This window comes from Vibrio sp. N418 (genome assembly GCF_000222565.1).
Taxonomy (GTDB): Bacteria; Pseudomonadota; Gammaproteobacteria; order Enterobacterales; family Vibrionaceae; genus Vibrio; species Vibrio scophthalmi.
On the sequence record NZ_AFWD01000053.1, the window covers coordinates 1 to 57,671 of the forward strand.

At 44.8% G+C, this 57,671-nt stretch carries 43 protein-coding genes and 1 other RNA gene (1 of these 44 running past the window's edge); 16 read left to right on the forward strand and 28 right to left on the reverse strand.

Going from position 1 to position 57,671, the window contains the following annotated elements; all coding sequences use genetic code 11:
• Positions 1–141 precede the first annotated feature (141 nt).
• The gene (gene recN, locus RH86_RS11105) at positions 142–1,806 is read left to right on the forward strand and encodes a DNA repair protein RecN (protein ID WP_009386259.1); all 1,665 of its coding nucleotides are present in this window, start codon (positions 142–144) and stop codon (positions 1,804–1,806) included.
• 152 nt (positions 1,807–1,958) lie between these two features.
• Complete coding sequence (gene bamE, locus RH86_RS11110; protein ID WP_005594257.1) at positions 1,959–2,318, forward strand: outer membrane protein assembly factor BamE; 360 nt, start codon at positions 1,959–1,961, stop codon at positions 2,316–2,318.
• Positions 2,319–2,393: 75 nt separating this feature from the next.
• Here the strand turns inward: bamE and RH86_RS11115 are convergent, their stop codons facing one another.
• Entirely contained in the window at positions 2,394–2,747 is a 354-nt protein-coding gene (locus RH86_RS11115; protein WP_005594256.1) for an RnfH family protein, read from the reverse strand.
• Positions 2,737–3,180 (reverse strand): SRPBCC family protein, encoded by a 444-nt coding sequence (locus RH86_RS11120; protein ID WP_005594255.1) that lies wholly within the window; start codon positions 3,178–3,180, stop codon positions 2,737–2,739. Before RH86_RS11120 ends, RH86_RS11115 begins: the two co-directional genes overlap by 11 nt.
• A 118-nt stretch (positions 3,181–3,298) precedes the next feature.
• Here RH86_RS11120 and smpB point away from each other — a divergent pair, with 118 nt between their 5' ends.
• The 7 genes from smpB (at position 3,299) to RH86_RS11150 (ending at position 12,600) form a co-directional block, all read left to right on the forward strand.
• Positions 3,299–3,784, forward strand: coding sequence for an SsrA-binding protein SmpB (smpB, locus tag RH86_RS11125; RefSeq protein ID WP_005594253.1), 486 nt, complete (start codon positions 3,299–3,301; stop codon positions 3,782–3,784).
• A 66-nt stretch (positions 3,785–3,850) separates the two neighbouring features.
• Positions 3,851–4,218: a transfer-messenger RNA gene (gene ssrA / locus RH86_RS20145) on the forward strand.
• A 239-nt stretch (positions 4,219–4,457) separates the two neighbouring features.
• Entirely contained in the window at positions 4,458–5,630 is a 1,173-nt protein-coding gene (locus RH86_RS11130) for a DNA cytosine methyltransferase (protein ID WP_009386260.1), read from the forward strand.
• 78 nt (positions 5,631–5,708) lie between these two features.
• Complete coding sequence (locus RH86_RS11135; RefSeq protein ID WP_009386261.1) at positions 5,709–8,684, forward strand: ATP-binding protein; 2,976 nt, start codon at positions 5,709–5,711, stop codon at positions 8,682–8,684.
• On the forward strand, positions 8,677–10,311 hold the full coding sequence (locus tag RH86_RS11140; protein ID WP_009386262.1) for a response regulator receiver domain: 1,635 nt from the start codon (positions 8,677–8,679) through the stop codon (positions 10,309–10,311). The genes RH86_RS11135 and RH86_RS11140 overlap by 8 nt, the downstream gene beginning before the upstream one ends.
• A 22-nt stretch (positions 10,312–10,333) precedes the next feature.
• Entirely contained in the window at positions 10,334–11,032 is a 699-nt protein-coding gene (locus RH86_RS11145) for a hypothetical protein (protein ID WP_009386263.1), read from the forward strand.
• A 296-nt stretch (positions 11,033–11,328) separates the two neighbouring features.
• A complete protein-coding gene (locus tag RH86_RS11150; RefSeq protein ID WP_009386264.1) occupies positions 11,329–12,600 on the forward strand; it encodes a mechanosensitive ion channel family protein in 1,272 nt (423 codons plus the stop codon).
• A gap of 68 nt (positions 12,601–12,668) precedes the next feature.
• Here RH86_RS11150 and RH86_RS11155 read toward each other — a convergent pair whose 3' ends face one another.
• Positions 12,669–14,081 carry an amidohydrolase family protein gene (locus tag RH86_RS11155; protein WP_038219609.1) on the reverse strand — a complete coding sequence of 471 codons (1,413 nt, stop codon included), beginning with the start codon at positions 14,079–14,081 and terminating at the stop codon, positions 12,669–12,671.
• A 296-nt stretch (positions 14,082–14,377) separates the two neighbouring features.
• On the opposite strand from RH86_RS11155, the gene RH86_RS11160 reads away from it, so the two are divergent.
• Both RH86_RS11160 and RH86_RS11165 read left to right on the forward strand, forming a co-directional pair.
• Entirely contained in the window at positions 14,378–14,671 is a 294-nt protein-coding gene (locus RH86_RS11160; protein WP_005594245.1) for a hypothetical protein, read from the forward strand.
• Positions 14,672–14,908: 237 nt separating this feature from the next.
• A complete protein-coding gene (locus tag RH86_RS11165; protein WP_009386267.1) occupies positions 14,909–16,444 on the forward strand; it encodes a bifunctional GNAT family N-acetyltransferase/carbon-nitrogen hydrolase family protein in 1,536 nt (511 codons plus the stop codon).
• A gap of 45 nt (positions 16,445–16,489) precedes the next feature.
• Here the strand turns inward: RH86_RS11165 and RH86_RS11170 are convergent, their stop codons facing one another.
• Positions 16,490–18,484, reverse strand: a complete 1,995-nt coding sequence (locus RH86_RS11170; RefSeq protein WP_005594241.1) for a methyl-accepting chemotaxis protein — start codon at positions 18,482–18,484, stop codon at positions 16,490–16,492.
• Positions 18,485–19,113: 629 nt separating this feature from the next.
• On the opposite strand from RH86_RS11170, the gene RH86_RS11175 reads away from it, so the two are divergent.
• On the forward strand, positions 19,114–20,472 hold the full coding sequence (locus tag RH86_RS11175) for an MBL fold metallo-hydrolase RNA specificity domain-containing protein (protein WP_009386268.1): 1,359 nt from the start codon (positions 19,114–19,116) through the stop codon (positions 20,470–20,472).
• Positions 20,473–20,664: 192 nt separating this feature from the next.
• On the opposite strand, the gene RH86_RS11180 is transcribed toward RH86_RS11175, so the two are convergent.
• The 3 genes from RH86_RS11180 to RH86_RS11190 form a co-directional block, all read right to left on the reverse strand.
• Positions 20,665–22,176 carry a PTS transporter subunit EIIC gene (locus RH86_RS11180; RefSeq protein ID WP_009386269.1) on the reverse strand — a complete coding sequence of 504 codons (1,512 nt, stop codon included), beginning with the start codon at positions 22,174–22,176 and terminating at the stop codon, positions 20,665–20,667.
• Between the two features lie 230 nt (positions 22,177–22,406).
• Positions 22,407–23,324 (reverse strand): DUF808 domain-containing protein, encoded by a 918-nt coding sequence (locus RH86_RS11185; protein WP_009386270.1) that lies wholly within the window; start codon positions 23,322–23,324, stop codon positions 22,407–22,409.
• A gap of 132 nt (positions 23,325–23,456) precedes the next feature.
• Positions 23,457–24,725, reverse strand: coding sequence for an O-acetylhomoserine aminocarboxypropyltransferase/cysteine synthase family protein (locus RH86_RS11190; RefSeq protein ID WP_005594235.1), 1,269 nt, complete (start codon positions 24,723–24,725; stop codon positions 23,457–23,459).
• A 480-nt stretch (positions 24,726–25,205) separates the two neighbouring features.
• On the opposite strand from RH86_RS11190, the gene RH86_RS11195 reads away from it, so the two are divergent.
• Positions 25,206–26,753, forward strand: a complete 1,548-nt coding sequence (locus RH86_RS11195; RefSeq protein WP_009386271.1) for an alanine/glycine:cation symporter family protein — start codon at positions 25,206–25,208, stop codon at positions 26,751–26,753.
• 116 nt (positions 26,754–26,869) lie between these two features.
• On the opposite strand, the gene RH86_RS11200 is transcribed toward RH86_RS11195, so the two are convergent.
• From RH86_RS11200 to guaB, 5 genes are all read right to left on the reverse strand, one after another.
• Positions 26,870–27,466, reverse strand: a complete 597-nt coding sequence (locus tag RH86_RS11200) for an acetate uptake transporter (protein ID WP_005594232.1) — start codon at positions 27,464–27,466, stop codon at positions 26,870–26,872.
• Between the two features lie 242 nt (positions 27,467–27,708).
• Positions 27,709–29,151, reverse strand: coding sequence for a chitinase (locus RH86_RS11205; RefSeq protein WP_009386272.1), 1,443 nt, complete (start codon positions 29,149–29,151; stop codon positions 27,709–27,711).
• 231 nt (positions 29,152–29,382) lie between these two features.
• Positions 29,383–30,903: a Na+/H+ antiporter NhaC family protein gene (locus RH86_RS11210; protein ID WP_009386273.1), complete on the reverse strand. Its 1,521-nt coding sequence runs from the start codon at positions 30,901–30,903 to the stop codon at positions 29,383–29,385.
• Between the two features lie 177 nt (positions 30,904–31,080).
• Positions 31,081–32,634 carry a glutamine-hydrolyzing GMP synthase gene (gene guaA, locus RH86_RS11215; protein ID WP_005594227.1) on the reverse strand — a complete coding sequence of 518 codons (1,554 nt, stop codon included), beginning with the start codon at positions 32,632–32,634 and terminating at the stop codon, positions 31,081–31,083.
• A gap of 112 nt (positions 32,635–32,746) precedes the next feature.
• Entirely contained in the window at positions 32,747–34,210 is a 1,464-nt protein-coding gene (guaB, locus tag RH86_RS11220) for an IMP dehydrogenase (protein ID WP_005594225.1), read from the reverse strand.
• Positions 34,211–34,443: 233 nt separating this feature from the next.
• Between guaB and xseA the strand changes: the two genes are divergently transcribed.
• Positions 34,444–35,775, forward strand: a complete 1,332-nt coding sequence (xseA, locus tag RH86_RS11225) for an exodeoxyribonuclease VII large subunit (RefSeq protein ID WP_009386274.1) — start codon at positions 34,444–34,446, stop codon at positions 35,773–35,775.
• 140 nt (positions 35,776–35,915) lie between these two features.
• On the opposite strand, the gene RH86_RS11230 is transcribed toward xseA, so the two are convergent.
• The 13 genes from RH86_RS11230 to RH86_RS11290 form a co-directional block, all read right to left on the reverse strand.
• Complete coding sequence (locus RH86_RS11230; protein ID WP_005594222.1) at positions 35,916–36,146, reverse strand: zinc ribbon domain-containing protein; 231 nt, start codon at positions 36,144–36,146, stop codon at positions 35,916–35,918.
• Positions 36,147–36,450: 304 nt separating this feature from the next.
• On the reverse strand, positions 36,451–37,356 hold the full coding sequence (locus tag RH86_RS11235; RefSeq protein WP_009386275.1) for a metal-dependent hydrolase: 906 nt from the start codon (positions 37,354–37,356) through the stop codon (positions 36,451–36,453).
• A 98-nt stretch (positions 37,357–37,454) separates the two neighbouring features.
• Complete coding sequence (gene der / locus RH86_RS11240) at positions 37,455–38,948, reverse strand: ribosome biogenesis GTPase Der (protein WP_005594220.1); 1,494 nt, start codon at positions 38,946–38,948, stop codon at positions 37,455–37,457.
• A gap of 186 nt (positions 38,949–39,134) precedes the next feature.
• Positions 39,135–40,295: an outer membrane protein assembly factor BamB gene (bamB, locus tag RH86_RS11245; protein WP_005594219.1), complete on the reverse strand. Its 1,161-nt coding sequence runs from the start codon at positions 40,293–40,295 to the stop codon at positions 39,135–39,137.
• An 11-nt stretch (positions 40,296–40,306) separates the two neighbouring features.
• A complete protein-coding gene (locus RH86_RS11250) occupies positions 40,307–40,921 on the reverse strand; it encodes a YfgM family protein (RefSeq protein WP_009386276.1) in 615 nt (204 codons plus the stop codon).
• 104 nt (positions 40,922–41,025) lie between these two features.
• Positions 41,026–42,294, reverse strand: a complete 1,269-nt coding sequence (gene hisS / locus RH86_RS11255) for a histidine--tRNA ligase (protein ID WP_005594216.1) — start codon at positions 42,292–42,294, stop codon at positions 41,026–41,028.
• A 35-nt stretch (positions 42,295–42,329) separates the two neighbouring features.
• The gene (gene ispG / locus RH86_RS11260; RefSeq protein WP_005594214.1) at positions 42,330–43,448 is read right to left on the reverse strand and encodes a flavodoxin-dependent (E)-4-hydroxy-3-methylbut-2-enyl-diphosphate synthase; all 1,119 of its coding nucleotides are present in this window, start codon (positions 43,446–43,448) and stop codon (positions 42,330–42,332) included.
• Between the two features lie 8 nt (positions 43,449–43,456).
• On the reverse strand, positions 43,457–44,413 hold the full coding sequence (gene rodZ, locus RH86_RS11265; RefSeq protein WP_009386278.1) for a cytoskeleton protein RodZ: 957 nt from the start codon (positions 44,411–44,413) through the stop codon (positions 43,457–43,459).
• A gap of 432 nt (positions 44,414–44,845) precedes the next feature.
• On the reverse strand, positions 44,846–45,970 hold the full coding sequence (locus tag RH86_RS11270; RefSeq protein WP_005594211.1) for a bifunctional tRNA (adenosine(37)-C2)-methyltransferase TrmG/ribosomal RNA large subunit methyltransferase RlmN: 1,125 nt from the start codon (positions 45,968–45,970) through the stop codon (positions 44,846–44,848).
• Between the two features lie 133 nt (positions 45,971–46,103).
• On the reverse strand, positions 46,104–46,547 hold the full coding sequence (gene csdE / locus RH86_RS11275; protein WP_005594209.1) for a cysteine desulfurase sulfur acceptor subunit CsdE: 444 nt from the start codon (positions 46,545–46,547) through the stop codon (positions 46,104–46,106).
• Between the two features lie 10 nt (positions 46,548–46,557).
• On the reverse strand, positions 46,558–47,367 hold the full coding sequence (gene tcdA / locus RH86_RS11280) for a tRNA cyclic N6-threonylcarbamoyladenosine(37) synthase TcdA (RefSeq protein WP_005594207.1): 810 nt from the start codon (positions 47,365–47,367) through the stop codon (positions 46,558–46,560).
• A gap of 103 nt (positions 47,368–47,470) precedes the next feature.
• A complete protein-coding gene (gene mltA, locus RH86_RS11285; RefSeq protein ID WP_005594206.1) occupies positions 47,471–48,571 on the reverse strand; it encodes a murein transglycosylase A in 1,101 nt (366 codons plus the stop codon).
• 89 nt (positions 48,572–48,660) lie between these two features.
• Positions 48,661–49,083, reverse strand: coding sequence for a DUF2850 domain-containing protein (locus RH86_RS11290; protein WP_009386279.1), 423 nt, complete (start codon positions 49,081–49,083; stop codon positions 48,661–48,663).
• A gap of 160 nt (positions 49,084–49,243) precedes the next feature.
• Between RH86_RS11290 and argA the strand changes: the two genes are divergently transcribed.
• Both argA and RH86_RS11300 read left to right on the forward strand, forming a co-directional pair.
• Positions 49,244–50,581, forward strand: coding sequence for an amino-acid N-acetyltransferase (gene argA, locus RH86_RS11295; protein WP_009386280.1), 1,338 nt, complete (start codon positions 49,244–49,246; stop codon positions 50,579–50,581).
• A 244-nt stretch (positions 50,582–50,825) separates the two neighbouring features.
• A complete protein-coding gene (locus RH86_RS11300) occupies positions 50,826–51,014 on the forward strand; it encodes a hypothetical protein (RefSeq protein ID WP_009386281.1) in 189 nt (62 codons plus the stop codon).
• A 45-nt stretch (positions 51,015–51,059) separates the two neighbouring features.
• On the opposite strand, the gene recD is transcribed toward RH86_RS11300, so the two are convergent.
• The 3 genes from recD to recC all read right to left on the reverse strand — a co-directional run.
• Positions 51,060–53,174, reverse strand: coding sequence for an exodeoxyribonuclease V subunit alpha (recD, locus tag RH86_RS11305; protein ID WP_009386282.1), 2,115 nt, complete (start codon positions 53,172–53,174; stop codon positions 51,060–51,062).
• A complete protein-coding gene (recB, locus tag RH86_RS11310) occupies positions 53,171–56,791 on the reverse strand; it encodes an exodeoxyribonuclease V subunit beta (protein WP_009386283.1) in 3,621 nt (1,206 codons plus the stop codon). The genes recD and recB overlap by 4 nt, the downstream gene beginning before the upstream one ends.
• A 352-nt stretch (positions 56,792–57,143) precedes the next feature.
• Positions 57,144–57,671 carry the 3' end of an exodeoxyribonuclease V subunit gamma gene (gene recC, locus RH86_RS11315; RefSeq protein WP_009386284.1) on the reverse strand. Its footprint extends 2,994 nt past the window's final position, so the window shows 528 of its 3,522 coding nt (coding positions 2,995–3,522); its start codon lies beyond the right edge, outside the window — the gene reads right to left on this strand; it ends in the stop codon at positions 57,144–57,146.

The following is a 57,671-nucleotide window of genomic DNA, read 5'->3' on the forward strand; positions in this document are numbered from 1 at the left end:
CTCGACTCCCGCATCTCTGCTCTCTTTTCACAGCATCCTGATCTTGTTCACAAAAATTTTTTCACCAGTGACTTTACTGTATAAAGAAACAGTATATACTGACGTTATATACAGTATTGTTCATTTAAACAGGTAATCAAAATGCTGGCTCATCTAAGTGTTAATAATTTCGCTATTGTTAAATCTTTGCAGCTAGAGCTCTCCAAAGGAATGACCACCATCACCGGTGAAACGGGTGCGGGTAAATCTATCGCTATTGATGCACTTGGCCTTTGTCTTGGCGGTCGCGCTGAAGCAGGCATGGTGCGACAAGGTGAAGAAAAAACCGAAGTGAGTGCGGCTTTTTCATTGGAGAACAACGTCCATGCCATGCGCTGGCTAGAAGATAACGAACTGTTAGATGGCAATGACTGCATATTGCGCCGCACCATTACCAAAGATGGTCGCTCGCGCGCGTTTATTAACGGCAGCCCGGTTCCCCTTTCGCAACTCAAATCTCTTGGGCAATTGCTGATTAATATCCACGGCCAACACGCACACCACCAGTTGATGAAAAGTGATTATCAGTTGGCGATGCTTGATCAATACGCCGGACACCTTAACTTGCTGAAAAACACCCGCAACGCTTACCAAACTTGGCGTCAGGCGGATAACAGCCTCAAGCAACTACGTGAAAACAGCGCGCAAAATCAGGCGCAAAAGCAGTTACTTGAATACCAAATTAAAGAGCTTAACGAACTCTCTCTTGGCGAGGAAGAATATGAACAACTCGAACAAGAACATAAACGACTGTCCAATAGCGGCGATCTTGCCAGTACCTGTCAGCAAGCCATCGAACTTATATACGAAGGCGAAGAAATTAATGCGCTTAGTATTTTGCAATCAGCCAATCAGTCCCTAATCCAACTGGCAGAACTTGACGAGCAATTGGCAGAGCTGCCTAACATGCTGTCAGAAGCGATCATCCAGATAGAAGAGACCAACAACGAACTGCGTAGCTACCTTGACAGCATTGATGTTGATCCCGCGCGTATGGCTTTTGTCGAAGAGCGTTTTTCAAAAGTGATGTCGATTTCACGCAAACACCACGTGTTGCCTGACGAGCTCTACCGCCATCACCAAGATTTGCTCGCGCAAATCGAACAGCTTGATTGCTCAGATGAAAAACTCGAAGAGCTTGCACAAGATGTCGAAACCAAATATCAAGCCTTTGGTGCCAGCGCCGAAAAACTCAGTAAATCTCGTTGCCGTTATGCCAAAGAGCTGAATAAATTGATTACCGCCAGCATGCACGAACTGAGCATGGAAAAAGCGCAATTCAGCATAGACGTGAATAGCCAAGGTGCGCACCCATCACCATTAGGCCTAGATAGCGTCTGCTTTGTGGTTTCAACCAACCCGGGGCAACCGATGCAACCAATCGCCAAAGTCGCCTCTGGTGGTGAACTGTCGCGTATTTCATTGGCTATCCAAGTGATCACCGCGCAAAAAGTGGATACACCAAGCCTAATTTTCGATGAAGTTGATGTGGGTATCAGCGGCCCAACAGCGGCCGTGGTGGGCAAAATGCTGCGTAAATTGGGTGAATCGACTCAAGTAATGTGTGTTACCCACTTACCGCAAGTTGCCGGTTGTGGCCACCAGCAGCTATTTGTTGCTAAACAGACCAAAGCAGGCAAAACCGAAACGCAAATGCACCCGCTATGTGAAGAAAAACGCGTCGCAGAATTGGCGCGATTGCTTGGCGGCAGCCAGATCACTGAATCAACACTGGCCAATGCTCGTGAACTACTGATTGCCGCTTAATCGCAGTTTTTTCGTAAAATACGTATCGACTTTGCAACCTAACTCAAAAATCACGGTCTGAACTTATTCAAAACAAGATGAGTTTTTTACATTAAGGCCAAGCTTGTTTATTATCAGCGCAGTTTAAAATGGATAGTTACAAGAATTTGAGTATGCAATTGAAAAAGTGGCTTATCATAGTACCGCTCGCCATGACAATGCTGACGGGTTGTTCACTATTAGAAAAATTGGTTTATCGTATTGATATCAACCAAGGTAACTACGTCGAGCAATCAGCGGTAGATCAATTAAAGTTTGGTATGAGTAAAGAACAGGTACGTTACGTGCTAGGTTCGCCAATGCTGGTCGAAAATGGATACCCGAACACTTGGTATTACATTTACCTTCATACGAAGGGCCATGACGCTCCAATCCAGCATGACTTGATCGCAAACTTTGACGACCAAGGACGCCTAGTTGAAGTAACTGGAGACTTCCCAGTTAGCGGCGCTTTTTTTGAAAGCATCAACTAACCAAACCGTAGAATCTAAAAAGCTCGCCATTGGCGAGCTTTTTTATTTGTCACGTCGTCTTGAAACAGATGGGAATTAATCTGTTTTACGCATCAAGTTTGGTTTGCCACCTGTCACTGGGTCTGCAACGCCCGACGCCTTTGCTTGCTCAGCACGCTTACGACGGATCTCTTTAGGATCCGCAAGTAATGGGCGATAAATCTCAATACGATCGCCATCACGAACTAAAGCATCTAAACGAACATTACGGCTAAATACACCCACCTTGTTCTGTTTTAAATCGATCTCAGGATAAAGCTCTAACACGCCAGATTGCGCGATAATATCTTCAACGATCATCGACTTATTCACCACAAGCGTGAACACACGCTGCTCTTGTGGCAGTGCGTAAACCACCTCAACGTGGATCATTTCCGACTCAATACTCATAACACTCGTACACCTGTTTGGCACGTTTGGTAAATGAACTCACCATATTACCGGTCAACTCATTGAATATTTTACCAAAAGCAATTTCAATCATCTTACTCGAAAACTCAAACTCAAGTTTAAGTTCCACTTTGCAGGCTTGCTCATCTAACGGAGTGAAGAACCACCCCCCTTTCAGGGTTTTAAACGGGCCATCAACCAAGCTCATCAAAATTGCCTCACCTGCGACTAACTCATTAGACGTGGTAAAGGTTTTGCTTATTCCGGCTTTAGAAACATCGACCGAAGCAACCATACCCGACACGCTTGATTCAAGAATGCGCGATCCAGAACATCCGGGTAAAAACTCTGGGTAACGAGCCACATCGTTCACCAGATCAAACATCTGCTCTGCACTAAATGATACCAACGCAGAACGGCTGACTTGCTTCATATAATCTCCTCAAGACGAACATTCAAAACGTATGTTCGTAGCAATTTTACTTTTATTTGCGGTGAGCGCAAATAAAGGGATATGCTAACCCCACTGTGCACCGTATAATGCAGCTATTATGGCAAAGAAAAAAACAAAACAAAAAGCGGGTAGCAATACCATCGCGCTTAACAAGAAAGCTCGCCACGAATACTTCATTGATGATGAAATTGAAGCTGGCTTGGAGCTACAAGGCTGGGAAGTGAAAGCCCTTCGCCAAGGTAAAGCTAATATCGCAGAAAGCTATGTGTATATGCGTGACGGTGAAGCCTTTGTCAGCGGAATGACGATCACTCCTCTTAATCAAGCATCGACTCACGTTGTCGCGAACCCTACTCGCGTTCGTAAGCTCCTAATGAGCCGCCGTGAACTCGATAACCTAACTGGCAGAATCAACCGTGAAGGTATGACTTTGGCGGCACTCGCACTTTACTGGTCTCACTCTTGGGTGAAGATTAAGATTGGCGTAGCCAAGGGTAAAAAACTTCATGACAAACGTACTGATCAAAAAGAAAAAGATTGGGCTCGTGAGAAATCGCGCGTAATGAAGAGTTCATTGCGTTAAACTTGACCACTTAGACGCAGAGTACTAGACAGGCCTAGCTTTTCTGATACTATGCTTCAAACACTTGGGGCTGATTTAGGATTCGACGGGAATTCAGAAGTCTGAGGTGCATGCCGAGGTGCGGTAGGCCTCGTTAATAAACCGCAAAAAAATAGTCGCAAACGACGAAAACTACGCACTAGCAGCTTAATAACCTGCCAAGAGCCTCTTTGCCCTAGCTTCCGCTTGTAAGACGGGGAACAACAAAGAGTCAAACCCAAACTAGCTAGATCGGATTCTCCCGCCTGAGAGATGAAGTTCGAATTATAATTCAGGATAGCCATTTACTAGCGTGTCGGTTCGCAGGTGGGTGGTGAAATTAAAGATCGACTAAGCATGTAGTACCAATGATGAAAGGTTTTCGGACGCGGGTTCAACTCCCGCCAGCTCCACCAAACGTTTGGAAAGGGCCAACTCGCAAGAGTTGGCCCTTTTTATATTTAAGCCGGAAGACAGGTCAAGAAAATGTACTTGCCCCCCTGTCCTCCTCTGATCATTTGAGTTTAAGACGTAATCAATTTAACGCTGTTAACACAGAATGCTTGTTTAATTCGCTTTTAGGCCCATAAATTAGCTTTCTACAATTATATCGGTAAAATGACGCCTTCAAACTATAGTTAGGTTTTTTGGGTATATGAGTGCAATTGATTTATTCGCAGGTGCTGGTGGTTTTAGTTTAGCCGCGCATCAAGCAGGCCTTGATGTATTAGCCGCTATCGAACTAGATTCATCTGCTGCTCGAACCTACCAAAAGAATATAATTGAAAGGCTTAACCAACCGACCAAGCTGTTAAATGGCGACATATTAAAGATAGACCCATTAATGCTAAGGGAAGAACTTGGTCTCAGAAGAGGTCAATTGGAGTTAATCCTTGGTGGCCCACCATGCCAAGGCTTTTCAAGCCACAGAATAAAAAATGCAGGTGTTGATGATCCTCGTAATAAACTCTTATTGCGCTATTACGACTTCGTTGAAGAGTTTCAACCGAAAGCATTTCTTGTTGAAAACGTTGCAGGATTGTTCTGGAAAAAGCATGCCTCTTACCTAGAAAAATTCAAGCAACTGGCTGAAGATAATGGTTACGTAATTCACTTCTGCGATACATTAAACGCGAAAGACTATGGCGCCCCACAAAATCGTAAACGGGCATTTATATTAGGCGTACGGGATAATGTTAATCGTGACAATTTAACGTTTCCTCCAGCACAAGAGTATTTTTCGCCAACTTCAAGGGAAGCAAAACAAGGTTTTCCTACATGGCGAACTAGCTCAGTGGTATTTGAACCACTCACTGCTCGATTAATTGAACAGTATATAGAAAAACACTTTCGACCATATACAAAGTTATCTGATACCGAAGCTAGAACGTTACTCCAAGGCTTAGAGACGGGTGACCCTGTAGGCGAAGATGACCCTTGTAATGTTCACATGAAACCTACCGAAAAAATGCAAAGACGTTTTAAGTCTACTCGTTTGAATGGTAGCCGAATGGATGCTGACCCAGAGTTTGAGCTAAAATGCCATGCCAATGGTTATGGTGGCCATAAAGATGTATACGGTAGAGTGATAATTCATACTCCTTCAAACACCATGACGACTGGTTGCAACAACCCATCGAAAGGTCGCTTTGTGCATCCTTGGAAAGACCACGGCTTCACATTACGTCATGCAGCTCGCTTTCAAACATTCCCTGATAGTTATATTTTTACCGGTAGTACCACTGAGCAAGCCAAGCAAATTGGCAACGCAGTTCCCACAATTCTTGGGCATAAGCTCATATCTGCGATTATGAATGGAATGGAATAATGAAAGAGCCTATTATATAGGCTCTTTTTTTTATAATTAACTAGTTACCTACAGTATTCGGTAGCATGAGATTAGTTTATGGCCACTTTTAAAACACGAGCTAGAGCATTAGACTTGCTAGGTCGCCAGCAAATCGCTGGAATTCCCACAGCAATTAATGAACTCCTAAAAAACTCCCATGATGCGTATGCTGACAAAGTCGATATCGACTATTTTCGTTCTAAAGATCTATTTATCCTTAGGGATGATGGTATTGGAATGACTAAAGAAGACTTTGAAGAACGTTGGTTAACTTTAGGTACAGAATCAAAAGTCAATCACAAAAAGTCTCTAGAACCTCGTATAGATCCCAATAAATCATATCGCATTCCTATGGGTGAAAAAGGAATTGGTAGATTAGCAATAGCTTCAATCGGGCGATTAGTTCTAATTATAACAAAGGCTAAAGGACAAGATAGAATTACCGCAGCCCTTATTCATTGGCAGCTATTTGAAATACCGGGACTAAACCTCGAAGACATACCAATCCCTATACAGACGTTTGAAGCATTGCCAAACCTAAAGAATATAAACTCAATGAAATCTGAAGTTAGTGCTTCTATTGATTCCTTAAAGGATCGTGGGGACCTTTCAGAAAATGAGTACAAGTCATTACAAGAAACACTAGCTAATTTCAATCTATCTCCAGAAGACTTAAATAAGAAATTGGTTGGTAAATATGACGTTACTGATATAGATAATAGTGGGACTTTTTTCTACGTATCATCCATAGACCCTATTATTAACAATGATATTGATGGTTCAAATAAAGGAAAAGAAGCTACAAAAATAGAAAAGATGTTAATGGGTTTCCACAACACGATGACACCTGAACATCCTAAGCCAACCTTAAATATTATTTTCAGAGATTATAGATATGATGAAGAAAAATACATTGATATAATTGATAGAGATCATTTCTTTCTAGTAGAAGACTTTGAAAAAGCAGATCATCATTTTGAAGGAAAGTTCGACGAGTTTGGGCAGTTCAAAGGAATGGTAAAAATTTACCATGAGAAGACATTTGACCATATTGTTAACTGGCCGGAAAACAACTTCAAACCAACTAAGTGTGGCCCCTTCACAATTAATTTTGCGTATATACAAGGTAGAAAAGTTGAATCAATTTTGGACCCTGAAAATCACGCAATAATTAAAGCTAAAGCTGATAAGTTTGGAGGGCTTTATATATATAAAGACAACATAAGGATATTGCCTTATGGTGACTCTGATTATGATTACTTGGAAATTGAGAAACGAAGAAACTTTAGGTTTTCAGCTTTTTTCTCTTATCGAAGAATGTTTGGTGTTATCAACATATCTCATAGTGATAACGGAGACCTCAAAGAAAAAGCAGGACGAGAAGGCTTTATTGAAAACAAAGCTTATCGCCAGATGCAAAATATTCTAAAGAACTTTTTCATACAAATAGCTGCCGATTTTTTTTCATCAAACGAAGATTCTCCAAAATCAGAACTATGGAATAGTAAAAAGACAGAAATAACCCAAAGTTATAAAGCTTTAGAAAAAAGAGAAAAACAAGCTAAAGAAAGAAAAGCAAGATTTGAATCAAATTTAAATTCTTTTTTTAAACTTCATAAAGAAAATGCATTTACCGAACAATTAGATATTCTAATTAAAGAAATTAGCTTTGATTTTAAAAGCATATCATCTGAAAAGGATGAAATCATTGCCGGGCAAAAAGTTCTTGATGTAGAATCAAAATCACGCGAAAAAATCAATGAATATAGAAAGTCGATTATTATACCATCGCCTAGAGGATTCTATATTAAAGGGGAACTTAAAAAAGATTATGAAACATATCTTGAAATATATGATGATATAAACACCAATATATTTGAAAAGTCACTATGTGAAATTGATAATTTAGTAGAAGGGACAATTTCAAAGCTACATATTGAAATAAATAAAAGAAGGCGACTAGAGCAAGCTGTCGAAGCTATTTCTGAACAAGCAAGAAAGATAAACTCCGAAAAAAGAAAACTCGCCAACAATTCAGCAATAGACATATCAAACAGAGTTAAATCACTTGCAAATGAATTGATGATTGATTTGGATGATCAAATAAGAGATGTAAAGAATAAATTTAAAAGTGTTTCTATCGATGACGAACCAGATATTAATTTAGTTGCATTACGAAATGCCCTATCTGATGAAATAACTCTAATATCAGAAAGAAACACCAACATTCTAGACACAATCATCAGACAATTAGAAGGTATATATTGGGAAAAAGATGAAGAAAACAACTACATCACCAATGACCAGATAACCGGAGCTCTTAGTGAAGAGTTAGATAGCCTCCGAGAAAAAATTAATGTTGATGTAGAACTTAGTCAACTAGGTCTAGCCGTAGGTGTAATACATCATGAATTTAATAGCACAGTCAGGTCAATAAGACACAGTTTAAAAGATCTAAAAGCATGGTCAGATGTGAATGAAGATCTTGATGGTGTTTATAAAAACATAAAAGTCAACTTTGAACATTTAGATGGATATTTGAACTTATTCACCCCATTAAACAGAAGATTATCTCGACGCTCTGAGGATATAAAATTATTAGAAGTAAAAAACTTTCTTATTGATTTATTTAAAAGTCGTTTTAAGAGGCATGACATTGTATTCAAACATACAAATGGTTTTGCTAAAGCTTCTATAACAGGTTACCGTTCTACTTTTTATCCAGTGTTTGTGAATGTAATCGACAATGCAATTCATTGGTTAAATGAAAGTGGAATTAGTAATAAAACTATTAGACTTCACGCGGATCCAGATGGGAGTGTATATATTTCCAATAATGGATTAGACATAAAAATTCAAGATAAATCAAAAATATTCAATCTTGGATTTTCGAGAAAAGATAATGGACGTGGCATGGGTCTACATATTAGTAACGAAGTCCTTGAATCTGCAGGATATCGATTATTACTAGATGAACCAAGAGATAATTCAACTGTAACATTTAAGATTTCCAAGGTTAATGATAATGACTAATTTCGCTGAAATATCAGAAAAAGCCACCAATAACTTTATACAAAGTATAATTTTCATTGATGATAAGGCATATAAAAATACTGCAGTTGCAGATCAACATGACTTTGATGCCAAAGAGATCACAAAAATCTTTGCTGCAGATGGCAAAGTATGTGCCGTTTATGAGCCGACATCGACTCAAGACATCGAGTCATTAATATCTGTAGCCAAAAAAGCTGACGTCGCAGTAATCGACTGGCAAATCGTAATAGAAGAAAATACAATTAATGAAGAAATTGATGATGAAGCGGATGCTGAAATCGATGATGTGAGAGGGGTATACACTAAGCAAATAATAACTCAACTATTAAGCGATGAGTCATGCAAAAATAGTGTAAAACTTCTCTTAATATACACAGGTGAAACCGACTTAGAACAAATAGCCATAGATGTACTCGATCACCTAGTCATAAACAACTTAAATGACTTTAGTATTGATAAAAATGACAGTTGCACAATAAAATCTAGCTTCTGTAAAATAATGGTTATTGCTAAGTCTAATAGAGACGATGAAGGTGGACAGCATGCAGCCCTATTGAGAACTAAACGAGTTACATATAGTAACCTTCCTAAGTTTATTTCAGAGCAGTTTTCATTATTAACTTGCGGATTACTATCAAATTTTGCAATGGAGTCATTATCTGAAGTAAGGCGTAATTTCAATCATATATTAAGCTTGTTTTCTCAAAAACTAGATGCCGCATATCTAGCGCATCAATCTTTGTTGCCAAACACTCATGATGCTAACGAGTTACTTGTAGAACTATTGGGTAGTACTTTTATGTCTACATTACGATATAAAGGATTGAATCAATATATCGATATAAACCTAATCGAATCGTGGATAAACAATAACATCAAAGAAAGAGAATTTCATTTAAAAAAAAGTGATGGCACAAATGAAGACATCAAAATCAAGTTAGAACACAAAAAACTAATAGAACTTCTTCAGCCTCACACTGTTGTAGAGGATAAATATAGTAATTTTGTTCAAAGTCAGTTAACTCAGAACGTGTCAAAAAAGAAAATAGAACTATTAGCAGCTAAATTTGCTATAACCTTATTTACTGAAGATGAGAATTATAATGAAATAAATCAAAATTTCGCAAATTTGTGTCAGCACAGGAATATTTTAATCGGTGATAATTATGCACCCAGCCTATCTCTTGGTACAGTAGTGAAAAGCAATACCGATAGTCAGTATTACGTTTGTATTCAGCAACGATGTGACTCGGTTAGGTTATATACAGGAAGTAACAGGCGTTTTCTATTTTTATCTTTGACAGTAGTCAAGGATGCATCGTTTGATTTTCTCACTCCAACAGGTATAAAACTTAAGGTTAATAAAGGGACATTTGCTCTTAGAACTGTAAAATTTAACGGTTCTGATTATGGCAATGTACAATCAATTTTAGAAAACGGTAATCGATTTTTTTATCCAACTCACTATTCAGATAAAATACCAGAAGCTTTTGAGTTTGTTGTTGAATTAAAGGATATGTACGCTCAAAAGATTATAGAGGAATATAGTGGAAGCCTGTCACGAGTTGGCCTTGATGAGCCTGAGTGGGTAAGAAGATATAATTAAAATCAAATTCCTCCTAAAAGCAGTGGATATTATAACCACTGCTTTACTTTACAACTCTATCTACGATGACCGATGGGAAAATGACATTATCCACTACACCGGGATGGGAACGACTGGCGATCAGAGCTTAGATTTCGCACAAAATAAAACACTCGCTAATTCGCAAACCAATAACGTAAAGGTGCATCTTTTTGAAGTGTTTCGAGACAAACAGTACACCTACGCGGGACAAGTTACCTTAGTTGCAAAGCCATACAGTGAATACCAGCCCGATCAAGCAGGGCAGTCTCGGTTAGTTTACGTCTTTCCTTTACAACTAAAATCCGGAGCGCATTTCGTTGGTGAAGAAGACAGGCAGCATGTTTATCAAATCAAGGAAAAGAGAGCTAAAAAGTTAAGCGATGCGGAGCTTGCACGCCGAGCCTATCAGTCAAAACGAAAGACAAGTGTTACCAAATCAACAGCAACCATTTACGAACGAAATGTCTGGGTAACTGAACATGCCAAAAGACTAGCAAATGGCATTTGCCAGCTTTGTATAACACCAGCACCCTTCTCAACCCCCAAAGGCGTACCTTATTTAGAGACTCATCATATCCATTGGTTATCTCGTGGTGGGGATGATACCCCCATAATACCATTGCGCTTTGCCCAAACTGCCATAAGAAAATGCACATTCTTGACTTACAAACCGATGTGGACTTTCTGTTTCAGCGCTTAAACACATTACTGACCGAAGACGATCAATCCGCCGAGGGACAACCTTAATACACGCAACAGAAACTGAGCATTTACAACGATTCGTTTAGAAAGGCTATGCCTAGCGCTGGTCTTTCTTTGCCATCCCGACTAAGACCACACAAAAAATCATTTCAATCAAACACTCACGCAAAAATCAGGTGAGTCTGTTAGCATTAGAGCTACACTTTTAAAACAGCTTTGTTTGCGCTTGGATGATCGCATCGAGTGCAGGGCTTTTTCCCTCCTAGACCAATAACAACAATAGAGGATGCTATTTTGCTTGAGCACCATATTCGCGATTACATTGCGACCAAATTGGCTAATGTTGGCATTAACAGCGATCCCTATGGGGTTGAGTTAACCACTGCGTTTGCACTGGTCGTGCTTGCCGTCGCTGGGGTGAGCTATTTAATCACCCACCACTTAATCGTTCGCTCAGTCAAAAATGTATTGCAAAAGACCAACAAACCGCTGGCTGAAAGTTTAGCCAAATACGACTTGCTAGGAAAAATATCGCTACTTATTCCCCTTCTGGTATTAGATGTCTTGCTGCCGATTGCCGTTGGGCACTACACCATTCTTTCCGGCATTATTGATCGCCTGTTAGGCGCATTGGTTTTATTTATGATCGTGTGGATTATCTTCGCGATTTTAGATGCCCTCAACGACATTGCCACCTTTAAAGGCATTACCCGTAAGATGCCGATCAAAAGCTTTGTTCAGCTGATCAAGCTGTTCACCTTCTTTATTGGCTTAGTCGTGTTCGTTTCTATTCTTGCCAATGAGTCGCCGATTATTTTCTTATCGGGTTTAGGGGTGGCGACGGGCTTTGTCATGCTGGTGTTTAAAGACACCATATTGGGCTTTGTCGCGGGTATTCAGCTTTCGGCTAACCGAATGATCAGCTTGAACGATTGGATTCAAATGAATGCCTATGGCGCCAATGGTACGGTTGAAGAGATCTCGCTCACCACGGTGAAAGTGAGAAACTTTGATAATACCGTGAGCATGCTGCCTGCTTATGCATTAGTGCAAAATGCGTTTATCAACTGGCAAGGCATGTCTGATTCTGGCGGCCGCCGCATTGAACGCTCAGTGAATATTGACGTCACCTCAATCCGTTTTATGAGTGCAGATGAAGTGGAAGAGATGAAGAAGATTCGTATTCTACGCCAATATATTTATGAGAAATTGCGCGACATAAATGAGTTCAACGATGAGTTGGATGAAGAAGATAAAGACGTCGCCAATCAGCGTCACATTACTAATTTAGGCATGTTCCGAGCTTACCTCACCGCTTATCTGCGTGCCAATAAAGATATTCACCAATACATGCTAATCATGGTGCGCCAGTTACAACCAACTTCTGAGGGAATACCGTTACAGGTTTATGCTTTTAGTAACAATGTCGATTGGGCGGTTTACGAAGGTGTTCAGGCGGATCTTTTCGATCATATTTACTCCATTATGCCCATGTTTGGCTTGCGCCCTTACCAAGCCCTCGGCAGTAATGATGCGCTCAATATCGGTGTTCACCAGAAAAAATAGCATCTTCGGTGATTGGCTCGACTTTTGCCAATCACCGTATTTTATTGGTCGATAACCTAACCTATTCTTTAGTTGAGTGTTTTGGCAAACTCGCCCACTTTCTTTGTCACCGGTAGCCACTCTTTATCGTGGGCTTGTTGCGATACCGTGGTTAGCTTACCGTCGGCTACAATCACTTTGCCATCAACAATGGTGTGTGTGACGTTTTGTGGATAAGCCGAAAACGCGAGAGTCGCAAGGGGATCGTAGTTTGGCTGGGTGTTTGGTGCATCAGTATCCACGATAACGATATCGGCTTTTTTGCCCACTTCTAGCGAGCCAATTTCATCATCCATATCCAGTACACGTGCCCCACCAATCGTGGCCAATTCCACCAGCTCATAGGGGGTAAATTTAGCATTATCACCATGGTTGGTACGCGCAACCACCGCGGCGTAACCCATCACATTGATGATATCTATTTGATTCGATGACATCGGCCCATCAGTGCCTAATCCCACATCCAAGCCTTTATTGACCATATCCCATGATGGCGAATAGCCATTGTTGCCTTTGGTATTGGCTTTCGGGTTATGAGCAATCCCCACGCCGTGTTTCTTGAGCAGTGCCATATCTTGCTCGTCAAGATGGTTTACGTGGGCCGCGACTAAGTTGTCCACCAAAAAGCCGATCGAATCCAAATACTCAATGACCGATTGACCTGGCTGCATTTGCTCAGAGAAGGCATCGGTTTTTGACTCTTCCCAAGTAAATTCTGCTAGGTGTGTGAGCAAAGGGACTTGTTTTTCTACCGCGAGATCTTTGGCTTTGATCAGCCATTCAGCTGAAACAGTGTAAGGGGCATGAGGGGCAACCGCTGGGGTAATTAATGGGTGATCTTTCCACTCATCAATGAATTTTTCTGCGTACTCAAGGCCACCATAAGGCTGTTTGGCATCGACGACTGGAAAACCAATCACCGTCTCACCTAGTACGCCGCGAATACCGACTTCGGCGACCGATTTCGCCACTTCATCTTCGTGGTAATACATATCGGTGATCAGCGTAACACCAGACAATGCTAATTCCATCGCCGCATGACGAGAGGCGGTACGAATCAAATCACGCGAAAGCATCTCTTTTTCAAGCGGGAACATAAAGTTGATCAGACGGTTCTCAACCCCGTTTTCTCCCAAGCCACGAAACGCGACCATTGGGATGTGGTTGTGTGTGTTGATCATGCCCGGCATGACGATATCACCACCAGCATCAATGGTACGTTTCGCCTCATATTGACTGGCAATCTTCATCTCACCTAGGGCAACAATCTTATTGCCTTTCACCACAATCGCACCGTCATCGATGATACGTTGTTGACCATCCATGGGTAGGATTTGGGCATTAGTGATGATCAGATCGACTTTTTCAGCAGCCAATACGGGCAGACTGGCACATGCACAAGCAATGCAGCTGGCCATTAGGGTTTTCGTTATTATTTTCATACCTTTACCTATGTACACAACTCAATATTGAACGACAAATATGCCAGCGATATTAGCTACACTATCGAGAAAACAGTAGATAAATTACGCAGAATTAAGCGATGCAATTCACAAAATCTGCGAAAGATAGCTTTGCTTTTTTCCCAAGCTTTTCATTCACCTACTTTCGCGTTCATTGGCAAGGCAAAGGCGGCCTGATTTTCCCCTGAGCAATTTTTAGCTTATTTCGCTCAACAACCGCTCTCGCTTGTCTACACTGTTAATGCGCTAAGCATCATTAACGAAAGGAGGCCGTCATGATTGCCATTGAAAGAAAATACTGTTTGTCCAATAACCCTAACCTGCATGCGCGTATTGAAGTGAATCCCATTGGTCAACTTGATGTCGAAATTATCGAGCTGAACGAACGTCATACCACCCAGTTTGATGATCTCTCTTTTAAATGCAGCCAAGGCGCAATTCATGTTTGTGGTAAAGAACAAACCTTGCCGTGGCAGTTAAGTTTAGCCACCGGAGATGGGTTGGAACTCTCAACTCTGGTCGACAATGCCAATGATGAGTATGAAACCTTGATGCGTGATTTGATGTAACGAGCTGTCGTCATCTGATTGCGCGACAAAAAATTGTGCGACAAAAATAAATACCTGCCCAAGACCTCCTATAAGGAGGTTTTCGACGCTTAAACCCTAGCGACACTTCAAGCACACCATTAACCCGTGAAAGCTTACGGCGACGCTTTAAAACTGTGAGTCACCGATATATCTGCTCTATTCTATTTATGGCATTCTCAGCCATACTCTATGAAACGGTAAAATGGATGACCTGATATGGACGGCAATTCGCCAAAGCTTTCACTACGAACGATAGAACCGACCGATTACCCTGAATTGGCTCAGTTAATGGATTTAGTTTTTCATGATGTGGGGGGCTCTTGGCCACGTTTAACCATCATGGATTTAATCCATCAGTTTCCCGATGGGCAAATATGCATTGAAGATAATGGCAAAATTGTTGGCGCAGCGCTGACGATTAAGGTCGATTACAACCGTTTTTCTCTCCCCCATCTCTATACCGATATCATTAACGAAAACAATGTCATTCAAAACCAAGTGACGGGTGATGCCATGTATGGCTTGGATGTTTTCGTTCACCCTGATTATCGCGGTTTGCGCTTAGGTCGCCGACTTTATGATGCACGTAAAGAGTTGTGTCGTAGCATGAACTTTAAAGCCATTCTGGCCGGTGGGCGTATTCCGCATTACCACGAGCATGCCAATGAAGTGAGCGTGGCGGATTATATTGATAAGGTAAAACGCCGCGAGTTACATGATCCGATCCTCTCTTTTCAACTGGCGAACGGCTTTGATGTAAAACGCATCATGCGCAATTACCTCCCTGAAGATGATGCATCTAAGGGCTACGCGACACTGTTGGAGTGGGATAACTTCTTCTACGAAGAAGATGTGCAATCTGTCCACGATGTTGAAAAAACCTTAGTGCGTATCGGTGTGGTGCAGTGGCAAATGCGTGCGATGAATGATTTGGAAGATCTGCTCGACCAAGCGGAATTTTTCATCTCGTCGCTGGCGAACTACAAAGCCGACTTTGCCCTCTTCCCGGAGTTCTTCAATGCGCCATTAATGGGGCTACAAAAAGATCAAAACTCGGTAGAAGCGATTCGTTTTCTGGCCAGCTTTAGCGAGGAAATCAAATATCGATTCTCGCAAATGGCGGTAACCTACAACATCAACATTATCGCTGGCAGTATGCCGGTGATTGAAGATGATAAGCTGTACAACGTTGCCTATTTACTACAACGTGATGGCCAGATTGATGCGCAATACAAGGTGCACATTACGCCGCACGAAGAGAAAGATTGGGTGATCGACGGCGGCAATAAAGTGATGGTATTTGATACCGACGCAGGCAAGGTGGGCATTCTAATCTGCTACGACAGTGAGTTTCCTGAACTTGGTCGTATGATGGCCGAAGAAGGGGTACAAATCATCTTTGTGCCATTTTGGACCGACACCAAAAATGGTTACCAACGAGTACGTATTTGCTCACAAGCTCGAGCGATCGAAAATGAGTGTTATGTGGCAATTGGTGGCAGTGTGGGGAATTTACCACGCGTGGATAACGTTGATATTCAATATGCCCAATCGGCGGTATTCTCACCGTCGGATATCTACTTCCCACATGATGCGACCTTAAACGAAGCCAATGCCAATACTGAGATGATCATTTTTGCCGATGTGGATTTAACTAAACTCAAGCAGCTTAATACTGAAGGGTCGGTGACTAACTTACGTCATCGTCGGACCGATTTATATGGCGGCTTTACCCAAGCCAAACAGCCGTAAAGAAATAAGCCGCTAACTCAAACGTTAGCGGCTTTTTTGTCGAACTTAGCTGTTTATCGCTGCTAGCTGGAACTCTTTCAAACGACTGCTTTGACGCTCTGCCAACTCAGACAAGAAGTTCGATGCTTGGCTTGATTCATCAATACCAGCCATGTTCTGTGCAATGGTGTCTTTGATGCCATGCAGCGATTCACTGATCTCTTCTGACGCTTTTGATTGCTGCTCTGCCGCCACCGACATTTCTGTCGAGCTATCATTTATCTCAGCCACCGCTTGCTGGGTTGCCGAAATTTTATCAACGACGACACTCGATGCTTCACGCACTTCGTCTACTTTCTCTAAGCAGCTTTGTACGGTAATTTGCGCTGTATCCGATTGGCGTTGTAACTCTTCGATAATCGATTTGATGTGCTCGGTCGAGTTTTGCGTTTTGCCTGCCAGTGAGCGAACTTCATCGGCAACCACGGCAAAGCCACGGCCTAGTTCACCCGCGCGCGCCGCTTCAATTGCAGCGTTTAGTGCCAGCAAGTTGGTTTGATCTGAAATGGCACTGATCACTTCCGCCACTTCGCTGATGCTGTGACAACGCTGTTTAAGGTTATCGACCACCACCGCGGTTTCACCCAGTTGCGCGGTTAGATCATTCGCGCGTTGGCTATTTTCTTGTGCTAACGATTGACCTTCTTCACACGCGCTGTAAGCCATAATCGCACGCGATTCAGTCTGTTTCGCTGACTCGGCCACAATCCCCGCCGACGTTGACATTTCGGTCACGGCTGCGGCTATTTGTTGTACTTGGAGGTTTTGCTCTTGGGCATTGGCAGAGCTTTGCACCATTACCGCCGCCAACTGTGTTGAGCTGGCTGAGACTTCAGCGCCCTGCCCACGCACTTCATCAATAACACGGCTGATCGACACGACGGTTTCATCGGCGTTCATTGCAAGACGAGCTAATTCATTTTTACCTTTAATGTGCGTTCTGGTTGAGAAATCTTTATTGGCCATCGATTGCAACGTGACCGTCAGTTGACCGAAGATCTGAATAAAGTGGCGCACTAGATAGATACAGAAAGCAATCGACACTAACGCCGCTACAATCCAAGAGATCACTTGAACTGAGATAACCTTGTTGATCGTGGCGAGCGAGGTATTGTTCGCTTCACCTAGCATTTGCATGTTGCGCTCAATCACAGTGACAATCGCACTGCGAATATCACCAGCAAATTCAACACGAGTCGTGGTTGCTTGCTTATCGGCTTCTAGCGCGGCAAAAATAACATCCGTTGAAGTGATATACCCTTGGAAAGTGGTGTCTTTAAAGTTTTTCACCGCAGGTAACCAGTCAAACTCATCTAATATTTTTCCGGCATTGGTTAGGTAACCAAGTGTCTGATCACGGCTTACATCAACACGCATGAAGACATTCATCGACATACTTGAATAGTAACTGTCTAGATTTTTAACCAACTGCTCGCCTTGCTTTTGCCACACCGCAACATCGAGATCATCGTTAACTTCTGCGTATTCCATCACCTCATTCACCATGGCGAATAATGGCGCCCACATATTCGGCGTATGCGTCCACCACTGTTCATGGATCAATTCATACTGCTCAACCGTCGTCGTCAACGTCTTTGAGTAACCATTCATATTCTCCAGCACACGTTGCATATCATCTTTGGTGCTTTGTGACATCGAAGGATTAGCAATAAACTGGCTAGTGATAAGATCTTGAGTCTCTTTAACTTTACTCTCAATACCAATCAGTTCTGATCGTAATTGGTCGGTATCGGCCATCATCATATCGCGGGTGTGAACGCGGATATTGTTCCAATTGTTATCCAGCATCGCTGCAGATTCCGCGCGTTCAGCGCGTGATGTTGAATACTCAACCCCATGTTTCATCTCTTCTAAAAAAACTAAGATCAAACAAGAAACAACGGCAGAAGCCAGTAACGATATCCCTACTGGCAACAGCAATAATGTACGTAAAGATAAGCTCGTAAGCCAAGATGGCGAGCTGTTGTTATTATTTTTCATTTCATCTCCAACGATAAAAATAGACAACCTTTCTGAATTTATTTTTTTAGTGCTGACCCATGGAGTGGTGCTTTACTTCTCAACCATGGGTTTTTGAACGCTTGTGTATTACGACGAACTTTTCTCACAATATTTTTTGCCGTCGTAGCATATTTCTTAGGTGAAAGAGTGAGCTGCGTCAGAAATACCATTGCAGCGGACATTTTTTGAACAACAATGTTTTTATCAAAAGCATCATATTCATTAATTGGAATTAAGCCACTGTAATAAAAGGACTTTAGCTGTTAATTACTGAAAATCCGTCACATCCTGTTACACAAGTAATGATATGAAACGTGATATGGTATCCAAAAATAACAACTCATCCTGTCGTCACCTCATCGAGTAATACCGCATGAGATCAGAACTATTCTCGCGCCTCATTTCTCATCTCTCGTATCTCATCTCTCGTTTCTTCCTTCTCGTATCTCTAGGAAAAATCAACGACGGTTTTTCGCTTACATCATGATTATTTTTACTGCTTCACATTTAACGCAGATACAGTTGTGTAAGCTATATAATCAAGGCAGTTTGGTGGATAGCCTTCGATATCAAAGGCTTGCTATATTCATCTTTTGGGAGGGCAAGGTATGAAATTTATTCACCACGGGGGTAAAGATACGGTGACAGGTTCTTGCCATGAATTACAAGTGGATGGGCAAGCAATTCTCGTCGATTGTGGTTTGTTTCAAGGCCAAGATAAACGCCCATTGGAGGTGGAGTTTGCCACCCAACATATCCAAGCTCTGTTACTGACCCACGCTCACATTGATCACATCGGCCGATTGCCTTGGTTATTGGCAAAGGGCTTTAAACAACCAATTTATTGCACCGAAGCCACTGCCGAAATGGTGCCTTTAATGTTAGAAGATAGTCTGAAATTACAATTGGGATTATCGAGTAAAAAAACAGAACGAGTTCTACGCCATATTTCGCGTTTACTGCGTCCTCAAGCTTATAACCAGTGGTTTACGCTCCCCGCCTTAGCTTCCTCTTCCAGCAACCATCTATCTGCATCTAAAGAAACCGAGCCGCTCAAAGCACGCTTTCAACATGCTGGCCATATTCTGGGATCCGCTTATATTGAAGTGTTGCTGCCCAATCAAGAAGTGGTGGTTTTCTCCGGTGATTTAGGCCCATGCAATACACCACTGCTACCCGATCCGGTTGCGCCACCTAGAGCGGATTATTTACTGATTGAATCTACCTATGGCGGTAAAACTCATGAAGATATTCAAACTCGCTCTCAGCGCTTGTTGGCTATTATTGAGCGTTCTCTGGCTGATGGTGGCGCGATTTTAATTCCCGCCTTTAGTGTTGGGCGAACACAAGAGTTGTTGTTCGATATTGAGCAGTTAATCCACCAGCAAAAAATTGAAGCGACCTTGCCAATCATTCTCGATTCACCGATGGCGCAAAAGGTGACCAAATCTTATCGCCGCTTTAAAGCACTATGGGGAAAAGAAGCGAAAGAGCGCCTAATAGAACAACGTCATCCACTGGCCTTTAAGCAATGCATCACGGTCGAAGATCATCGTACTCATCAACGCTTAGTCAATCGCCTTGCGTCAACAGGCGAAGCGGCGATAGTCGTTGCCGCTTCGGGTATGTGCCAAGGTGGACGCATTATGGATTATTTAAAGGCTCTACTCGCGGATGAGCGCACCGATGTACTGTTAGTCGGCTACCAAGCGCAAAACACATTGGGTTGGGCCATCCAAAATGGTGACAAGCAAGTCACCATTGATGAGCAAACTGTCGAGATTAACGCTCAAGTTCATACCATGTCGGGCTATTCCGCACACGCTGACCAAGCGGATCTACTGGGTTTTATTCAAGGTATTCCGACGCCACCGAAAGCAATCCACTTAATCCATGGTGAAACTAACGTTAAAGCGCAGTTTGCCGAGCAACTGCGCAGCAAAGGCTATCACGCGATCATTGAGTAGAACATGAACATTGAGTAGAGAATGTATTGAGTAGGGAATGAAGACAAAAAAAGAGCGCCATCGCTGGCACTCTCTATCATTGCTTGTTTCCTTTTGATGTTTGAAAAGGGGGAGGAGCATTCAAAGGGAAGCAATGATCAAATTACAATGGACGGCGCGTAACCTTTGCCCATTAACTTGGCCTAATTGGTGTTAGGCGGTCGCAGGCTGATGACCACTAGCACCGCCATTCATGCAATCTGCCACAAATTGAGCGCGTGCACCGAGGATAATTTGTACGCCATGCTTACCCACTTTAATCACGCCCATTGCACCCAGAGCCGTAATGCCCTCTTCATCAATGATGGACACATCTTTGACTTCTAAACGCAGACGAGTAATACAGGCGCCAACGGTTGTGATGTTGCCTCGACCACCCAGCAACTTAGTAATCTCCGCCGCCAGTTCATCGTTTTCTAACGTGATCTCTTTGCGTTCTGTATCTTCACGACCAACGGTTTTTAGATTGAATTTACGGATCGCAAATCGGAAGACGGTGTAATAAATAGCCGCCATACATGGGCCCCAAATTAACACGTTGACCCAGTTAGTTTTGAAGCCATCCATACCCGGCAATATACCGAATGAGATGAAATCGATAATGCCCGCAGAGAAGGTTTTACCAATGTGCACATCTAACGCATAGGTCACAGCATAAGAAACCCCAGCCATGATCGCGGAGAAGATATACAGCACTGGCGCGACAAAGATAAAGGCGAACTCAACTGGCTCAGTAATACCGGTAACAAATGAAGTCAGCGCCGCCGAGCCCAAAATACCCGCCGCGATTTTTTTGTTCTTATCTTTGGCTTCGTGGTACATCGCCAAACATGCCGCTGGAAAAGCAAACATGTAGATAGCAAAGTTACCTGAAAGGAATTTACCGGCATCCACATACTGCTCGGTAGAAAAGTCTTTCACGCCATCTTCCAACATTTTGAACCAAATGGTGTGGTCGCCATTAACCACGGTACCTGCCGCCGTGGTGTATTCACCAAACGAGAACCAGTAAGGACTATAGAAAATATGATGCAAACCCACTGGGATCAAAGCGCGTTCCATAAAACCATAGATAAAGGTAGAGAGGTACATATTGCCACCGTTTGCCATGTGCGACAGTGCATCAATACCCGATTGGATGTAAGACCAAACATAAGGCAGAACAAGGCCGATAAGAAACGCAGCAAAAGCGGTAACAATAGGAACGAAGCGTTTACCGGCGAAGAAACCGAGGAAATCTGGCAGTTTGGTATCAAAGAACTTCTGATACATGGTTGCGGCGAGAATACCAGCGATCAAGCCACCAAATACGCCTGTTTGTAGGGTAGGAATACCCATCACCATCGCGTAACGGCCACCTGACATCGCCATTTCTGGGGTAATGCCCAGCGCAACGCCCATAGTCGCATTCATTACCACCATACCAACAATGGCTGCTAATGCTGCGATACCGGATTCTTTGGTTAGACCCACCGCCGCACCAACTGCGAACAGCAGTGCTAGGTTATCAAAGATGACCCCGCCAGCGCGCATCATCAGCGGCATGTCGAGTTTTGCGCCGAAAGCCAACAATAGGCCTGCGGCAGGTAGGATTGAGATAGGTAACATCAACGCTTTGCCGATTGAGGAAAGCTTTGATAAACCACTTTTTAGACTGTCTATCATAATTCATGTCCATCTGTTGTTGTGAGGTACTTTTCCAACAACGATTCTATCGAGATAGTGCAAGTCTAAGGTTGCAAATTGCGAGTGGTTTGTAAGCTCCCTCTTACAAACCAGAATTGTTTTACATTCGTTTTTAATAAATGAAAATATCAGCTATTCAATCATTTATGAGCTTTAGGATCATGATGATCTTTTTACTCTTCATGCGACATCAGCTCTTATTCCCTTCTCTATTTTGCACCGCGTAGCGAATGGTAAAACGTCATGATAGCGAGGATAATAAACCCGCTCACAAGGCCAATAATGCCGTTACCCATCACCGAATAAGTCGGCGTGACATAAGGGATCACTGGCAACACATTCACCACACTGACCAAGCCATGATGCACAAATGGCAAACTGTGCACCACGATGCCGCCCCCAACTAAAAACATCGCAATGGTGCCGACAACGGTTAAGATCTTCATTAGCTTGGGAGCCATTGCCACCAACCCATCACCGATAGTACCTAATACCCCCTGACCGCCGCTTTTACGTTGCAGATAAAAGCCTAAGTCATCCATCTTCACGATGCCGGCCACCAAGCCATATACGCCAATGGTCATCAAGATAGCGATCAAACTCATCACCAATACTTGAGTCAGGAATGGATGTCCTTGCACTGTGCCCAGCGCAATCACAATAATCTCAGCCGAGAGGATAAAATCGGTGCGAATCGCCCCTTTAATTTTCTTCTGCTCGTAATCGCTAAGATCTTCGGCCGAGGGTTCGATTTCAGCTTTATGCTCTGCTTGTTCTGTTGAGCTTGCATGATGGAAAAACTTCTCATGCACTTTCTCTGCCCCTTCAAAACACAAGAACAAGCCACCAATCAGTAACAGTGGCGTAATCAACCACGGGGCGATAGAGCTTATCAGCAGCGCCGCTGGCACAAGGATCAATTTATTGCGAAAAGAACCTTTCGCTACGCCCCACACCACCGGAATTTCTCGCTCGGCACGCACGCCAGAAACTTGCTGCGCGTTTAACGCCAAATCATCCCCTAACACACCGGCGGTTTTCTTTGCCGCGACTTTAGACATCAAGGCAACATCATCAAGCACGGAAGCAATATCATCGAGTAGGGTCAGTAAACTTAATCCTGCCATTGTTGTTTCCTTATTTTTAAGCATGGATAGTATTTAGATCATCATAGGCCAAAAACTCTCATCACTGCTGTAAATAAAAATAAAGGCACCCATAAGGTGCCTAAAAAAATACAAAAACAACTAGGAAAACGATTACGCTCTAAGTGCCTGATCTAAATCATCAAGAATGTCATCGATATGCTCAATGCCAACCGATAGGCGAATCATTTCAGGGTAGACGCCCGCCTTGGCTTGCTCTTCGGTGCTCATCTGGCGATGCGTCGTTGAAGCAGGGTGGCAGGCAAGTGATTTCGCGTCACCAATATTGACCAAGCGCTTAAAGATTTGCAGCGCATCATAGAATCGCACGCCAGCGTCATAGCCATCTTTAAGACCAAACGACAAAATCGCCGACGGCTTGCCTTGCATGTACTTTTCAGCCAATGGGTAGAATGGCGAGTCCGCTAAACCTGCGTAACTGACCCAACTGACTTTTTCATGCTGCTGTAAGTATTGCGCGACTTTCAACGCATTCTCGGTATGGCGCTCCATACGCAGCGATAAGGTTTCTAACCCTTGCATTAACATAAACGCATTCATTGGTGATAGTGCAGCGCCTGTATTACGCAGCGGCACGGTACGTGCCCGACCAATAAATGCCGCAGGACCAAATGCCTCGGTATACACCACGCCATGATAAGAAGGCTCAGGTTGATTCATGACCGGGAAACGTTCTTTGTGCTCCGCCCAAGGAAAGGTGCCAGCATCAATGATCGCACCGCCTAATGTCGTACCATGGCCACCGACGTATTTGGTGAGCGAGTGCACCACGATGTCAGCGCCAAACTCAATCGGCTTACACAAAGCAGGGGTTGCTACGGTGTTATCGACAATCACAGGTACACCCTGCGCGTGCGCCACTGCGGCGACGCGTTCAAGATCGATAATATTACCCGCCGGGTTGCCTATGCTTTCGCAATAAACCGCCTTGGTATTTTCATCGATCAATTCCGCTAAACTTTCCGGTTTATCGTCTTTGGCGAAACGCACTTCAATGCCTTGCTTTGGTAGCATGTGAGCAAACAAGGTGTAAGTACCGCCATACAGCTGCGGAGTCGAAACGATATTATCGCCCGCTTCAGCCAAGGTTAAAATCGCATAGTTGATTGCCGCGCTCCCCGCGCTCACCACTAAACCAGCAATCCCCCCTTCTAATGCCGCTATGCGTTTCTCTAAAACGTCATTAGTCGGGTTCATAATACGGGTATAGATGTTACCTGGAACTTCAAGGTTAAACAGATCGGCGCCATGCTGTGCGCTATCAAATTCATACGCGACAGTCTGATAAATCGGGGTTGCGACTGATTTGGTGGTCGGCTCGGTTTCATAACCAAAGTGAATCGCTAGTGTTTCGTCTTTCATAACTCATCCATGATATTGATTGATTGTTTCGCGTGCTGAGTAACTCGCCCGCCGTTTGTTTACTCACTATAAAATGATAATGCGCCTTTCCGATTGGCGAATAAAGCAACAACGCTAAGAGATTTGAGGCGAGTCGGTGAAATTAAAGCCAAAGGCTGATTTTTGTCTGCTCTTTGGTTTCGTCTATGAAACGAATCACTGATGATGACTGCCGTTTCCAGCGAAGTACACTAGCCCGATCTCGCTAAATCCCCCTACTTTTCATCTAGCAACAAGCTCGCTGACCAACGATCCCATCAATAATCCCAGCTTACTTACGTTTAAACGCCAAAAAGTAATAACGACATGGTTTCTTGTGCTCTATATCACGCACATCACAATTAAAGCAGGTTTTATTTAACAAATAACTTACATAAAGGTTAATATTTGTCGACACGATAAATAAAGTAAATAAACCAATAAGTAACAGGGAAACTACTTATGCAGTCTTTCGTTGATTTTCTGAATGGAATCATTTGGAGCCCCGCACTAATTTATTTATGCCTAGGTGCCGGCTTGTTTTACTCAATCACTACACGATTTGTCCAAGTTCGCCATTTCTTTGAAATGTGGCGCTTGCTCCTTTCCGGTAAAAGTTCTGACAAAGGCATTTCCTCCTTCCAAGCGCTTGCGGTTTCACTTTCTGGCCGTGTAGGTACTGGTAATATTGCTGGCGTTGCCGCTGCCATTGGCTTTGGTGGCCCCGGCGCGGTGTTTTGGATGTGGATGGTGGCGTTTTTTGGCGCAGCAACAGCCTACGCTGAATCGACACTTGCCCAAATCTATAAAGAAGAAGATAACGGTGAATTCCGTGGTGGCCCGGCTTATTACATCGAAAAAGCCATGGGACAACGTTGGTATGCATGGATCTTTGCGATTGCCACAATTTTTGCCTGTGGTGTGTTATTACCTGGCGTACAGTCAAACAGCATTGGTAATGCGGTTGAAGCGGCGTTTGGTAGTGGTGAGATGATTGAAACCGCTGTCGGCACCTTTAGTTTTGCCAAAATCTTTACCGGCACAGTTATCTCGATCATTTTAGCCTTCATTATCTTTGGTGGCGTAAAACGGATTGCTCACTTCACTCAGGTTGTTGTGCCTTTTATGGCGCTGGCTTACATCATCACCGCCTTTGTGATTATTCTGCTGAACATCAGCGAAGTGCCACGCATCTTCTCAATGATCGTTGGCGATGCCTTTACACCAATGGCAGGCTTTGGTGCCGCAATTGGTTGGGGGGTAAAACGTGGGGTGTACTCTAATGAAGCGGGCCAAGGTACGGGCCCTCATGCAGCCGCAGCGGCAAACGTGGAACACCCAGCTCAACAAGGTTTAGTGCAAGCTTTCTCAATCTATATAGATACATTATTAGTTTGTTCAGCCACTGCGTTTATGATTCTAATCACTGGCGCATATAACGTTCATGGCGCAGGCGAAGGCGCATTCCTAGTACAGCACCTTGCGGCCGATATTAGTGCCAATGGCCCAGTCTTTACCCAAATGGCGATTGAAAGCGCGCTACCGGGGATCGGCAAACCGTTTATTGCTTTAGCGCTGTTCTTCTTCTCGTTTACCACCGTTCTGGCTTACTACTACATTGCTGAAACCAATATTGCCTACATCCGTCGCACTTTCAAAGTGAGCGGTCTGATGTTCATCCTCAAGCTGGTGATCATCGCATCGGTATTCTACGGTTCGGTAAAAACGGCCAATCTAGCCTGGGCGATGGGTGATGTTGGGGTCGGCCTGATGGCATGGCTCAATATCGTCGGTATTTTGATCATCTTCTTCCTATCTAAACCTGCACTAAAGGCGCTGAAAGATTATGAAGAGCAACAGAAGCAAGGCGTAACAGAATATACGTTCAACCCGTTAAAATTGGGCATCAAAGGTGCTCATTATTGGGAAGAGCGCTATCGTCGTAAAACAGGGCATAACCCGATCGACGAAGATAAGACCGAGGTCGTCTCACAAACCTCACCACAATAAGAAAAAGCGGTGTATGTTCCAATCGACATAAGCGACTCATGCTTATCTGATTGGTACAAAAAAGGGTTAGCCATTGGCTAACCCTTTTCTTTTATCGTTGTAGAACAATAGCGCGATTAAGCAGCCACTTGCTCAGCAGCAACGATTGGCTTGATACGCTTTTCACCAACTGGCAGTACTACGCGACCGAACTCGTTGTTTAGCACTTGTGCCATTGCGAAGTAGATTGCGCTAGCGCCACAGAAGATACCTTCAATACCAGCGATAGTGCCGATCAGTGAGCTACCAGTGAAATCACGTGCTGCAAGTAGGAAGAATAGGATCGTTAGAGAGCCGAATACCACTTGTTTTGCCACTGGGTAGCAAAGAGAACCGATAAACATGAAGCCAGTGAAGATACCCCAAAGTGCTAGGTACCAACCCATGAAGCTTGCTGGGCTTGGAGCAAGGCCCATGTTAGGCATTACAAGAATACCCACAAGAGTCAGCCAGAAAAGACCGTAAGAAGTGAAAGCAGTGGTACCAAAGGTGTCGCCACGCTTAAAGCACATCATACCAACAAGAACTTGGCCAAGGCCACCGTAGAAGATACCCATTGCTAGGATCATTGAATCGATTGGAAAAAAGCCTGCGTTATGGATGTTAAGCAGGATAGTTGTCATACCGAAACCCATTAGGCCTAGTGGGGCTGGGTTAGCCAGTTTAGTTGACATTGGCGCGTACCTTTCAAAAATGTTTATAAAAATTACGCGCGAATTTTAAGGTACACCCAATTAAACACAAGAAGCGAGTAACGAAAACTTAGATTACACAAATAAGCAATAAGACGAATACTCTAGCAATCATTAACATAGCCATCTTTCGAGCAAGAAAACACCTGCAATTGTAGTTATTTTGTGCAATTACAGGTGCAAATTTATCATTTAGAGCAAATTACTATTCAGCAAAATTATCACTAAGGAATTGCCGATATAAATTTCCATGGGTCCCCTTTGCTTGGTTCATTTCCTTGTGTCCACCATTTCGCTTCATAAACGGCATTCTGGTAACTCACTTGTTCCCCTCCTTGGTAAACAGTCGTTGCATTCCACGCGGGAACAGTACCAGGAGGATCAACAGGAAGAGGATCAAGTTTATCCACCACTCTCACTTCAGGCCAACTGGCATGTGACTGATAGAAATTAGTGACACATTTTTCATAGTCACCTTTAACTAAAGCGGAATAAGCCGTTTGATAGCCGACTAACTGGCATTCAAACGAATAACCTTCCGGGCGATCAGAAAAATATTGCCAGTTGCCATCCCAATTGGTGTAAAGCACATCCGTCGCCCCTTCAAGGTTAATACTCCCATACGGCGTTTGTTGCCAACAGGTATTCACTTCGTCAGCCTCAAGTGGAATTTGATAATGAGCTGATAAGCCTTCCCAATACTTAATGCGATTAACTGGCTGACCTTTATCTTTATTCTGCTCTCCACACTCAATACCACCATTAATTATGTTGATGGTGGTACCGAACCCATAACCTATTCCAGCATCAATTTCTCGCTGTGAAGGTGACCATGTTCGATCGATCACGTGTAGCATTGCTGGCTTAGGAGCTTGTGGCGTCAAGAAGAACCAAATAGCAGAGGCTAAGTTTAACCAACTGTCTGCTACTGCTGCTGGATTGTTAAGTAATATTGTTGCGTCACCTGCATACATTGCTTCCGAAAATGCGCCATAGTTAAAATGATATGAAAGCTGTTTTGCACCACGACCAAAATAGCCTTGCCCTGCAGAACACGGCCATTTTCTGTTTTGCCAATCATTTTGTCCGCAGCCCGTCGTATAACCTTCTTGGCCTTCAGACCACCCCATTTCTCGAACATGCACTAATGCTTGTTGCCACTCTTCAAGTCCGAGAGGATTATCCCAATAGTTATCCTTGGCAATATGGCCGCCCGTTTCTTGGGCAAAATGTGCAAAAGCAGTAATAATCGATTTTTTACAAATAGCATCAGAATCACGACCATCTGTATACGTAGCACAAAATGCAGGAAACTTACCTATCGCTTGCAAAAACTTCTGATAGCTGTATTCAGGGGCCGCCATATGAGTGAGATAATCCCACTCTGCTGACGGAAATACCTTCTCTGCTCTTTTTACATTGTCAGGATTACTTGGTCGTCCCGGCTCAATAGCATTAACAACGGTATTACTGGCTGTAGTAAGAGCTTGTGACCAGATTGCATACATGGGATCAGATGTTTTGCTGTTCTCTACCGCCTCTACATCTGCTCTGGCAACAATATAACCAGTGGGATTTTGCGGATCAGGTTGAATATTCATATTTGCCCAAACTGGAGGGGCGAGCGCTAAGGTCATGGAAACGCTAGCTGTTATGATCGTTTTCATTTCATTGGAGTCCTCAGGATTAAACACCTCCAAAAGACTAGAATAACATTCTATATCTTGCGGAGACTCCAATTCATAGCTCCGTTAAGTTGCGAGCAAGCTTAGAATAAAAACTAATGAGTTACATATATATTAATAAAATATGTTACGTAAGATAGAAAAAGGAGCAAAAAGTGCTCCTTAAAATTAAACGTTCACAGATCCATTGCTATACACCAATGGATACACTGCTTAAGCATGACTGTGATATAACTTTTGACCTAACGATGTTTTGGTCAACAAGAAATAGAGAGCCAATTGCACCATCAGCGCCAACACGAGTGTCAGTGGTGATTCGGTAATACCAGCAAACAAAAAGCCAACAAGGGCGATCGCACCATTCACGAGCGCATAAGGAAGCTGTGTTCTAAAGTGCTCATATTGCTCACAAGCCGCCCCTGTCGATGACAAAATCGTTGTTTCTGAAATCGGTGAGCAGTGATCGCCAAATAGACCACCAGAAAGCACCGCACCAATACAAACCAATAACGGCGCATCAATGGCTACCGCCGTTGGAATAACCAGCGGCATCATAATCGCAAAGGTGCCCCATGATGAACCGGTAGCAAAAGAGATAATCGCCGCAAGCAAGAAGGCAATGGAAGGCAATAACCAGTGAGGGAATCCTGCTTGTGCTTGCTCAGCAATGTACGCGGCAGCACCCAGCTCTTTGCCGACAGAGCTAAGGGACCAAGCCAAGATCAAGATGACTGCGACAGACATCATTCCTGACATCCCTTTCAAATAGATTTGGATGCTATCAGCGATTTTTCTCACACTATAAAAGGCCATTAAGCTAATAAGCGTAAAAGCTGCAAAAAGGTAAGCGGTAGACAGTGCTGCTCTAAAGGTGGAACCCGCGACTTTTTGAAATGGAAAACCTTGTGGAATAAGCATTGAGCACAATACCACTAACATCACCATCAGCGGCGCCCAAACAAAAGACGACTTTGCATTTTTATGCGTAAAAGGCTGATGTTGTTCTTGCTCAATCGGTTGGCTAATAATGCCTTGCTCAGCTTGCTTTTCTGCTTGGGCCATAGGACCAAAATCGAGCTTAAAAATGGAAATAATTGGAATGATCGCAATCGCTAAAAAGGCATAAAATTGATACGGAATCGCCCCGATAAAGGCATCCCAATCACTCATGCCGACACTTAACTGAGTAAACTCTTTTTGAATCAATCCCATGATGTAGACCCCCCAACCGATAAACGGCACAAGGATGGCGACAGGAGAAGAGGTTGAATCGATAATAAAAGCGAGCTTCTGACGCGATATTTTAAGTTTATCAAACAGTGGTCTGAATACCGGGCCAACAATAAGCGGTGTACCAAGGTCAGAAAAGAAGATAACAATGCCGCCTAACCATGCAGAAAGCTGAGCTTGGCACTTGTTGGCCACTAATTTAGTCACGCGCTCGGCAAAGGCAACACCACCCCCTGATTTTTCCATCAAGGCGACAAAGCCACCAATAAAGACCAGTAGCAATATCACGCCGGCGTTATAGCTGTCGGTCAATTGAGGAAGAAGGTAACTCTTCATCAAGGCACCAAAAGAGTCGAGTAAGCCCGTTTTTACGAAAGTACCTTCCAACATTGCCACGCCACTAATCACACCTGCAAACAGTCCTAAAACGACATTGCGGGTGGTTAATGCCAGCACCAGAGTAACGATAATTGGTAGAAGAGAGATGATTCCCGGCTGTTCCATAGCAAAATCCAATCAAAATAATTAGTCATAAAAATCGAATATACATGCAACTTAATGTGTTGTATATCAATTCTAATGCAAAAGTTTATATTGGTTTGAATTATCGAGAATGAGGAGATTAAGACGAAAAAAAACCAGCCCTAAGGCTGGTTCTTAACTTGGTCAATTAAGCGGAAATTATTCCCACTCGATCGTCGCTGGTGGCTTACCTGAAATATCGTAAACCACGCGTGAAATACCGTCTACTTCGTTGATGATACGGTTAGAAACCTTACCTAGGAAGTCGTATGGTAGGTGCGCCCAATGAGCCGTCATAAAGTCGATGGTTTCTACCGCACGTAGCGATACAACCCAATCGTATTTACGGCCATCACCCATTACGCCTACAGAACGTACTGGTAGGAATACCGTAAATGCTTGCGATACTTTGTTGTAAAGATCCGCTGCGTGAAGCTCTTCAATGAAGATAGCATCAGCACGACGTAGCAAGTCACAGTACTCTTTTTTCACTTCACCAAGAACACGAACACCAAGGCCTGGTCCTGGGAATGGATGGCGGTAAAGCATGTTGTAAGGTAAGCCTAGCTCTAGACCGATCTTACGCACTTCATCTTTAAATAGCTCACGTAGTGGCTCAACCAAGCCCATTTCCATATCGTCTGGCAAACCGCCTACGTTATGGTGAGATTTGATCACGTGTGCTTTGCCTGTCTTAGACGCCGCTGATTCGATAACATCTGGGTAGATCGTACCCTGTGCTAGCCATTTAGCATTGGTCAGTTTCTTCGATTCTTCATCAAAGATATCAACGAAAACGTGACCGATGATCTTACGTTTTGCTTCTGGCTCAGATACGCCTTCAAGTGCTTTAAGGAAACGCTCTTCTGCGTCAACTTTAATGATGTTTAGACCAAACTGATCACCAAACATCTCCATCACTTGCTGGCCTTCATTTAAACGTAGTAGACCGTTATCAACGAATACACACGTTAGCTTGTCGCCGATTGCGCGGTGCGCAAGCATTGCCACAACAGAAGAGTCAACACCGCCAGATAGACCAAGAATCACTTCATCGTCACCCACTTGCTCTTTAATACGAGCAACCGCGTCTTCAATGATTGATTCTGAAGTCCATAGACGCTCACAACCACATACATTTAGTACGAAGTTTTCTAGCATCTTAAGGCCGTTTTTAGTGTGCGTTACTTCTGGGTGGAACTGAACGCCGTAGTATTTCTTCTCTTCGTTTGCCATCGCAGCATAAGGACAAGTGTCTGTCTGTGCGATCTTGGTGAAGTCAGATGGGATCTCGATAACTTTGTCACCGTGGCTCATCCAAACATCTTGTGTCGCTTCAAGGCCTGCGAACAGTGCTGATTCGCCCGTCACTTGTACTGCAGCGTAACCAAATTCGCGCTCAGTAGAACCTGCTACTTTACCGCCAAGTTGTTCAGCCATGGTCTGCATGCCGTAACATACACCAAATACAGGGACACCAGAGTCGAATACATATTGAGGAGCTCGTGGAGAGTTTGCTTCAGTCACACTCTCAGGGCCACCAGATAGGATGATGCCATCTGGATTGAATTCACGAATATCCGCTTCTTCTACATCCCAGCTCCATAGCTCACAGTAAACACCGATCTCACGAACACGGCGCGCTACTAGCTGAGTGTACTGAGAACCGAAGTCCAGAATCAGAATACGTTGGTCATGAATATTTTTTGTCATTTTGGGCAGTCTTATAAGCTGAGTTATTACAACGGAGGCGAGTTTACCCGCCTCACATTAATGCTTCAAGGAAAAAGCAAACGTTTACGTAAGATAAATTCTATCGAAAGAATTAACCTCGACGGTAGTTTGGCGCTTCCTTAGTGATCTGAACGTCGTGTACGTGAGATTCAGCCATACCTGCACCTGAGATACGAACAAATTCTGCTTTAGTACGCATTGCTTCGATCGTTGCTGAGCCAGTTAGACCCATGCTTGAACGTAGACCACCCATTTGTTGGTGAACGATCTCTTTCAAATGACCTTTGTATGCGATACGACCTTCGATACCTTCTGGAACTAGCTTGTCTGCTGCGTTATCAGATTGGAAGTAACGATCTGAAGAACCTTGTGACATCGCGCCTAGTGAACCCATGCCGCGGTAAGATTTGTATGAACGACCGTTGTAAAGAATCACTTCGCCCGGTGCTTCTTCAGTACCTGCGAACATTGAGCCAACCATTACACATGATGCGCCCGCTGCGATTGCTTTACAGATATCACCAGAGAAACGGATGCCGCCATCAGCAATAACTGGGATGCCGTATTCATTTGCCACTTCTGCTGCATCAGCAATCGCAGTAACTTGAGGAACACCGACGCCCGTTACGATACGAGTAGTACAGATTGAACCTGGGCCAATGCCCACTTTCACTGCGCTAACACCCGCTTCAATCAGTGCTTTAGCACCAGCGCCTGTTGCTACGTTACCGCCGATGATGTCTAGATCTGGGAATGCTGCGCGAGTTTCGCGGATACGATTTAGAACACCTTCTGAGTGACCATGAGATGAGTCGATAAGTAGAACGTCAACACCCGCTTCAACTAGCGCTTGAACACGCTCTTCGTTACCTGCGCCTGCGCCAACTGCAGCACCTACACGTAGACGACCTTGCGCATCTTTACATGCATTCGGCTTAGTTTCTGCTTTGTGGAAGTCTTTTGCGGTGATCATACCGGTTAGTTGGAACTCGTCGTTCACTACCAATACTTTTTCAACACGAGCGCTGTGCATTTTCTCTTGAACTTCTTCACGAGATGCACCTTCTTTAACAGAAGCTAGACGCTCTTTCGGTGTCATTACTACATTTACTTTCTTACTTAAGTCAGTAACAAAGCGCACATCACGACCAGTGATGATACCAACAAGCTCGTTGCTCTCAGTAACAACAGGGAAACCAGCAAAACCGTGTTTTCTTGTTAATTCAACCACATCTGCAATTGTTGCATCTGGGTGTACCGTTACAGGGTGAGTAACAACGCCCGCTTCGAAGATTTTCACTTGGTGAACCATCTCAGCTTGTTGCTCGATAGACATGTTCTTGTGAATAAAACCAATACCGCCTTCTTGCGCTAGGGCAATCGCTAGGCGAGCTTCTGTTACTGTGTCCATAGACGCAGAAATCATTGGGATGTTCAGAGAAATGTTTTTCGTTAGCTGAGTGCGAAGATCAGCTGTGTTTGGGAGAACAGTGGAGTGAGCTGGCACGAGTAGTACGTCATCGAATGTCAGCGCTTCTTTGGCAATTCTTAGCATTTGCAATATCTCACAATTAGAGGAGTAAAAAAAACAATCCAGTCTCATCGTTTCGCATAATGAGGGCAATTCGTCAGGGTGACTCGTTGCATTTGGATTAGATATTGCGGTGGGATTATACGGTCAACGCATACGCTTGACCACTAATTTTTTTAATTTTTTTCTTGCATTTACCCCCTTGCTATGTATTATATTGCCGCTAACTTCCATACCCACGCCCACGGAATTTAGCTGTGTCATCTCTGACCAATCAAAACATCTTCACTGTTTCTCGTCTAAATGCCGAAGTTCGCTTATTACTCGAAAATGAAATGGGGATTGTCTGGTTAGTTGGCGAGATTTCCAACTTCTCTGCACCTGTCTCTGGCCACTGGTATCTCACACTTAAAGATTCCCGCGCCCAAGTAAAATGCGCCATGTTCCGTGGCAACAATCGTCATGTCAGTTTCAAGCCTACCAATGGCAATCAAGTTTTAGTTAAAGCTCGTCTCTCTCTGTATGAACCGCGTGGTGATTATCAATTAATCATCGAAAGCATGCAGCCTGAAGGTGACGGTCGCTTACAACAACAATTTGAAGAACTGAAGATGAAGTTGGCCAGTGAAGGATTGTTTGCCCAAACCAGCAAGCAAATCTTACCTGAGCACCCTAAGTGCGTTGGCGTTATCACCTCGAAAACAGGTGCAGCCCTATTCGACATCTTAGATGTGTTAAAGCGTCGTGATCCTTCTCTGCCCGTGGTGATTTACCCAACCATGGTACAAGGCGAAGAAGCAGCGATTCAAATCGCTCAAGCGATTGGCCGTGCTAATGCCCGTAACGAGTGTGATGTCTTGATCGTGGGTCGTGGTGGCGGCTCATTAGAAGATCTGTGGTGCTTTAACAATGAAATCGTTGCCCGTACGATCGCAGCGAGTCAGATCCCGATCATCAGTGCCGTTGGTCATGAGATCGATGTGACGATCGCAGACTTTGTCGCCGATATGCGTGCCCCTACCCCTTCAGCTGCTGCTGAATTGGTTAGCCGTGATAATAGCCACAAAGCTCAAGGCATCGCCGGACGTGAGCAAAAGCTGTTTGGTGCATGGCGCCACTATCTGTCGCAACAAAAGCAGCAAGTTAACCGTCTTCAGCATCGTCTTGAAAGGCAGCACCCTAGCCAGCAATTGCAGCGTCAGAGCCAACAGCTTGATGAACTTGATGGCCGTTTACAACGTGCAATGCAACGATTCACCGCTCTGCATCAGCAGAAAGTGGAACGACAATTACATCGCTTGCAACTGCATTCACCGGCTAAACGTTTAAGCTTACAACAAGCAACGCTCGCTCGTGTCGAACAGAAGTTGTTGGATGCCATGGATAGAAGACTGCTTAATACGCGTCATCAACTCGCTATTGCTGCCGAGAAGCTTGATACTGTTAGCCCTCTAGCTACCTTAAAGCGTGGCTATTCAATTACTCAAGACGCGCAAGGCCAAGTGGTTCAATCTACTACCGATGTAAAAACGGGCGACACTCTGGTCACCCGTTTGGCTAATGGCGAAGTTCGTTCTACCGTAAATTAGTCTCTATCTAAATCGATGCTTGACCCTACTGGCTAATCGAAGCCAATTTTAGTTACTGATTTCAATCATGCCGCGACAACTTTGTCAGCGGCGACTAAATCAGCTCAAACTGTTCTCTGCTTACGCCGTTAACTTCTTTTCTACGCCTGCTTTTGAAACTCAAAACGAACGCGTGACTTTGATTTAAGTTCGTTGCAACTCTCACTGTGGCAAAAATAGTTGGCCGCCCCACACGCCTGCAGTTTCTCTAACTGGCTGTCACAGTCAGGACAAAATGCTACTTTTTTGAAATCCACATCGCACTGCATACAATGGTAGTGACCTTGCCATTGCAGCTCGTTGTCGCATTGTGGGCAATGATTTTCGTTCATGATACTGCTTCCTTGTTGATACTGATCGTATTGTGGATCGAGTGCGTAGAGTCGGCTTTGATCTTCGTCACATCACACTATTACTGGCTTCTCGTTGACCAAAGAGCACGAATTCGGTCACGATGATCTTTATAAGATCATCGGCTAAATCCAAGTTGATCAGCGATCAACCCCAAAAAGAACATTTATATAACCACACACCGAAAGCATAAGTTACATATTCTGTATTTGCATTTCAGGCAATACAAAACTCTACTTATGGTTTTTAAATTAACATTTTTAGAATATTATAAAAGCATGGTGGTTATTTGTTCACTCTAATGACATCGGTCTGCATTTCAATGTAATTTGGCTGTGTTTCTCGTAACGTGACTTGCATGCTTCCCAGATCGGTTAGGCTACTAATATGACTTCCACCGCAAGGCATTGTGGCTTTATTGGTTTCGCCAAGATCACACTGCCAGTAGCGAGAGTCCGTTAAGTTTTGCCCATCGCAGATCATTTCAACGGCAGATGACAATTCAATCCATTCTCTAACTTGTTGATTAACAAGTTCTTCTATGGATATTAGTTGTTCTACCATCTCTGCACTATTCAAACCACGCTTACGTAATGTCTTACCTAGGCGGTAGCTATCAAGGCATCGATCCGGTGTGACAAAACTGGTTTCTTGCGCATAGCTATTGAAATCGTTGTAGCCGTGCGGATCTTTACGGTCTGCCTCTTTACGCCAGTAACCTTGAGTCGAAAGCACTTTGTTGAGTGCTAAGAAAGCTAAATGTCCTGCGCTGTGACCGCGGCTCAAAGACTGCTGGTAAGCTTTATCGACTACCAAGGTCACTTTATCACCAACATTGAGTGTGTATTCGTCGCTAGCGTCTAAACAATGCACAACCACAAACACCCAGCCCGGTTCATTACGTTTTACGGTAATAGCCTTATCAACACACAACTGGCCGCTGCTCAGTTCTACCGCTCCAACAAGGCAATCGACGATCGGGATTTGTTGCGATCCAATAGTGATAAAACCACGATCGGCAGGGTGATCAGGCCAAATATGGCTAACTGGATGAAATGGGGTTTGATCGGTAACGAGATACAGACGCTGATCCTCGCGTTCAACAAGTTGAACTGTCGCGTCTAATTGCCATGTTTGGTGGCAAAATTGTGTCATGGTTGCGGTTACAGGGGTCACTACTGATACGGTCATTACATTAAACGTCCTAACTGAGTTGCAAACAAAATGTGCAGGTATAAAAAAAGCGCCTCTATTGTAGGCGCTTTTCTATTTAAACGATCAAACGAGCGTTATTTTTTACGATTCTTAACCATGCTCATCATGCGTTTACGGTTACGCTCTTGAGATAGTGTCATCTTAGTTGTTTTGCCTTCGAACGGGTTTTCACTGTTCTGGAACTGAATACGGATCGGTGTACCCATGATCTCTAGCGATTTACGGTAGTAGTTCATCAAGAAACGCTTGTATGAATCAGGCAGTTCTTTCACTTGGTTACCGTGAATAACGATGATTGGTGGGTTGTAACCACCCGCGTGCGCATATTTCAGTTTCACACGGCGGCCACGTACCATTGGTGGTTGGTGATCATCGGTTGCGTTTTTCATGATGCGTGTCAGAACAGAAGTACCTACACGTGTCGTTGCCGAGTTGTATGCTTCTTGTACTGATTCAAACAAGTGACCCACACCCGTGCCATGCAATGCAGAGATGAAGTGGATACGAGCAAAGTCAACGAAACCTAAACGGCGATCAAGCTCTTTCTTCACTTGCTCTTTCACGTCGTTGTTTAGACCATCCCACTTGTTTACTGCAAGTACGATTGAACGACCAGAGTTTAGCGCAAAGCCAAGTAGGCTTAGGTCTTGATCTGAAATGTTTTCACGCGCGTCGATAACCAATAGTACAACGTTGGCATCTTCAATCGCTTTCAATGTTTTAACAACTGAGAACTTCTCAACCGTCTCATTGATATTTTTGCGACGACGAATACCTGCCGTATCGATCAATACGTATTCACGACCATCACGCTCCATTGGGATGTAGATAGAGTCACGAGTAGTACCAGGCATGTCATACACAACCACACGTTCTTCACCAAGAATACGGTTAGTTAGTGTTGATTTACCTACGTTTGGACGACCGATGATTGCCATTTTGATTGGCTGATCTTGTAGACGCTTGAATTCTTCTTCTGCTTCTTCTTCAGTGTAATCTAGCTTCTCTTCGTCTTCATCGATGAAGTCAGTTAGGTCTTCGATTTCACCTTCGCCCTTTTGATCTTCGATCATTTTTTCAGCGAATGGATTCAAAGCAAGGTCAATTAGCTGACCAACACCACGACCATGAGCCGCTGCGATTTGGTACATGTCACCCATGCCAAGCTGCCAGAAATCGGCGCTTGCTGCATCAGGGTCGATACCATCAACTTTGTTTACTACCAGCATCGCTGGTTTTTCAATCTTACGTAAATGCGCTGCAATTGCTTGGTCAGCTGGCGTTAAGCCCGCGCGACCATCAACAAGGAATAGCACCACGTCGGCTTCATCAATCGCGGCTAACGACTGTTGTGCCATTTTGGTTTCTACACCTTCTTCCGAGCCATCAATACCACCGGTATCGATCACGATGAAATCATGCTCACCAAGCTTCGCTTGGCCATATTTACGGTCACGAGTTAAGCCAGGGAAGTCCGCTACAAGCGCATCACGCGTGCGAGTTAAGCGGTTAAACAACGTAGACTTACCTACGTTAGGACGCCCTACCAGAGCAACAACAGGAACCATAACAACCTCTACAATATTCTTTTCTTATGTAGTTATAGGTAACGACTGGCAACTTTGCTTATTGCCAAGTTCATTACCAAATAGTTACCTATAACCACAATTTCAGGATTAAACACTTGTTTTATATGAACAAAACGGCCCCTATCTGTCACCAGAAAGGAGCCGAATGTGAATTATATCACGAAATTATTGACTGATCGTTAGTTTCTTTACATCGCCATCGCGAGTGATAATTACGTAACCATCATCCAATTGCACTGGCGGTACAGCAAAGCCGCTGCTGTCCACTTCTTGTTGTGCAACAAACTCACCCGTTGAGCGGTCAAGCCAGTAAAGGTAGCCTTCACTGTCGCCAACTACGAGGTAGTTATCAATAATCTCTGGAGCGGTCACTAAGCGGTGTTCAAGCTGCTTATTGCTCCATAACTCCGTACCGCTGCGTGCATCAACAGCAACAATATGGTCTTTATCGGTCACTACGAACAAACTACGACCATCGCTGGTCAAATCCGTCGCCGATGAGTAACTGCGTTTCCAGGCCGGTTGGCCTGAGCGCAAATCAATCGCCGTTAGCTGGCCATTGTAACCGACAATATATAGGGTGCTACCAAGTACCACTGGAGAGGCATCAACATCAACGATGCGATCGATTTCTGTCGCCCCTTTTGGCGTACCAATCGGTTGTTGCCAAATCAGCTGACCACGTTGAACAATTGCCGCCGCAAGACGACCATTGGCGGTACCCCAGAATACGCCGCCAGAAACGGTCACAGGAGTACTATTACCACGTAGCGTTAGGTTAGGCACTTCCGTGCCGATGGCCCACTGTTGCTCACCAGTAACTTGGTTCAGCGCCAGCAAAAAGCCTTCGCTGGTATGAACAAGGACTAAGTTTTCATCCGTGACTGGCGCTGCTAACACTTCACCTTGAACACTGACGCGCCAAATAAGCTCGCCGGTCTCTTGGTTAAGCGCAATCACTTCGCCATTTTCACTGCCGATAAACAGTTTGTCGTAAGCCGCGGTAATGCCACCAGAAAGACGTGCTGGCACATCCTCTTCTAGCTCAGCTTGCCATAATGTTTCGCCACTTTCAGGATTGAGTGCTTTAACCACGCCATCACGACTCGCAACAAACACCTTGCCATAAGCAAATTCAGGAGAGAGTTTCGAGAAGTATTGGTCAACACCATCTCCTACTGAAGCACTCCACACTGAGGTTGGCGTAAACTCACTATCAACTTGCGGCACTGGTGCCATGATGATGGTGTCTTCTTCACTCGCACAACCGGCTAGCACACCGACAATCGCAACGGCAGTTAATGCCTTGTTCAGCATTTTCTTCATCCAAAAAGCCCTTACTTGGCGAGATCATCCAATTTCATTTTCAGCACTTCTGTTGCATCACCTGCTTGTTGAGCTTCGGTGTATGCAGCATACGCACCTTCTTTGTCGCCTTTGCGCAGTAAGATGTCGCCTTTTAGTTCTTCAACACGGCCAGTCCAACCAGCATCAGTGATGTTTGCTAGTTGAGCAATTGCGCTATCAAAATCACCTTGCTCTGCTTGTAAACGTGCAAGACGGAAGTTAATAACCGCAAGTAGTGCTTGGTCTTGAGTTGCGTCTTTTGCCCATTGTAGTTGGGTGATCGCCTCATCCAATTGGTTCGCTTCCACTTGTACTTTCGCTAACTGAAGCGCGGCAAGAATGCTGTATTCTGTTTTGCCGTTCGCTTCAATAAAGGTTTGTACTTGTGTTTCAGCTTGAGCGCCGCTCGCCGCTAAGCTTTCCATTGCTTTAGTGTAGCTTTCAGAAGCCGCTTCTTGAGCCGCTAAAGTTGTATCTTGGTAATAGCGCCAGCCAAACAAACCACCTAGGCCAATAACCGCGCCAAAGATCACGGCTTTGCCGTTCTCTTTCCACCAATCTTTGATCGCTTCAACTTGTTGTTCTTCGGTATCGTAGAGTTCCACTTCCTGTCCTCTTAAACTTATGCCAATGCCATCAATAGGAGACGCGCGACATTAACATTTAAAAATGGCGACGTTGATCGCCACTTTGTTGAATATAAATTTGCTTAGATTAAATCAGCCAATTTAGTGATAACTTCTGCTTGGGTGTAAGTTTCTTGTGTGCCGCCAACCAAGTCTTTCAATACCACTGTGTTGTCTGCTACTTCATTTTCACCTAGCACAAGCGCAACAATCGCACCCACTTTATCTGCACGTTTAAACTGCTTCTTAAAGTTGCCACCACCAAAGTGGTTCATTACACGTAGGCCTGGTACTTGTCCGCGTAGCTGTTCAGACAGCTTCATACCCGCCATCATAGTACCTTCACCAGCGGTAACCATGTAAACATCTACACTGCGACGTACATCAGTCAGCTCTAGTGTTTCAAGCATCAATACTAGACGCTCAAGACCCATAGCAAAGCCAACTGCTGGTGTTGCTTTTCCGCCTAGTTGTTCAACAAGACCATCGTAACGACCACCACCACAAACGGTGCCTTGAGAACCTAGGCTCTCAGTGATCCATTCAAATACTGTGCGGTTGTAGTAATCAAGGCCACGAACTAAACGCTCGTTAACTTTGTATTCGATACCTGCAGCATCAAGAAGTTCACATAGACCTGCAAAGTGAGCTTTAGATTCTTCGCCTAAGTACTCAGAAAGACGAGGCGCATCACCTAAAATAGCCTGAACGTCAGGGTTTTTCGTATCCAGAACACGCAGTGGGTTCGTGTGCATGCGACGCTTACAATCTTCGTCGAGCACATCGATGTGTTGCTCAAGGAACGCCACCAATGCAGTACGGTACACTGCGCGATCTTCTTGAGAACCGATAGAGTTAAGCTCAAGACGAACATGTTCATTGATACCCAGATCACGCCATAGACGTGCTGTCATCATAATAAGCTCAGCATCAACATCTGGACCATTTAGGCCAAACACCTCAACACCACACTGGTGGAATTGACGGTAACGACCTTTCTGTGGACGCTCATGGCGGAACATAGGCCCCATGTACCACAGACGCTGTTCGTCACGGTTGATCAGGCTGTTTTGAATACATGCACGTACACAACCCGCAGTACCTTCAGGACGAAGTGTTAGGCTATCGCCGTTACGATCATCAAAGGTGTACATTTCTTTTGAAACGACATCTGTCTCTTCACCAACCGCGCGGCTGAATAGGTTTGTCTCTTCAACGATTGGCATGCGCACTTCGTTATAACCGTATGCGCTAACTACGTTTTTCACTGTGTTTTCAAGTTTTTGCCACAGTGGTGATTGAGTTGGAAGGCAGTCGTTCATGCCTCGGATTGCTTGAATAGTTTTTGCCACAATAATTACCGTAATTTGTATTACTTCGTTGAGATTTAATCTTGTACTTTAATGTTGATGCGGTTGCTCTCGTCCATAAGTGCGGCTTTGGCGCGGATCTTCGCTTCCAAAGTGGCCACGAGGTCTTGGTTATCAAGACGCTCTTTCTGGCGCTTACCATCTTCATAGAAGGCACTTTTGTTGCTGCTGCCCGCTAGACCAAGATGAGAAACTTCCGCTTCACCCGGACCGTTCACCACACAACCAATGATCGAAACGTCCATTGGCGTAATAATGTCTTCTAAGCGCTCTTCAAGCGCATTCACTGTATTAATCACATCAAATTCTTGACGTGAACAGCTTGGACAAGCAATAAAGTTGATACCACGTGAGCGGATGCGCAGTGATTTCAAAATATCGAAGCCCACTTTGATCTCTTCAACAGGGTTTGCTGCCAAAGAGATGCGTAACGTATCACCGATGCCTTCTGCCAACAGCATACCGAGACCAACGGATGACTTAACCGCACCCGCTCGAGCGCCACCAGCTTCTGTAATACCTAAGTGCAGCGGTTGATCAATCTGCTTCGCTAGCAAACGATATGAATCGACGGCAAGGAAGACGTCTGATGCTTTCACGCTGACTTTGAATTGGTCGAAGTTAAGGCGATCAAGGATATCAACATGACGCATGGCAGATTCAACCAAAGCTTCCGGTGTTGGCTCGCGATACTTCATCTGGATTTCTTTTTCCAGTGAACCACCGTTAACACCGATGCGAATTGGGATATTTTTATCACGAGCGCAATCAACAACCGCGCGAATACGCTCTTCATTGCCGATATTGCCCGGGTTGATACGTAAACAGTCAACACCGTACTCTGCCACTTTTAAGGCAATGCGGTAATCAAAGTGAATATCTGCCACTAACGGCACATTCACTTGCTGTTTGATCAATTTGAATGCTTCAGCAGCATCCATCGTCGGGACTGAAACGCGTACGATATCCGCACCGACATTTTCCAACGCTCGAATTTGTGCAACAGTCGCTTCCACGTCTGTTGTTCTGGTGTTCGTCATTGATTGCACCGCAATCGGCGCGCCGTCACCAATAGGCACATCGCCCACGTAAATTCGAGTCGATGGGCGACGTTTGATAGGGGATTCGTATTGCATAATCGTGTCTAAGGTAAGGTGAATCTTGCTACTTTGCCTGCAGTATACCCAGAAAGGTCGACAGGTTCACTCGCTAATGTGATAGAAACGTTTTCCGGTGCGCCTAAAATAACTTTATAAGGCTTCTTACCTTCAACTTCTAATGTTTGTCCGGCTTTTTTGATGCCTGACGTCAATGTTTTGCCCGCAGCATCTTTCACTTGAACCCAGCAATCATCGCTAAAGTTCATTTGCATAAGGTTTGCGTTCACAGCCGCAGGCGTCGTTGTTTCGTTGACGCTTTCAGTTGCGGTAGCCTCATCTTCGACCTTCGCCTCTGAATCAGTGGTTGTATCGCCTGCGTCGTTCGCTGCCTCTGCTGAGTTTTCAATCGTAGAGGTCGCAAGCTCATCTGTTGCTGGCTCTAATTCATCGACCTGTGGTGCTTGTTCTTCTGCCGTTAATGCGTTTTCCGCTTCGGTCACCGATTGCATGCTGACTTCTGGCGCTGGAGCCACCACCGCCGGTTGCTCTTCAACCGCTATCTCAACCACATCTTTTTGTTGATTCTGCCACCACCAAACTGAAGAGATGGCAACGATGACCGCCAAGATACCCCAAGTGAGTGCCATGATACGGCTGTCATGTTTTTCACGATTAGTCTTACGCGAGAAACTTTTCATGGTTTGTTCTTGTGGCTGAGTGCCCATTCGCTCATCGAGAGCGGCTAACACGACCGCCTCATCGATACCAACAATTTTGGCATAAGAGCGTAAGTAACCACGCGTGAAAGTGGCGACTTGATCCGCCTCAAACTGGTTACTTTCAATTTGTTCGATAAGCGTAAGACGCAAACGCAAACGGTCAGCGACTTGCTTCTTTGATAGGCCAAGCTCTTCACGTTTCTGTTTAAGAATGGTGCCCGCTTCTACTAGGATGGTATCTACATTGTCGTCTGTAACTGGGGTTGGTTGATCCGTGTTCATATTATCAATTTCTCTGGTTTACGTTGGGTGCACCATTTTTATTATTTTTCGTTATCGGTGAGTGGTACCCAATGTCATTTAATTCGTTTATATATCTACCGATTTAAGGCATCTTTTTAGCAAGATAGTTCAGTCACTACGTCGGTAAATCTCGTCTTCTTGTCCTCAACCGCATTTGGGTAAATGAACAAACTCACTCAACAGGCAATGCGGCTATGAGTATGACTGTTAATTCTAATAGATATCAGGCATGAAACAACACAACTAAGATAGATAAATTACAGCAAGCTCAAGGTTTTTCTAAAAATTGACATTCTAAGTGACTAAAAAGGTAACAAACTTCGACAAATATCGCCTTACGTAGATTATTTTCCTTTTTTCAGAAAGCAAAAAAGCCAGAGCGATGCTCTGGCTTTTTCAAATTTGACTCAATTATAGCGCTTTGATGTCGATACTTTCGCCTTTCGCGGCTTTTGCTATCGCAGTACGTTTTGTACGGTCGATAACGTCACCCACTAGCTGACCACATGCGGCATCAATATCATCGCCACGGGTTTTACGAGTCGTCACGGTGTGCTCGTATTGCATCAAGGTTTTTTGGAAACGGTCGATGCGTGAGTTGCTTGGCTTTTTGTATGGTGAACCTGGGTACGGGTTAAACGGAATCAGGTTAATCTTACAAGGTGTATCCTTCATCAACTCTGCCAGTTCATGGGCGTGTTCAGTACCATCGTTAATATGGTCAAGCAAAACATACTCTACCGTCACTCGGCCACGGTTGGCATTTGATGATGCGATATAACGACGTACTGACGCGAGGAACTCTTGAATATCCCAACGGTCATTGATTGGCATGATTTCGCTACGTAGCTTATCGTTTGGCGCGTGTAGTGAGATCGCAAGTGCCACGTCAATTTTGCCGGTCATTTGGTCAAGACCCGATACAACACCTGATGTTGATACCGTAACGCGACGCTTAGACAAACCAAAACCAAGATCGTCCAACATGATTTCCAATGCTGGAATCAAGTTTTTCATGTTCAGTAGCGGCTCACCCATACCCATCATTACCACGTTGGTAATTGGACGGCGGCCCGTTTCTTTTTGCAGACCGATTTCACGCGCTGCACGCCATACCTGACCGATGATTTCCGATACTTTCAGGTTGCGGTTAAAGCCTTGCTGAGCAGTTGAACAGAATTTACATTCCAGTGCACAACCTACCTGAGAAGAAACACATAGTGTTGCGCGGTCATCTTCAGGGATGTATACGGTTTCAACGTCTTGATCACCCACTCGCATTGCCCATTTAATGGTGCCATCCGATGAGTGTTGAGCTTCTGAAACAACTGGTGCTTTAATTTCGCAGCGTTGTTTTAGTTTCTCACGTAATACTTTGTTGATGTTGTTCATGTTGTCGAAATCGTCAACACCAAAATGGTAGATCCACTTCATCACCTGTTCGGCGCGGAATGCTTTTTCATTTAATTCTTCAGCAAAGAATGTACGCAATCCTTGGCGATCGAAATCGAGCAGGTTGATTTTTTCAGAGGTCATGGTGTCTCTCAAGCAACGGAACAATTATTTAGGGCGCGGATTTTACAGCCTTTAGCCAGTGACAACAAGTGTGACAAGCGTCTGTTTTTGCTAAGGCATTAAAATAGCAGTGATTAAACTTTAACCAGCTGAATTAACCGGCCGATTGTTTTATCTGTTCAACAATAGCCTTTAAGCCATTGCCGCGAGATGGGCTTAGGTGGGCAATTAAACCCAATTGGTCGAAGTAAGCATCAATATCAAACGCTTGAATTTGGGCACTGTTTTTGCCATTAAATGCCGCTAACACTAAGGCAATCAGGCCACGTACAATGCGGGCATCTGAATCGGCACAAAAGTACCATACGCCATCAACTTGCTCGCTCACCAGCCAAACTTGGCTTTCACAACCTGAGACGGTGACTTGCTCTGACTTTAGCTCTTCTGGCATCACTGGTAGCTTTTTGCCCCACTGAATCACCTGACGATAACGATCTTCCCAACCACGAAAGTTCTGCATCACTTGTGCAATTTGCTCCGCCGTAATGTTCTCAGCAGTGGAACTATTGCCAAAAGGGCATGAAGGAAACGATGACATAACCACTCTCCTACTTCGCGTGTTTCTGGATCAGTTTTTCAATAATGCGTGACACGGCAACAAAGCCGAATGTCGCCGTCACCACCGTCGCCGCGCCAAAGCCGCTCGCACAATCCATACGTTTTGGACCTTCCGCGGTCGCTTTCACACCACACACTGAGCCGTCGGCTTGTGGATATTTCAGCTGTTCGGTTGAAAATACGCAGTCGATGTTGAATTTACGCTGCGGATTCTTCGGAAAATTATGATGACGACGCAAGGTGTCTTTGATTTTTTTCGCCAACGGATCTTGGATAGTCTTGGTTAAATCGGCAATTTTGATTTGCGTCGGATCGGTTTGACCACCCGCACCACCCGTGGTGATGACCTTGATTTTGTTGCTACGGCAGTAAGCCAACAGTGACGCTTTCGCTTTGACACTATCAATTGCATCCAGCACATAATCGTACTCTTTCGTGAGGTACTCATGCTGATTATCCGGGGTAATAAAATCATCGATAAGGTTGATCTTACACTCTGGGTTGATCAACTTAACGCGTTCTGCCATCACTTCAATTTTGCTTTGTCCTACCGTTCCACTCATCGCATGGATTTGACGGTTGATATTGGTCACGCACACGTCGTCCATATCAATCAGTGTCAACTCACCCACACCACTGCGCGCTAAGGCTTCTACAGCCCACGAACCAACACCACCAATACCAATCACACACACGTGTGCAGCTCGGAGGATCTCCACTTCGCTGTTGCCATATAAACGACGAGTACCACCAAAACGCTGGTTGTAGTTATCTGAAGCTGGAGTGTCTAATTCACGCATAACGCAAAGCCTGTAAATCGGTTACAAAAACAAAGAGTGCGTTTTATACGCACTCTTTATTGAAATGTCTATAGTCGTCCGAAATGACGCTAATAGGTATTGATTAGTTTAGTTTCTCAGGCGGCATCGCCCAAGGCGCTTGGGTTGCAGAACCTTCTAAACCCAACTTCCAAACGCGACCAAAGTGTTTGTAATGACCCGCTTCAGTGCCAGCACGAGCCCCCATACCATGGTACAAATCAAGATGGTTTTGTTTCACCGCACCACCGGTGTCTAATACGATGAGCAAACGAAGTTGGTGGGCCCCACTCCACGTTCCATCAGCATTTAACAGTGGTACTTCAGCCAGCAGCGGCGTACCCATTGGCAAAATAGAGCGGTCACCCGCTACCGACGCCATTGGCAGTAGTGGAATACCGGCCGACCCCGTTACTGGAGCATCTGCTCGCGGAGCAAAAAAGACATATGATGGGTTTTGCTCTAACAGTTCACGCACGGTCGCTTCATCATTGGCAAGCACCCAATCTTTGATCGCTTTCATCGACATTTTTTCACGCGATACTTCGCCGCGCTCAATTAGAACACGGCCAATACTGACGTAAGCTTTGTTGTTTTTGCCACCATAAGCGAAGTATTCCAATGAGTCGTCGTCTTCAAAGTGAACAAAGCCACTGCCTTGTACTTCCATTAAAAATGGGTCGATTCGGTTAGCGGCATAGCCAAGCTCTAACCCCTGACCATCGAGCGCACCGGCGTTAATTTCCGCACGAGTTGGGCAATCAGCGGCACAGGCTGGTTTGGCATAAACAGGGAATTTAAATTGCTCATTCGCTTGATGGCGCAGTTCCATCACTGGTGAAAAGTAACCGGTAAACAGCACGTTGCCCTTTTTATCACCACCGCCTAATTGCGCGGTTTGAATATCAAAATTGGCCAACTCATTCGGGTTACCACTTTCTAATACCCACTCATTGAGCTTTTCATACAGCGGTTGATAAATCTTGGCCATTGACGGTGATTTTTCGACTACTTGCTCCGCTTGCTTATGAAATTCAGTAAAATCACGGCTACTGTTTGACTGCACTGAATCAACGCGATTAAGCGTGGTTTTAAATTCGCCATCGCGGTATTGCTGAGCAAGTTCGGTTGGCTGAGCGCAGCCAAATAGCAACGAGGCCGTTGCCAAGAAAAGGTATTTTTTCATTACGAATAAGAGTCCATTAACGCCAAGTCCTGAGCATGACAAACTCTTACTAGCTGAGTCAACGCAAGGATCGTTAATGAGTGTGAATTTTAAAGAGTTTTGACATAAACCGGCTGATAAGCCACCTTGGTGTCCAGCTTCATTGAACTAAAGTTACCAAGGCCAAAGCGAAAAACCCGCTCCTCAGTGCCATGTTGATAGCGGAATGTCTCGCCATCAAAACTGAATTTTGTGCTTACGACGCCCCCGTTCACGGTCACGCCTGACTGATTAATCACGATATTCTCAGCTAAGTACGGAGCGACGTTATCTTCTACCCAAGTGCCATAAATAAGCGTAGGGGGGTGCGATACTTGCTGATATTTGTTATTGAGCCACAAGCCACCTTGAACAATCCCATAGGCACATATCAATGCAACCACCAAAGCTGCGACATTCATCCATTTACGTGGAAAGAAACGGCCACTTTGAGCTTGTTTAGCTGTTATATTATTTTTGACGCTAATATTCATAAACCAATGACCTAATGGGGAAAATTATTCTATAGCATGCTCTTTTCATGCTCACAATCTCACAAAAGTGTTTATTGGGTCTCTATTCCAAAAAACCGCTTGCCTAATTGAGAATAAATTTGCACTATAATCACATATAAATTCACAAATGGATTGTAATGTGAAAATACGTAGCACCGCATTAGTTAAAGGATTTCGCCAATCAACACCTTATGTCAATGCTCACCGAGGGAAAACCATGGTGGTCATGCTGGGGGGTGAAGCGTTTGCTGATGATAACTTTAAAAATATTATCAGTGACTTAGCCTTACTCCACAGTTTGGGAGTTAAGATCGTTTTGGTGCATGGTGCGCGACCACAAATCAACGCTATTTTAGCCAAAAATCAAATCACGAACGACTACCATAAAGGCGTTCGCATCACTGATGAAACCAGTTTGTCGCTAGTTATGCAGGCTGCGGGGCAATTACAGCTTGCCATTACCGCCCAGCTCTCGATGAGCTTAAGCAACACGCCGATGGCCGGGACACAACTCAATGTGGTTAGCGGGAACTTTGTTATCGCTCAACCTCTTGGCGTGGATGATGGCGTCGATTACTGCCACAGTGGTCGCATTCGTCGTATCGATATTCAAGGCATCAACCGTATGCTCGATCAAGGTTCGATTGTGCTGCTTGGCCCTATCGCTAGCTCTGTGACTGGCGAGTCATTCAATCTACTTTCTGAAGAAGTCGCCACTCAAGTCGCGATCCGTTTGAATGCTGACAAGCTGATTGGCTTTTGTTCTGAGCAAGGCATCATCGATGAAAATGGTTCTGTCGTCGCAGAGCTTGTGCCGCGAGAAGCAGAAAGTGTGTTAGCGAAATTAGAAACCGATGTTGACTATTCTCACGACAGCGCCTCAGGGACACTGCGTTTTCTTCGCGCAGCCATTACCGCCTGCCGCGCCGGTGTGCCACGTAGCCACCTTGTTAGCTACAAAGAAGATGGCGCGTTAATCCAAGAACTGTTCTCTATTGATGGTATTGGTACCCAAATTGTTTATGCCAGCTCTGAACGCGTGCGCGTTGCCAACATTGATGATATCGGCGGCATCCTCGATTTAATTCGCCCACTGGAAGAGCAAGGCATTCTCGTGCGCCGTTCGCGTGAGCAGTTGGAGCAAGAAATTCATCAATTCACCATCATTGAAAAAGATGGCCTGATTATCGGCTGTGCTGCCCTGTATCCTTATCTTGATGACAGCATGGCAGAAATGGCTTGTGTGGCAATCCATAAAGATTATCGCGATGGCAACCGTGGCTTGATTTTACTCAATTATATGAAGCAGCAGTGCCGCCAAGAAGGGATTAATCAGTTGTTTGTGTTAACCACACACAGTCTGCATTGGTTTAGGGAGCAAGGTTTCTATGAGGTCGGGGTGGAGCAATTGCCATCACAAAAGCAAAACCTATATAACTATCAAAGAAACTCAAAAATATTGGCCACTCGCACCTAGAATTAAACTCTGAACTAACTTGTTAAAAATCCAGCAAAAACAGTTCAATATTTAACAAAAATGGCCACTTTCCGTGGCCATTGTTGGTTTTTGTCTCAAATATAAGCTTTATTTCATATTCTTTGTTGGTTACTATTTGCCCGCATCACATTACTTCGCACTATTGATTGGATTCAATATCAACTAGCTTGCTAGACCGCACGGATTGCTTTGGTAGATATCAACGTCAACTAAGAGCATCAATATGAAAACTATAATTTGTAATTCTCTACAGAGCTTCTGGGATATGGCAGAAAACGAACTGCTGATCGGCCTTGATGTGCACTGTGTGTTTCCCACCTCAGATCGACTAAAGAAGTTTATTCTCGACTATCAACAAAAGTACCAAATACGCAGTATCTCTTTTACCGCCGCTTTTAACTCGGTTAACTAACTTTATTCACTGCGACACCAAGGATGGTGACAAAATCTCCGCTCATTAACCTTTTAATCTCATCACCAAACCACTTGCACGCTCTGTCATCACTTTAATCCCTCGTTTAACCACCTCTGGCTGTGCATACAATGCCAATCGCTTTTTGGCGCGAGTAATGCCGGTATAAATCAACTCACGAGTTAAAATAGGGCTAAAGTCTTTTGGCAGAATCATTACGGTAAATTCAAATTCGCTGCCTTGTGACTTATGTACCGTCATCGCATAAGCGGTTTGATGCTCTGGTACGCGGCTTGGCAACACCGATTTGACACTGCCATCTGGTAATTCAAAAAACACTTTTAAACGCGGTTCTGCGAGTGAATCATCCAGCATACAAATACCAATATCACCGTTATACAAACCTAAAGCATGATCGTTACGAGTGATCATCACCGGGCGGCCGTGATACCAAAGTTCATCTTGAGTTTGGATGCGTTTTCGCGCCACCAGCGCGCGCTCAACTCGGTGATTTAAACCACTCACGCCAAAGTCCCCTTCACGCATCGCACACAATAAGCGACAGCGCGCAAAAGCATCTAACCCTGCTTTGGCTTGTTGGGTAATACTTTCTATTTCACCACTGTCAGGGTGAACTAAGCGTTGGGCAATACGTTTAAGATAGTGGCTGTATTCCGCCACCATGGTTTGGATTAGCTGATTGTAGTGCTGCATATCAAGCGGGAACTGTTCGATATCGTCAAAACCGCGCTGCCATACCGCATCTAATTGATAGGCCGATCCGGAGTTGACCGCCTTTGCCAACTGACCAATGCCTGAACGCGCATCGAAGCGATAGCTTTTTTGTAGCATACACAAGCTATCCCCAACTCGACTGCCTTTGTTGTTTTGATTGGCTGTCGCTAAGGTTGTATAACCGGATAATTGTGCGATCAATTCACCTTGTGCACTGCTGTAACCAGAATGATAGAAAGAACAGATATCGCCAAGTACCGCCCCAGCTTCGACCGAGGCAAGCTGATCTTTATCACCCAATAAAATCAAACGGGCATGCTTTGGCAAAGCATCCACTACCTTGTACATCATCGGCAAATCGACCATCGAGGCTTCATCCACCACTAAGATATCAAGATGTAGCGGGTTCGCTTGGTTGTGACGAAATTCAGCGCTGTTTGGCAATGCGCCCAACAATCGATGCAAGGTGCTGGATTCGGTTGGGATCGCCGCTTTCAGCTCTGGGCTAACCGGCAGTTGGTCGACCGCTTTACCAATCGATTCGGTCAAGCGCGCCGCTGCTTTACCCGTCGGTGCCACCAGCTTAATCGTTGGGGTGTGATCACTCTGTTCAGCCTGCTCAATCAGGGCTGCCAGTAGTTTAGTTACCGTGGTCGTTTTACCAGTACCAGGGCCTCCCGATATCACTGCAAAGCGCTTAGTGAGTGCAATCGCCGCCGCCACTTTCTGCCAGTTAACACACGCCGCCTGAGGAACAAGTTGCTCCAGTGGCGCTAACTGTTCAGCACGTGTGGCTTGCAACAACACTTGATCAATTGCGCTCCAATCCAGCTGGCTTTCATCGACCACATCAAGGTGATCGCACACCATTTGCTGGCGCTGTACCTGATTTAATCCACTCGAACGCGATAAGGCGGAAAACAAGAAATGGTCACTGCGCGCAAACAAGTGATCGAGCAATTTGGCGAGTTTTTGTACTTCGGTAGGCTTTAGGATCATGGCAACCCCAAAGCTGGTTAACTTATCTGCCAATGTCACTTCATAGTGCCAATAACGGTGTAGATAGAGTCTTTCACCATCAAACACCAAAGGCAATGGATCAGCATTGTGTGCGACTGGCTTACTCACCCATGGCGACTGTTGCAGCAACGCAGCCCAATCAATGGATAAGAGTTGTTGGTTTAATGCTAATGCCGCCTCGCCATATAAGCCTATTTTAGCGGCAAGATCGACCGCTTGCCCTTGCATATCATGCAGTGGCAAACAGATGTGCCCCTTGCCTAGCTCACTGCTGAGGACACCCGCGATAAACGCAAGTTCAACATGCTGAGATTTGGCCGCAATAAAGCGCGCAAATTGATAATCAAGCTGACGTATTGAGCCCTTTTCGGCTAAGCGCTTGAGAGTAAGCATTAATCCACTCATAGACCTAACTCCATTTGCCCTGCCGCGTTGTCGCGTCTTTCCACTATCTCGCCATCAATCAATTTGTCTAACTCAGTTAAAAATTCAAAACTTGGTTTTGCGGAGAAAATGCCGTGTTGACCTTCGCCATCCATACCACGCAAAAACAGATAATAGACACCACCAAAATGGCGCTGATAATCATAATCCGCTACTCGACTACGTAAAAAACGATGCAGTGCCAGCGCGTAAATTTGGTATTGCAGATCGTAACGGTGATCCGCCATCGCTTGGCGTAAAGCATCACCATGATAATCGGCAATCTCATCGCCTAAATGGTTCGATTTCCAGTCCAGTACGTAGTATTTACCTTGATGCTCAAACACTAAGTCGATAAAACCTTTCAACATCCCCTGCACGGTTTGGAAGCCGAGATCGCCCGCTTTGGCTGACAATGGATCGTTACGTTGAATCACCCGGTTGAGTTCTGCCGAAGCCAATACTTCAATCGGCAGTAAGAATTCCATTTCCACCAAACGCTGCGCGGGTCCTTTTTGATTGAGGCGCAGATCTTTACCGTCCAATGGAGTCGCTAATACGGTATCAACCAGTTGTTGCAAGATTGGCAGCCACTCTAATTCGAGCTGTTCACTCTCCATCAGTGCCATTATTTTGGCTTGGTTCTCTTCACTGTTCGCCGGCTGAGTAAACTCCACCTCTTCAAACAGCGTGTGCAAGAATGTGCCTGGACGTGCACCGCGAGGGAAGGTAAAGATTGAACGTTCAGGTTCAACTAACTCTTGTTCATCTTGCTCACCGGAGGAGTCAACATCGAGTCTTAATAGCTCACTAGAGGTGTCATCATGGTGGTGAGAGCCTTGTTTTACTAAACCAGAGTAACTGGTGATGCGCCAAGCACGATCAATCGCTTGGCTGAGTGTTTTGGCATGTAAGGTATGTTCAATTTCATCATCAGTCACAAAGGTTTGCTGATGCGATTCGGGTAATCCTTGCAGTGCAACGCACGATAATCCTTTAGTTTGCAACTCAATCGCTTGGGTAAGATCATTCACGCCACCTGCTTGGCCATTTTGCAATAAATAGCCCATGGCACTGTGATGTACACCCGTTGGTTCTTTGGTTGAACGGCCATTACGTAGCGGCGCAGCACCAATAAAACAGCCGTAAACGGCACGGGTTAATGCTACGTAGATCAAACGCAAGTCTTCCGCGAGACGCTCTTTATCCGCTTGCGCTAACGCGGCTTTATCTTGGTTGATATCCAAAATGGTGCGATCGCTTTCGGCGTCGTAATATTTGGCTTCACTCGCTTCGCGATAGCTCAATACAAACGGCAAAAAGACCAAGTCATATTCCAAACCTTTCGACTTATGGATAGTGACGATCTGCACCAAATTACGCTCAGATTCCAAACGCTGAATTTGGTCTTCGCTACCACCAAGGCCATTTTGCGCATCGCTAATCGCTTGTGCGAGCCAACGCAGCAAACCATGATCACTGTCGAGTTCACCACTGGCTTGCTGTAATAACTCACCTAAATGCATCAAATCAGTCAGGTTACGCTCGCCACTTTCCTCTTCTAGTAAACGCTCAGCGACATGACGCTTACTCATGACCGCGCGCAGCATCGGTAACACGCCACGCTGTAACCATAACTTGCGGTACTCTTTGTATTCATTCACCGCGTTTTCCCAAGCGGTTTCATCGTTGTTGAGCGCATCTAAACTGCCCGCATCGAGAGCGAACAATTCTGACGCCAAGCTGGCGCGCAGTGCACGATCGTTTTCTGGGGTTAAGACCGCTTGCAGCAGGCGCTGTACATCTTGCGCTACCGCCGAACTAAATACGCTGTCACGGTTAGAGAGATAAACGCTGGCAATGCCTTGTTTAGCAAGCGCCTCTTTAACCATGCGGCCTTCATTACCGGTGCGCACCAATACAGCAATATCGCCGGCTTGAATCGCCTTATCACCTTTATCACTACTAAAATGCGCTTGTTGCTGCTGTGAAGCGCTTAAAATGGTCTGGATTTGATCGGCAGTGGCTTGCGACATCGCTTTAAGATATTCACCTTTAGCCAGTGGCTTTTCTTCCGCTTCTTGTAACCAATAGGTCAACGCGGGTTGAGTTTTTCCGCTTAGTGACCACGCACGTTTATCGGCACTTGGGCTAGCCGCAACGGCAAGAAAAGGAATGTCTTGATCGTAGATAAAGGCGCTATCTGGCAAGGCAAATACTTGATTTACTGCCGCGACCATATCGGCACTCGAACGCCAGTTAGTACCCAGAGTGAAATGCGAGGAAACCTGATTACGCGCTTTGATGTAGGTAAAAATATCCGCACCACGGAAGCCGTAAATCGCCTGCTTGGGATCACCGATCATAAATAAACCGCACTCAGGATGAGAGAGGTAAATTCGGCTGAAAATGCTGTATTGCAGAGGATCGGTATCTTGGAATTCATCGATCATCGCCACCGGATATAAACTGCGAATACGATCAGCTAATGCACCGAGTTCATCAGCGTCCATCGCGGCAGATAAGTTGGTCAGCAGATCATCAAACGATAACCACTGCTTTTGCTGTTTCGCTTTCGCTAAGCTAACACGACAATGCTCAATCGCATGGGCCAATAGTGGCGCTTTTAAGCTGATCGGCTGGCTAATAAAAGCTTCAACTTGAGCAAAGACAACGTGCTCAGGCGCTTTGCCTTTAGGGGTTTTCTCAATCAACACATTTTGCGCAAAGCGCTCTAGCTGCTCAGGAAACTCGTAACCGTTGGTCTCACTGCTTGCCCAAGCGCCGACGGCTTCTAACCAAGTTGGCAAGGACTTTTTGGTGTAGCTGCGTTTGTTGATATCAGACTCACTAATCAACGCTAGGAAGTCATCGCTACTTTCTCGCCACTGCGCTTTTAGCTGATCAATTTTAGCCAGATTCTGCTGATGTAATTCACTCAAGTCACCTTGCATCGCCGCCACCGAAAGTTGCAGGGGCGCCCCAGTTAAGTAACGAGAAACATCACCTAACAAAGCGGCTGGCGAACTCCAAATTGAACGCACTTCACCCGCCAGTTTTAGTGGCAATGGGTAGAAGTTACGACGCCAATAGTCCGCAACGACTTGCGCTTTAAGATGGCTTTCATCGGTGACAAATTCGTTGTTAAAACGGCTGCCTGATTCAAAGGCATTTTGCGTGAGCATGCGCTGACAGAAACCGTGAATGGTATACACCGCCGCTTCGTCCATTTGTCGTTCAGCTTGCAGCAAGATCATCGCCGCTTGTTTATGGTCATCAATCTCGGCGAGTAAAGGTTTGATCACGGGATCACGGCTTTCACCGCGAGCAAAGGCTAATCGCGCATCATGAATACGCGCGCGAATACGATCGCGCAACTCAGCGGTTGCTGCTTCAGTAAAGGTCACCACCAAAATTTGATCGACCGTTAATGGCGTTTGATGGCGACTCTCGCCACTTCCGTGCCCTAACAATAAACGCAAATAGAGCCCGGCAATGGTGAAGGTTTTCCCCGTCCCCGCCGAAGCTTCGATAAGTCGCGCACCATGCAACGGAAATGTCATGGTATCTAGTGAGGTGACAACTGAACACGATGTCATAACAATCAAACCTTTATGTAACTTCTGAATCAATTCATTCACACTTCGAGTGTGACCTAGCCTTGATATTGAGTGTTTAACTGCCGCTAAATCTAAAGTGGCAGATTTAATGGGAGCGCTCTCACAGAACCTCCCCCAGTTAAGCTTTACTATCCGCGCCACGTGTTGAGCAAGGTATCAACTTCGCTGCAACCCACCGAATAATGGTCCCTCTGACCACTGGCCGCACAGCGAACGCCCTACACATTAATAACGATTTACTGGCGGCCAACCACTTCTCTGTGATTTCATCAAACAACCCTTATTTAAATGGCTCTCACCAAACGAAGGGATTGCGACCACCAATGCGTCGTTATTCATCATGCGCGTCTTTGACCAATAATCTTGGTGCTTGAATCACTAACGCCGCCAAGGTACGAACTTCTTGCGCTAAAGCATCATTCCACTGTGGCCAAATACGACCAATGTAAGCATTGTTGCCTTCACCACTACTCATAAAGCCGTCGTTAAACGCTTCGGCCATTTTTTTGAGCGACTTTTCTTCATCATCTGCCCAAGCGCCGCCGCGACTAAAGCCTGCTTCAATCGCGGCCAACGATGTTTTAGGGAAGTACGCCAACGGCTGAGTCATACCTTGATAGAATAATCGCACCAGTTCGGCCAACAGATTCTTGGCATAATCACCATCTTCGATCGGTGGGTAAATAAGATGTACGACGCCCTCTTTACGATCATAACCAATCATATGAGTACGTTTTACCACGCCCATCGCCGACATCGCCAAATGGTCAATCCACGCAGCCAAGTAATCTTGCGGGCGAATTTTGCCACTACGATAACGTACTAAACCAGATTGGTAAGCTTGGGTGAGCCAACCTTG

Excerpts from the sequence above, each read along its gene's own strand:
- recN (WP_009386259.1), top strand. The coding sequence starts at position 142 with ATGCTGGCTCATCTAAGTGTTAATAATTTCGCTATTGTTAAATCTTTG.
- bamE (WP_005594257.1), top strand. The coding sequence starts at position 1,959 with ATGCAATTGAAAAAGTGGCTTATCATAGTACCGCTCGCCATGACAATG.
- RH86_RS11115 (WP_005594256.1), bottom strand. The coding sequence starts at position 2,747 with ATGAGTATTGAGTCGGAAATGATCCACGTTGAGGTGGTTTACGCACTG.
- RH86_RS11120 (WP_005594255.1), bottom strand. The coding sequence starts at position 3,180 with ATGAAGCAAGTCAGCCGTTCTGCGTTGGTATCATTTAGTGCAGAGCAG.
- smpB (WP_005594253.1), top strand. The coding sequence starts at position 3,299 with ATGGCAAAGAAAAAAACAAAACAAAAAGCGGGTAGCAATACCATCGCG.
- RH86_RS11130 (WP_009386260.1), top strand. The coding sequence starts at position 4,458 with ATGAGTGCAATTGATTTATTCGCAGGTGCTGGTGGTTTTAGTTTAGCC.
- RH86_RS11135 (WP_009386261.1), top strand. The coding sequence starts at position 5,709 with ATGGCCACTTTTAAAACACGAGCTAGAGCATTAGACTTGCTAGGTCGC.
- RH86_RS11140 (WP_009386262.1), top strand. The coding sequence starts at position 8,677 with ATGACTAATTTCGCTGAAATATCAGAAAAAGCCACCAATAACTTTATA.
- RH86_RS11155 (WP_038219609.1), bottom strand. The coding sequence starts at position 14,081 with ATGAAAATAATAACGAAAACCCTAATGGCCAGCTGCATTGCTTGTGCA.
- RH86_RS11160 (WP_005594245.1), top strand. The coding sequence starts at position 14,378 with ATGATTGCCATTGAAAGAAAATACTGTTTGTCCAATAACCCTAACCTG.
- RH86_RS11165 (WP_009386267.1), top strand. The coding sequence starts at position 14,909 with ATGGACGGCAATTCGCCAAAGCTTTCACTACGAACGATAGAACCGACC.
- RH86_RS11170 (WP_005594241.1), bottom strand. The coding sequence starts at position 18,484 with ATGAAAAATAATAACAACAGCTCGCCATCTTGGCTTACGAGCTTATCT.
- RH86_RS11175 (WP_009386268.1), top strand. The coding sequence starts at position 19,114 with ATGAAATTTATTCACCACGGGGGTAAAGATACGGTGACAGGTTCTTGC.
- RH86_RS11180 (WP_009386269.1), bottom strand. The coding sequence starts at position 22,176 with ATGATAGACAGTCTAAAAAGTGGTTTATCAAAGCTTTCCTCAATCGGC.
- RH86_RS11185 (WP_009386270.1), bottom strand. The coding sequence starts at position 23,324 with ATGGCAGGATTAAGTTTACTGACCCTACTCGATGATATTGCTTCCGTG.
- RH86_RS11190 (WP_005594235.1), bottom strand. The coding sequence starts at position 24,725 with ATGAAAGACGAAACACTAGCGATTCACTTTGGTTATGAAACCGAGCCG.
- RH86_RS11195 (WP_009386271.1), top strand. The coding sequence starts at position 25,206 with ATGCAGTCTTTCGTTGATTTTCTGAATGGAATCATTTGGAGCCCCGCA.
- RH86_RS11200 (WP_005594232.1), bottom strand. The coding sequence starts at position 27,466 with ATGTCAACTAAACTGGCTAACCCAGCCCCACTAGGCCTAATGGGTTTC.
- RH86_RS11205 (WP_009386272.1), bottom strand. The coding sequence starts at position 29,151 with ATGAAAACGATCATAACAGCTAGCGTTTCCATGACCTTAGCGCTCGCC.
- RH86_RS11210 (WP_009386273.1), bottom strand. The coding sequence starts at position 30,903 with ATGGAACAGCCGGGAATCATCTCTCTTCTACCAATTATCGTTACTCTG.
- guaA (WP_005594227.1), bottom strand. The coding sequence starts at position 32,634 with ATGACAAAAAATATTCATGACCAACGTATTCTGATTCTGGACTTCGGT.
- guaB (WP_005594225.1), bottom strand. The coding sequence starts at position 34,210 with ATGCTAAGAATTGCCAAAGAAGCGCTGACATTCGATGACGTACTACTC.
- RH86_RS11230 (WP_005594222.1), bottom strand. The coding sequence starts at position 36,146 with ATGAACGAAAATCATTGCCCACAATGCGACAACGAGCTGCAATGGCAA.
- RH86_RS11235 (WP_009386275.1), bottom strand. The coding sequence starts at position 37,356 with ATGACCGTATCAGTAGTGACCCCTGTAACCGCAACCATGACACAATTT.
- der (WP_005594220.1), bottom strand. The coding sequence starts at position 38,948 with ATGGTTCCTGTTGTTGCTCTGGTAGGGCGTCCTAACGTAGGTAAGTCT.
- bamB (WP_005594219.1), bottom strand. The coding sequence starts at position 40,295 with ATGAAGAAAATGCTGAACAAGGCATTAACTGCCGTTGCGATTGTCGGT.
- ispG (WP_005594214.1), bottom strand. The coding sequence starts at position 43,448 with ATGCAATACGAATCCCCTATCAAACGTCGCCCATCGACTCGAATTTAC.
- rodZ (WP_009386278.1), bottom strand. The coding sequence starts at position 44,413 with ATGAACACGGATCAACCAACCCCAGTTACAGACGACAATGTAGATACC.
- RH86_RS11270 (WP_005594211.1), bottom strand. The coding sequence starts at position 45,970 with ATGACCTCTGAAAAAATCAACCTGCTCGATTTCGATCGCCAAGGATTG.
- csdE (WP_005594209.1), bottom strand. The coding sequence starts at position 46,547 with ATGTCATCGTTTCCTTCATGCCCTTTTGGCAATAGTTCCACTGCTGAG.
- tcdA (WP_005594207.1), bottom strand. The coding sequence starts at position 47,367 with ATGCGTGAATTAGACACTCCAGCTTCAGATAACTACAACCAGCGTTTT.
- mltA (WP_005594206.1), bottom strand. The coding sequence starts at position 48,571 with ATGAAAAAATACCTTTTCTTGGCAACGGCCTCGTTGCTATTTGGCTGC.
- RH86_RS11290 (WP_009386279.1), bottom strand. The coding sequence starts at position 49,083 with ATGAATATTAGCGTCAAAAATAATATAACAGCTAAACAAGCTCAAAGT.
- RH86_RS11300 (WP_009386281.1), top strand. The coding sequence starts at position 50,826 with ATGAAAACTATAATTTGTAATTCTCTACAGAGCTTCTGGGATATGGCA.
- recD (WP_009386282.1), bottom strand. The coding sequence starts at position 53,174 with ATGAGTGGATTAATGCTTACTCTCAAGCGCTTAGCCGAAAAGGGCTCA.
- recB (WP_009386283.1), bottom strand. The coding sequence starts at position 56,791 with ATGACATCGTGTTCAGTTGTCACCTCACTAGATACCATGACATTTCCG.